The sequence below is a fragment of the Enterococcus sp. AZ103 genome (assembly GCF_051714685.1).
Lineage (GTDB): Bacteria > Bacillota > Bacilli > Lactobacillales > Enterococcaceae > Enterococcus_A > Enterococcus_A alishanensis.
Genome location: NZ_JBIOSI010000002.1, coordinates 748,935 through 806,605, shown reverse-complemented (window position 1 = coordinate 806,605; position 57,671 = coordinate 748,935). Strand labels below are relative to the sequence as shown.

At 36.6% G+C, this 57,671-nt stretch carries 65 protein-coding genes (2 of these 65 cut by a window edge); 25 read left to right on the top strand and 40 right to left on the bottom strand.

What is annotated here, in order from left to right:
- From ID741_RS18525 to ID741_RS18510, 4 genes are all read left to right on the top strand, one after another.
- Window positions 1-168, top strand: the end of a protein-coding gene (locus tag ID741_RS18525) for a class I SAM-dependent methyltransferase (RefSeq protein ID WP_438721148.1). Its footprint begins 576 nt before the window's first position; the window shows 168 of its 744 coding nt (coding positions 577-744); its start codon lies beyond the left edge, outside the window; its stop codon occupies window positions 166-168.
- A 92-nt stretch (window positions 169-260) separates the two neighbouring features.
- Window positions 261-716 carry a MarR family winged helix-turn-helix transcriptional regulator gene (locus ID741_RS18520; RefSeq protein WP_438721147.1) on the top strand — a complete coding sequence of 152 codons (456 nt, stop codon included), beginning with the start codon at window positions 261-263 and terminating at the stop codon, window positions 714-716.
- The gene (locus tag ID741_RS18515; RefSeq protein WP_438721146.1) at window positions 703-1,728 is read left to right on the top strand and encodes a threonine aldolase family protein; all 1,026 of its coding nucleotides are present in this window, start codon (window positions 703-705) and stop codon (window positions 1,726-1,728) included. Before ID741_RS18520 ends, ID741_RS18515 begins: the two co-directional genes overlap by 14 nt.
- A gap of 21 nt (window positions 1,729-1,749) precedes the next feature.
- On the top strand, window positions 1,750-2,475 hold the full coding sequence (locus ID741_RS18510; RefSeq protein ID WP_438721145.1) for an alanyl-tRNA editing protein: 726 nt from the start codon (window positions 1,750-1,752) through the stop codon (window positions 2,473-2,475).
- Window positions 2,476-2,510: 35 nt separating this feature from the next.
- Here ID741_RS18510 and ID741_RS18505 read toward each other — a convergent pair whose 3' ends face one another.
- The 6 genes from ID741_RS18505 to ID741_RS18480 form a co-directional block, all read right to left on the bottom strand.
- Window positions 2,511-3,002, bottom strand: a complete 492-nt coding sequence (locus ID741_RS18505) for a cyclophilin-like fold protein (protein ID WP_438721144.1) — start codon at window positions 3,000-3,002, stop codon at window positions 2,511-2,513.
- A gap of 20 nt (window positions 3,003-3,022) precedes the next feature.
- Entirely contained in the window at window positions 3,023-3,610 is a 588-nt protein-coding gene (locus tag ID741_RS18500) for a histidine phosphatase family protein (RefSeq protein WP_438721247.1), read from the bottom strand.
- A 60-nt stretch (window positions 3,611-3,670) separates the two neighbouring features.
- Window positions 3,671-5,095 carry a 6-phospho-beta-glucosidase gene (locus tag ID741_RS18495; protein WP_438721143.1) on the bottom strand — a complete coding sequence of 475 codons (1,425 nt, stop codon included), beginning with the start codon at window positions 5,093-5,095 and terminating at the stop codon, window positions 3,671-3,673.
- Between the two features lie 13 nt (window positions 5,096-5,108).
- The gene (locus ID741_RS18490; RefSeq protein ID WP_438721142.1) at window positions 5,109-6,953 is read right to left on the bottom strand and encodes a beta-glucoside-specific PTS transporter subunit IIABC; all 1,845 of its coding nucleotides are present in this window, start codon (window positions 6,951-6,953) and stop codon (window positions 5,109-5,111) included.
- Window positions 6,954-7,155: 202 nt separating this feature from the next.
- On the bottom strand, window positions 7,156-8,052 hold the full coding sequence (locus ID741_RS18485; protein ID WP_438721140.1) for a MurR/RpiR family transcriptional regulator: 897 nt from the start codon (window positions 8,050-8,052) through the stop codon (window positions 7,156-7,158).
- A gap of 108 nt (window positions 8,053-8,160) precedes the next feature.
- On the bottom strand, window positions 8,161-8,994 hold the full coding sequence (locus ID741_RS18480) for a class I SAM-dependent methyltransferase (RefSeq protein ID WP_438721139.1): 834 nt from the start codon (window positions 8,992-8,994) through the stop codon (window positions 8,161-8,163).
- 259 nt (window positions 8,995-9,253) lie between these two features.
- Here ID741_RS18480 and ID741_RS18475 point away from each other — a divergent pair, with 259 nt between their 5' ends.
- Together ID741_RS18475 and ID741_RS18470 are read left to right on the top strand one after the other, a co-directional pair.
- Entirely contained in the window at window positions 9,254-9,448 is a 195-nt protein-coding gene (locus ID741_RS18475; protein WP_438721138.1) for a DUF4177 domain-containing protein, read from the top strand.
- Window positions 9,448-9,876: a VOC family protein gene (locus ID741_RS18470; protein WP_438721137.1), complete on the top strand. Its 429-nt coding sequence runs from the start codon at window positions 9,448-9,450 to the stop codon at window positions 9,874-9,876. Before ID741_RS18475 ends, ID741_RS18470 begins: the two co-directional genes overlap by 1 nt.
- Window positions 9,877-9,897: 21 nt before the next feature.
- Here the strand turns inward: ID741_RS18470 and ID741_RS18465 are convergent, their stop codons facing one another.
- Window positions 9,898-10,530, bottom strand: coding sequence for a pentapeptide repeat-containing protein (locus tag ID741_RS18465; protein ID WP_438721136.1), 633 nt, complete (start codon window positions 10,528-10,530; stop codon window positions 9,898-9,900).
- Window positions 10,531-10,904: 374 nt separating this feature from the next.
- Between ID741_RS18465 and ID741_RS18460 the strand changes: the two genes are divergently transcribed.
- Window positions 10,905-11,051 (top strand): hypothetical protein, encoded by a 147-nt coding sequence (locus tag ID741_RS18460; protein WP_438721135.1) that lies wholly within the window; start codon window positions 10,905-10,907, stop codon window positions 11,049-11,051.
- Window positions 11,052-11,369: 318 nt separating this feature from the next.
- On the opposite strand, the gene ID741_RS18455 is transcribed toward ID741_RS18460, so the two are convergent.
- Both ID741_RS18455 and ID741_RS18450 read right to left on the bottom strand, forming a co-directional pair.
- The gene (locus ID741_RS18455; protein ID WP_218327207.1) at window positions 11,370-11,540 is read right to left on the bottom strand and encodes a cysteine-rich KTR domain-containing protein; all 171 of its coding nucleotides are present in this window, start codon (window positions 11,538-11,540) and stop codon (window positions 11,370-11,372) included.
- Window positions 11,541-11,567: 27 nt separating this feature from the next.
- Entirely contained in the window at window positions 11,568-11,930 is a 363-nt protein-coding gene (locus tag ID741_RS18450; RefSeq protein ID WP_218327208.1) for a DUF1694 domain-containing protein, read from the bottom strand.
- Window positions 11,931-12,055: 125 nt separating this feature from the next.
- On the opposite strand from ID741_RS18450, the gene ID741_RS18445 reads away from it, so the two are divergent.
- From ID741_RS18445 to ID741_RS18425, 5 genes are all read left to right on the top strand, one after another.
- Window positions 12,056-12,847: a MerR family transcriptional regulator gene (locus tag ID741_RS18445; protein ID WP_438721134.1), complete on the top strand. Its 792-nt coding sequence runs from the start codon at window positions 12,056-12,058 to the stop codon at window positions 12,845-12,847.
- 303 nt (window positions 12,848-13,150) lie between these two features.
- Window positions 13,151-13,339: a hypothetical protein gene (locus ID741_RS18440; protein ID WP_438721133.1), complete on the top strand. Its 189-nt coding sequence runs from the start codon at window positions 13,151-13,153 to the stop codon at window positions 13,337-13,339.
- A 278-nt stretch (window positions 13,340-13,617) separates the two neighbouring features.
- On the top strand, window positions 13,618-14,328 hold the full coding sequence (locus tag ID741_RS18435; RefSeq protein ID WP_438721132.1) for a hypothetical protein: 711 nt from the start codon (window positions 13,618-13,620) through the stop codon (window positions 14,326-14,328).
- 153 nt (window positions 14,329-14,481) lie between these two features.
- Window positions 14,482-15,417: a N(5)-(carboxyethyl)ornithine synthase gene (locus ID741_RS18430; protein WP_438721131.1), complete on the top strand. Its 936-nt coding sequence runs from the start codon at window positions 14,482-14,484 to the stop codon at window positions 15,415-15,417.
- 68 nt (window positions 15,418-15,485) lie between these two features.
- Window positions 15,486-15,731 (top strand): DUF3781 domain-containing protein, encoded by a 246-nt coding sequence (locus ID741_RS18425; protein ID WP_218327213.1) that lies wholly within the window; start codon window positions 15,486-15,488, stop codon window positions 15,729-15,731.
- A gap of 60 nt (window positions 15,732-15,791) precedes the next feature.
- On the opposite strand, the gene ID741_RS18420 is transcribed toward ID741_RS18425, so the two are convergent.
- From ID741_RS18420 to ID741_RS18410, 3 genes are read right to left on the bottom strand one after another with little or no spacing between them, the layout of a single operon-like run.
- On the bottom strand, window positions 15,792-16,433 hold the full coding sequence (locus ID741_RS18420; protein WP_438721130.1) for a lactate utilization protein: 642 nt from the start codon (window positions 16,431-16,433) through the stop codon (window positions 15,792-15,794).
- 54 nt (window positions 16,434-16,487) lie between these two features.
- Window positions 16,488-17,339 (bottom strand): GRP family sugar transporter, encoded by an 852-nt coding sequence (locus ID741_RS18415; RefSeq protein ID WP_438721129.1) that lies wholly within the window; start codon window positions 17,337-17,339, stop codon window positions 16,488-16,490.
- Between the two features lie 12 nt (window positions 17,340-17,351).
- Window positions 17,352-18,137 carry a glucose-1-dehydrogenase gene (locus tag ID741_RS18410; RefSeq protein WP_438721128.1) on the bottom strand — a complete coding sequence of 262 codons (786 nt, stop codon included), beginning with the start codon at window positions 18,135-18,137 and terminating at the stop codon, window positions 17,352-17,354.
- Window positions 18,138-18,404: 267 nt separating this feature from the next.
- Between ID741_RS18410 and ID741_RS18405 the strand changes: the two genes are divergently transcribed.
- The gene (locus ID741_RS18405) at window positions 18,405-18,953 is read left to right on the top strand and encodes a VanZ family protein (protein WP_438721127.1); all 549 of its coding nucleotides are present in this window, start codon (window positions 18,405-18,407) and stop codon (window positions 18,951-18,953) included.
- A 62-nt stretch (window positions 18,954-19,015) separates the two neighbouring features.
- The gene (locus tag ID741_RS18400; protein WP_438721126.1) at window positions 19,016-19,315 is read left to right on the top strand and encodes a hypothetical protein; all 300 of its coding nucleotides are present in this window, start codon (window positions 19,016-19,018) and stop codon (window positions 19,313-19,315) included.
- A gap of 43 nt (window positions 19,316-19,358) precedes the next feature.
- Here ID741_RS18400 and ID741_RS18395 read toward each other — a convergent pair whose 3' ends face one another.
- Window positions 19,359-20,195, bottom strand: coding sequence for an HAD family hydrolase (locus tag ID741_RS18395; protein ID WP_438721125.1), 837 nt, complete (start codon window positions 20,193-20,195; stop codon window positions 19,359-19,361).
- 144 nt (window positions 20,196-20,339) lie between these two features.
- Between ID741_RS18395 and ID741_RS18390 the strand changes: the two genes are divergently transcribed.
- A complete protein-coding gene (locus tag ID741_RS18390; protein ID WP_438721124.1) occupies window positions 20,340-20,768 on the top strand; it encodes a hypothetical protein in 429 nt (142 codons plus the stop codon).
- 32 nt (window positions 20,769-20,800) lie between these two features.
- Here ID741_RS18390 and ID741_RS18385 read toward each other — a convergent pair whose 3' ends face one another.
- On the bottom strand, window positions 20,801-21,430 hold the full coding sequence (locus ID741_RS18385; RefSeq protein ID WP_438721123.1) for a FadR/GntR family transcriptional regulator: 630 nt from the start codon (window positions 21,428-21,430) through the stop codon (window positions 20,801-20,803).
- Between the two features lie 164 nt (window positions 21,431-21,594).
- Here ID741_RS18385 and ID741_RS18380 point away from each other — a divergent pair, with 164 nt between their 5' ends.
- The 5 genes from ID741_RS18380 to ID741_RS18360 all read left to right on the top strand — a co-directional run bounded on the left by ID741_RS18380 (window position 21,595) and on the right by ID741_RS18360 (window position 24,951).
- Window positions 21,595-22,257 (top strand): type 1 glutamine amidotransferase, encoded by a 663-nt coding sequence (locus ID741_RS18380; protein WP_438721122.1) that lies wholly within the window; start codon window positions 21,595-21,597, stop codon window positions 22,255-22,257.
- Window positions 22,258-22,267: 10 nt separating this feature from the next.
- Window positions 22,268-23,419 (top strand): MFS transporter, encoded by a 1,152-nt coding sequence (locus tag ID741_RS18375; RefSeq protein ID WP_218327223.1) that lies wholly within the window; start codon window positions 22,268-22,270, stop codon window positions 23,417-23,419.
- 57 nt (window positions 23,420-23,476) lie between these two features.
- Window positions 23,477-24,100, top strand: coding sequence for an MBL fold metallo-hydrolase (locus tag ID741_RS18370; protein ID WP_438721121.1), 624 nt, complete (start codon window positions 23,477-23,479; stop codon window positions 24,098-24,100).
- Between the two features lie 71 nt (window positions 24,101-24,171).
- A complete protein-coding gene (locus ID741_RS18365; protein WP_438721120.1) occupies window positions 24,172-24,327 on the top strand; it encodes a hypothetical protein in 156 nt (51 codons plus the stop codon).
- A gap of 90 nt (window positions 24,328-24,417) precedes the next feature.
- Window positions 24,418-24,951: a GNAT family N-acetyltransferase gene (locus tag ID741_RS18360; protein WP_438721119.1), complete on the top strand. Its 534-nt coding sequence runs from the start codon at window positions 24,418-24,420 to the stop codon at window positions 24,949-24,951.
- 41 nt (window positions 24,952-24,992) lie between these two features.
- Here ID741_RS18360 and ID741_RS18355 read toward each other — a convergent pair whose 3' ends face one another.
- Window positions 24,993-25,814 carry a DNA-formamidopyrimidine glycosylase family protein gene (locus ID741_RS18355; RefSeq protein ID WP_438721118.1) on the bottom strand — a complete coding sequence of 274 codons (822 nt, stop codon included), beginning with the start codon at window positions 25,812-25,814 and terminating at the stop codon, window positions 24,993-24,995.
- A gap of 119 nt (window positions 25,815-25,933) precedes the next feature.
- Entirely contained in the window at window positions 25,934-28,540 is a 2,607-nt protein-coding gene (locus tag ID741_RS18350) for a cation-translocating P-type ATPase (RefSeq protein WP_438721117.1), read from the bottom strand.
- Between the two features lie 302 nt (window positions 28,541-28,842).
- Between ID741_RS18350 and ID741_RS18345 the strand changes: the two genes are divergently transcribed.
- Window positions 28,843-30,021 (top strand): L,D-transpeptidase family protein, encoded by a 1,179-nt coding sequence (locus ID741_RS18345; RefSeq protein ID WP_438721116.1) that lies wholly within the window; start codon window positions 28,843-28,845, stop codon window positions 30,019-30,021.
- A gap of 171 nt (window positions 30,022-30,192) precedes the next feature.
- On the opposite strand, the gene ID741_RS18340 is transcribed toward ID741_RS18345, so the two are convergent.
- From ID741_RS18340 to ID741_RS18285, 12 genes are all read right to left on the bottom strand, one after another.
- The gene (locus tag ID741_RS18340) at window positions 30,193-31,164 is read right to left on the bottom strand and encodes an aldo/keto reductase (protein WP_438721246.1); all 972 of its coding nucleotides are present in this window, start codon (window positions 31,162-31,164) and stop codon (window positions 30,193-30,195) included.
- 31 nt (window positions 31,165-31,195) lie between these two features.
- Window positions 31,196-32,146, bottom strand: a complete 951-nt coding sequence (locus tag ID741_RS18335; RefSeq protein ID WP_438721115.1) for a carbohydrate kinase family protein — start codon at window positions 32,144-32,146, stop codon at window positions 31,196-31,198.
- A 16-nt stretch (window positions 32,147-32,162) separates the two neighbouring features.
- Window positions 32,163-33,212, bottom strand: coding sequence for an NAD(P)-dependent alcohol dehydrogenase (locus tag ID741_RS18330; protein ID WP_438721114.1), 1,050 nt, complete (start codon window positions 33,210-33,212; stop codon window positions 32,163-32,165).
- Between the two features lie 27 nt (window positions 33,213-33,239).
- Window positions 33,240-34,640 (bottom strand): MFS transporter, encoded by a 1,401-nt coding sequence (locus ID741_RS18325; protein ID WP_438721113.1) that lies wholly within the window; start codon window positions 34,638-34,640, stop codon window positions 33,240-33,242.
- Window positions 34,641-34,805: 165 nt separating this feature from the next.
- A complete protein-coding gene (locus ID741_RS18320; protein WP_438721112.1) occupies window positions 34,806-35,564 on the bottom strand; it encodes a DeoR/GlpR family DNA-binding transcription regulator in 759 nt (252 codons plus the stop codon).
- A gap of 149 nt (window positions 35,565-35,713) precedes the next feature.
- Window positions 35,714-36,430, bottom strand: coding sequence for a B3/B4 domain-containing protein (locus ID741_RS18315; RefSeq protein ID WP_438721110.1), 717 nt, complete (start codon window positions 36,428-36,430; stop codon window positions 35,714-35,716).
- Entirely contained in the window at window positions 36,427-36,897 is a 471-nt protein-coding gene (locus ID741_RS18310) for a GNAT family N-acetyltransferase (protein ID WP_438721109.1), read from the bottom strand. Before ID741_RS18310 ends, ID741_RS18315 begins: the two co-directional genes overlap by 4 nt.
- Window positions 36,866-37,318: a MarR family winged helix-turn-helix transcriptional regulator gene (locus tag ID741_RS18305; protein WP_438721108.1), complete on the bottom strand. Its 453-nt coding sequence runs from the start codon at window positions 37,316-37,318 to the stop codon at window positions 36,866-36,868. Before ID741_RS18305 ends, ID741_RS18310 begins: the two co-directional genes overlap by 32 nt.
- A 111-nt stretch (window positions 37,319-37,429) precedes the next feature.
- The gene (locus tag ID741_RS18300; RefSeq protein WP_438721107.1) at window positions 37,430-38,503 is read right to left on the bottom strand and encodes an NADH:flavin oxidoreductase/NADH oxidase; all 1,074 of its coding nucleotides are present in this window, start codon (window positions 38,501-38,503) and stop codon (window positions 37,430-37,432) included.
- Between the two features lie 12 nt (window positions 38,504-38,515).
- The gene (locus ID741_RS18295; protein ID WP_438721106.1) at window positions 38,516-39,466 is read right to left on the bottom strand and encodes a zinc-binding dehydrogenase; all 951 of its coding nucleotides are present in this window, start codon (window positions 39,464-39,466) and stop codon (window positions 38,516-38,518) included.
- Window positions 39,463-39,867 (bottom strand): ABC transporter permease, encoded by a 405-nt coding sequence (locus ID741_RS18290; protein ID WP_438721105.1) that lies wholly within the window; start codon window positions 39,865-39,867, stop codon window positions 39,463-39,465. Before ID741_RS18290 ends, ID741_RS18295 begins: the two co-directional genes overlap by 4 nt.
- 204 nt (window positions 39,868-40,071) lie before the next feature.
- On the bottom strand, window positions 40,072-40,203 hold the full coding sequence (locus tag ID741_RS18285; RefSeq protein WP_281419047.1) for a hypothetical protein: 132 nt from the start codon (window positions 40,201-40,203) through the stop codon (window positions 40,072-40,074).
- 454 nt (window positions 40,204-40,657) lie between these two features.
- Here ID741_RS18285 and ID741_RS18280 point away from each other — a divergent pair, with 454 nt between their 5' ends.
- From ID741_RS18280 to ID741_RS18270, 3 genes are read left to right on the top strand one after another with little or no spacing between them, the layout of a single operon-like run.
- Complete coding sequence (locus ID741_RS18280) at window positions 40,658-41,380, top strand: ATP-binding cassette domain-containing protein (RefSeq protein WP_438721104.1); 723 nt, start codon at window positions 40,658-40,660, stop codon at window positions 41,378-41,380.
- Window positions 41,377-42,048: a methionine ABC transporter permease gene (locus tag ID741_RS18275; protein ID WP_438721103.1), complete on the top strand. Its 672-nt coding sequence runs from the start codon at window positions 41,377-41,379 to the stop codon at window positions 42,046-42,048. The genes ID741_RS18280 and ID741_RS18275 overlap by 4 nt, the downstream gene beginning before the upstream one ends.
- Window positions 42,049-42,056: 8 nt before the next feature.
- Window positions 42,057-42,875: a MetQ/NlpA family ABC transporter substrate-binding protein gene (locus ID741_RS18270; protein WP_438721102.1), complete on the top strand. Its 819-nt coding sequence runs from the start codon at window positions 42,057-42,059 to the stop codon at window positions 42,873-42,875.
- A 137-nt stretch (window positions 42,876-43,012) separates the two neighbouring features.
- Here ID741_RS18270 and ID741_RS18265 read toward each other — a convergent pair whose 3' ends face one another.
- The 5 genes from ID741_RS18265 to ID741_RS18245 form a co-directional block, all read right to left on the bottom strand.
- Window positions 43,013-43,852, bottom strand: coding sequence for a class II fructose-bisphosphate aldolase (locus tag ID741_RS18265; protein ID WP_438721101.1), 840 nt, complete (start codon window positions 43,850-43,852; stop codon window positions 43,013-43,015).
- An 18-nt stretch (window positions 43,853-43,870) separates the two neighbouring features.
- Window positions 43,871-44,953 carry a zinc-binding dehydrogenase gene (locus tag ID741_RS18260; protein ID WP_438721100.1) on the bottom strand — a complete coding sequence of 361 codons (1,083 nt, stop codon included), beginning with the start codon at window positions 44,951-44,953 and terminating at the stop codon, window positions 43,871-43,873.
- Window positions 44,954-44,986: 33 nt separating this feature from the next.
- Window positions 44,987-46,378 (bottom strand): MFS transporter, encoded by a 1,392-nt coding sequence (locus tag ID741_RS18255; RefSeq protein WP_438721099.1) that lies wholly within the window; start codon window positions 46,376-46,378, stop codon window positions 44,987-44,989.
- A gap of 457 nt (window positions 46,379-46,835) precedes the next feature.
- Complete coding sequence (locus ID741_RS18250) at window positions 46,836-47,102, bottom strand: hypothetical protein (protein ID WP_438721098.1); 267 nt, start codon at window positions 47,100-47,102, stop codon at window positions 46,836-46,838.
- Between the two features lie 147 nt (window positions 47,103-47,249).
- Window positions 47,250-48,335, bottom strand: coding sequence for a hypothetical protein (locus tag ID741_RS18245; protein WP_438721097.1), 1,086 nt, complete (start codon window positions 48,333-48,335; stop codon window positions 47,250-47,252).
- 480 nt (window positions 48,336-48,815) lie between these two features.
- Between ID741_RS18245 and ID741_RS18240 the strand changes: the two genes are divergently transcribed.
- The gene (locus ID741_RS18240) at window positions 48,816-49,445 is read left to right on the top strand and encodes a hypothetical protein (RefSeq protein ID WP_438721096.1); all 630 of its coding nucleotides are present in this window, start codon (window positions 48,816-48,818) and stop codon (window positions 49,443-49,445) included.
- 74 nt (window positions 49,446-49,519) lie between these two features.
- Here ID741_RS18240 and ID741_RS18235 read toward each other — a convergent pair whose 3' ends face one another.
- The 7 genes from ID741_RS18235 to kdpA all read right to left on the bottom strand — a co-directional run.
- On the bottom strand, window positions 49,520-49,849 hold the full coding sequence (locus tag ID741_RS18235; protein ID WP_438721095.1) for a hypothetical protein: 330 nt from the start codon (window positions 49,847-49,849) through the stop codon (window positions 49,520-49,522).
- A gap of 139 nt (window positions 49,850-49,988) precedes the next feature.
- Window positions 49,989-50,711, bottom strand: coding sequence for a DUF5131 family protein (locus ID741_RS18230; protein ID WP_438721094.1), 723 nt, complete (start codon window positions 50,709-50,711; stop codon window positions 49,989-49,991).
- Window positions 50,712-50,775: 64 nt separating this feature from the next.
- On the bottom strand, window positions 50,776-51,465 hold the full coding sequence (locus tag ID741_RS18225; protein WP_438721093.1) for a response regulator transcription factor: 690 nt from the start codon (window positions 51,463-51,465) through the stop codon (window positions 50,776-50,778).
- A 12-nt stretch (window positions 51,466-51,477) separates the two neighbouring features.
- Window positions 51,478-54,045, bottom strand: coding sequence for a DUF4118 domain-containing protein (locus ID741_RS18220; protein WP_438721245.1), 2,568 nt, complete (start codon window positions 54,043-54,045; stop codon window positions 51,478-51,480).
- A 29-nt stretch (window positions 54,046-54,074) separates the two neighbouring features.
- Window positions 54,075-54,599: a potassium-transporting ATPase subunit C gene (locus tag ID741_RS18215; RefSeq protein ID WP_438721091.1), complete on the bottom strand. Its 525-nt coding sequence runs from the start codon at window positions 54,597-54,599 to the stop codon at window positions 54,075-54,077.
- A gap of 17 nt (window positions 54,600-54,616) precedes the next feature.
- Complete coding sequence (gene kdpB / locus ID741_RS18210; protein WP_438721090.1) at window positions 54,617-56,647, bottom strand: potassium-transporting ATPase subunit KdpB; 2,031 nt, start codon at window positions 56,645-56,647, stop codon at window positions 54,617-54,619.
- A 14-nt stretch (window positions 56,648-56,661) separates the two neighbouring features.
- Window positions 56,662-57,671, bottom strand: the 3' portion of a protein-coding gene (gene kdpA, locus ID741_RS18205; protein ID WP_438721089.1) for a potassium-transporting ATPase subunit KdpA. The gene runs 664 nt beyond the window's last position; 1,010 of the gene's 1,674 nt are visible here — the last part of the coding sequence; its start codon lies beyond the right edge, outside the window; it ends in the stop codon at window positions 56,662-56,664.

Here is a 57,671-nt window from a genome sequence, read left to right as displayed (position 1 = left end):
GAAGAAAATCAATATGACATTATTTACAAAATTATTTTAGCTGCTGATTATCGCAAATTATTACGTCAAGCTGGGTATTCAGATGTCCAAATTTATGGTGATTACCAAAAAACAGCTTATGATAAAAATAGCCCTCGAATGATTGTTGTGGCACGGAAGAAAGATTGAAACATTTTGTTTCAATCTTTTTTAGTTGACAATGGAAACTTTCTACTTTATATTTAGTTGACAAAGTAAACTATTTAGAAAGGAGTTTTCTTTTGGAGACTGAAGAAATTAGAAGATTTAATCGATACTATACAAGAATCCTCGGCGTTTTCGACAAAAATGTTTTTGATTTGGATTATTCGATGTTAGAAATGCGGATTATTGGAGAAATTGGTCGGAATATTGGTATCACGGCAAATGAATTAACCAAATGTTTGAATATTAACAAAAGTTATTTGAGCCGAATTTTAAGTAAATTAGAGAAAGCTGGTTATTTAAAACGCGAAAAGGATGCTCAAGATAGCCGGATCTTTCACCTATATTTAAATGATCAAGGGTTAGAATTAAATCAATATGTTGAGGCCCAATCTGATCAAAAGGTTATTGATTTATTAACGCCACTAACTGAAAAAGATATTTCGGAATTAAAAGCTGCTATGAAAAAAATTGAAGAAATCCTATATCAAGTTGTGCCAAATGAATTGGAGGAAAAGAATGATTTCATTTGAAAATGATTATTTAGAGGGTGCTCACGAAAGAATTTTGCATCGTTTAATTGCAACAAACATGATTCAAGAAGCTGGTTATGGTGAAGATGATTTTTCTGCACAAGCAGCTGAAAAAATTAAATCAGCTATCGCATGTCCAGATGCAACGATTCGATTTTTAGTTGGTGGAACACAAACCAATCAAATAGTTATTGATTCGGTATTACAACCATATGAAGGAGTTATTGCAGCCGAAACCGGTCACATCAGTACACATGAAGCAGGTGCCATAGAGTTTAGTGGTCACAAAGTTTTGAGTTTACCAGCTAAAGAAGGAAAGATTAAGGCTGAGGACGTGGATAATTTGGTGGAAACATTCTATCAAGATGCCAATTACCAACATATGGTCTTTCCTGGTATGGTATACATTTCTTATCCAACCGAATACGGTACTTTGTACAGTAAAAAAGAACTAGAAGCTTTAGCAGCTGTCTGCCAAAAACACAAGATACCTTTATATTTAGACGGTGCACGCTTAGGGTACGGTTTAGCAAGTCCTTCAGCAGATGTTACGATTCAAGATATTGCTAGACTTTGCGACATATTTTATATTGGTGGAACAAAAATTGGTGCTCTTTGCGGTGAAGCAATTGTTTTTACTAAAAATAATGAACCAAAAAATTTTACTACTTTAATTAAACAGCACGGTGCATTACTAGCTAAAGGTCGTTTAATTGGCATTCAGTTTTTGGAATTATTTTCGGATAATTTATATTTTGACATTAGTCAACACGCCATTGATATGGCAATGAAATTAAAGACGGGAATGTTAGCTAAAGGCTATCAACAATATTTAAATTCTCCTACTAATCAACAGTTTTTCGTAATGACTAATGAAAAAATCAATGAACTACAAGAAAAAATTAAATTTGCACGTTGGGAAAAATACGACGACACACGACAAATTGTTCGCTTTGCTACTTGCTGGGCAACAAAGGAAGAAAATATAGATGCATTACTAGCTCTACTATAAATTTTTACCAAAGGAGAAAAAATGACAACCGAACTTTATTTAACAGATAGTTACCAAATGACTTGTCCAAGCGAGATTATCTTTATCAGTCCTGATCGGAAAACCGTCGCACTAAATCAAACGATTATTTATCCTGGCGGAGGTGGACAACCAAGAGACATTGTTTCACTATGGATTGATGCCGCCGAATATTCGATTGAAGATATTACTAGAGATCAAGATTATAGCTATCTATATCATTTGGCTGAGGCTTTACCTGAAAACGTACAAGAAGTAACAATAAAAATTGATGCTGCTTACCGCTTAAAAAACATGCGTTACCACACTCTCTTACACTTAACTTCTGGATATTTTTACAAACATTATGGTGCTTTAGCTACTAGTAATCAAATTGAAGAAGACCATGCCCGTTTAGAAATCAAATTTCCCGAAGAAACTGTGCCTGAGAAATTAGAAAAAGAATTTTTACAAGCAGAACTGGAAAAATTAATTCAAGCAGATTACCCTGTGACGATTGAACATACCACCCGCGAAAAATTGACTGAAAATCACGACTTGGTGCGCACTTACGTTAATTTAGTGCCAGAATTTATTACGGATATTCGCTTAGTCAAAATTGCAGATGTCGATGTGCAAACTTGCGCTGGAACACATATAACTAGTACCAAAGAAGTTGGTCAAATTTCTGTCGAGCAACTTAAAAATAAAGGTCGTTTGAAAAAAAGAATCAAAGTTACTTTAATTTAAAAAACAACCACCGAAAAAAATTTTCGGTGGTTGTTTCATTCATTCAATTGTGAAAAGGTAATCTCAACATTTTGGTTCAAATTCCTTAACATATCTGCGCCTTGATCAATTTCACCTAAAATAACTAAACCTTCTCCGTATCTAAAATCTTGATAAAAAATTGCTAAATTCTCCCAAGGTGCATAATAAGCTAGCTGTCCTGACTGAGCTGCTGCTCCGCTGGGTGAACCGTCAATTCGTAAACTTTTTGGTAAGTCAGCCACCTTTTCAGTCTGATTAAAGTCTGACAAAGTTAAATCAAGTGGCATCATTTGATAAAAATCTATTGCCGCCTGAGAATTATTTAAGGAGATGGTATAATTCTGCTCGTTTATTGTTAGCAAAAGTCGCATTACATTTTCCTCCAAATTATTTCGTGATTGAATCGTTGCTGTTTGAGATGTACTCTCCTCAATATTTTCATAGGTATTTTGATTGACAGTACAACCTGACAATAGTAAAAACATAAGTAAGAATAACCTTTTCAAATAGTGACCACCTTTCTGACTTACTTTTTAAGTGCTAACAATTGTTCTTGGTGAGAAATGATTTCAGTCAAATGAAATATCTCTGCCTCAAATTGATAGATAAAAATACAGCAATTGTCGATAGTCGCCACTTTTCTTTCTGTCAAACTATGGGTCTGCCAATATTCTCGAAATCTGCCACAAAAGGCACCGTGACTAACAATTAGGATCTGCTCTCCATCTTCTTGCATAATTTTTTGACAGATTTCAATTGCTCGTTGCTGAAATGCTGTTTGGGACTCACCTCCGTAAGAAACAAAAAAATCATTATAGGGTAGAGGTGGATTAATCCGCTCGTTCTCTCCTTCTAGCCTACCAAAATGCCATTCCCGCAAATCTTTTAAACAAGTAGAAGGCTGATCCGTTATGAGTGCCAACGTATCACGCGCTCTTTCAGAAGTGGACGAATAAGCTTTATCAAAAGTCAGCTGTCTTTTAGCAAAATAATTTTTTACCGTTAATGCTTGCTGAATACCTTTTTCAGTCAAAGGGGCATCACACCAACCTTGGATTTTATTTTGCTGATTAAATAAGGTTTCACCGTGACGTACTAGATATAAAGTTTTTATTTAAAACACTCCTTTACAAAAAGGTTGCACCTTAAATTTAAGATACAACCTAATCTGTTTTTATAAAACTTCTCCATTTGAGGCAATTACTTGGCGATACCAGTCAAATGATTTTTTCTTTGAACGTTTCAAAGTACCGGATCCATCATCTTGTCGATCGACATAAATCATGCCATATCTTTTACTCATTTGTCCTGTGCTCGCTGAGATTAAATCAATGCAACCCCAAGTGGTATAACCCATTAGCTCAACCCCATCAATTTCAACGGCAGCTTTAAACGCTTCAATATGTTTTTTTAAATAATCAATCCGATAATCATCTTCAACATAGCCGTTTTCATCTGGTGTATCGATAGCCCCCAGACCATTTTCTACAATAAATAATGGTTTTTGATAGCGATCGTATAATTGATTCAATGAATTGCGTAATCCTAAGGGATCAATTTGCCAACCCCACTCAGTCGACGGTAAGTTATCGTTTTTAATTGAAGCAAAAATATTTCCAGTTGCTTGCTCATAATCTTCAGAATGGGCACTGACAGTTCGTGAACAATAGTAAGAAAAAGTCACAAAATCAACTGGTGCAGCTGCTAAAATTTCAGTGTCTTCTACCGCCATTTGAATATTCAACTTCTCTTGCTCAAATTTTTTCAGTGCATAATTCGGGTATTTCCCACGAGCCTGCACATCAATGAAAAAGTATCCTTCACGGTCTCGTCTAATCGCTTCTTGATAATCTTCTGGCCGACAAGTATATGGATAATGACTACCACCTGCCAACATACAACCCACTTGATTTTCTGAATCCACCTCATGAGCTATTTTGGTCACTAATGCGCTGGCAACTAATTGATGGTGGGCCGCTTGATATTTTATTTCTTCTTTATTATCGCCTTCTTTAAAAACAATCCCACCGCCAACGAAAGGTTGATGGAGTAATATGTTGATTTCATTGATAGTCAACCAATATTTTACTAATCCTTGGTAACGTTTTAAGACAGTTTCAGCATAACGGGTATAGAAATCTATCAATTGACGATTTTTCCAGCCACCATATTCTTTCACTAAATGAATCGGAACATCAAAGTGTGCAATTGTTACTAACGGTTCAATCTTGTGTTTTCTTAGTTCTTTAAATATTTCTTCATAGAAAACTAAGCCAGCCTCATTTGGTTCTAGCTCATCTCCATTTGGAAAAATGCGTGACCAAGACAACGACATCCGATACACTTTAAAGCCCATTTCAGCAAATAATTGGATGTCTTCCATATAACGATGATACATATCAATCGCTTCTTGCGCTGGATAATAATAATCTTCTTGCCATTCCAACATCTCTAATTCGCCTAAACCGACTGCTTTACGATCTTCGCCGTAAGGTAACAAATCGATATTAGAAAGTTTGCGTCCACCTTCTAAGACACCACCCTCAACTTGATTCGCAGCAGTTGCGCCACCCCATAAAAAGTTTTTATCTAAAGCCATTGTTTTCATCTCCTTAAACTTTCACAGCTAAAATAGCTTGATTACAATCGGTTAGTCCTATTGAGATTGTTTCAACTGATGCATATTGTAGACTGTTAGTAACTACGACTGGCACTTGTGTTTCATAACCAGCAGCTTGAATTTTTTCTAAGTCAAAGTTTAATAATGGTTGTCCTTTTTTTACCACATCATCTGCTTCGACTAATGCATCAAAATATTGACCATTTAATTCAACGGTGTTTAAACCAACATGGATCAAAACTTCCACTCCAGTATCGGAAACTAAACCAATAGCATGTTTGGTTGGGAAAATAGCAACGACTTTCCCATCAAATGGTGCGACAACTTTTCCTTCAATCGGTTCAATAGCAAAGCCTTTTCCTAAAGCTTCAGAAGCAAATGCTTCATCCTTTACTTCACTTAAGGGAATCACTTCCCCTTTTAACGGACTAACAACTAAAGTATCTTCTAAAATGATTTCCTTTATTTCTGGTAGCTCTTTTTTTTCAAACTTAAAACTTAAAACATACGTTAAAACAGCTGAAACAGCGGCTGAAATAATCAATGCAATCACGATATTCCAGAAAAAACGCATCGAATTATCACCAATATAAAGTAAAATTGCCGGCAAACCTGAAGAGCCCGTGGCAAAACGATGAGTGTTCGTTAGTCCCGCATATAAACCACCGGCTGCCCCACCAATCATTGCGGCTACTAAAGGATATTTTTTAGGAAGGTTAACACCATATAAAGTTGGTTCAGTAATGCCCATGTATGCTGTGATCGCACCTGAGGTTGCAATTTGACGCAATTTTTTATCCTTCGTACGAAAAGCGACAACAGTTGACGCCGATGCTTGTGCAATATTTGAACACACACAACCTGGACCAAAAATACTGTCATAGCCGAGTTCAGCCATCTGCATCACGCCTAAAGGAGCTACACCGTTGTGTAAACCAAACATCACCATGATTGGTAGCAATCCACCCACTAAAACTGCTGGTAACCAGCTGGCATTAACACTTAGGAAAGTAAAGAACGTCGCTAAATAGCCTCCTAAAACACTGCCAATCGGTCCTAACACTGCAAATGCTAAAGTTCCCATAATTAAAAATGTTAGCATAGGTACAAAAACTAATTCGACAGCTTTTGGAATGATTCGATTTAAGAACCTTTCAACATATGACTGTACAAATATAACTAATAAAATTGGGATGACTGATCCGGTATAAGTCGCTAAAGTAAATGGAATAATTTCAAAAAAATGAACTGGTTCTCCCGCGCTGACTAAAGCACCCCAGTTTGGATGCATCATAATTGCCGCTACAGAAGCTGCCAAAATCGGATTACAGCGCAACTTCTGTGCTTCCGTAAAGGCTAAAATAATCGGTAGAAAGAAGAAGACGCCATCTGCGAACATATTTAATAAATAATAGGTTTGTGAATCTGTCGAAATCACTTGGAAAACGACTAGCAAAGCTAAAACTGCTTTGACCATCCCTGCACCTGATAAGGCGGGAATTACTGGTTGAAAAGTTCCAGCGACAAATTCAATAATCGAGGTGATGATACTTTTCTTTTCAGTTTCTACCTGTTTATTTGGATCAACATCAATATTTTTTTCGATTTCTTCAAATACATCTTTTACATGCGTACCAATCACCACTTGATGAACGCCAGCATTAAAAATATATTTAGTCACACCGTCTAAAGCTTCCAATCCTTTGACATCAATTTTTGAATCATCCACAACTTTAAAACGCAAACGTGTCTGACAATGATAACCATCAGTAATGTTATCTTTGCCTCCTAATTTTTCAACGATGTCATGAGCTAGGGCTTGATATTTCTTACTCATGGTGTACCCCTTTCTAATTACAAGATGCTTTATTTGAATCAACCGGTTATTCTTATCTTGTCTATGGCTAAACTTTAGCATGAATAGTTAGCGTTTCCAATAGCTTCAGAACAGCTCGAAACAGATTCCACTTTTTTTGATCAATCATTTATTTAAATGGAATTTATTCCACTAAAAAAGTATCTAGGAATTTCCCAGATACTTATTTAAAGTCTTCTTCCAAATCCTTAAAGGTAGCTTGCCTTTTAGATTCTAGGACTGTTGAGTTACTAATTTTTTTAGTTTTGTTTGCTTCATAATCCAAAGCAAATAATTTTGCAAATAAGGCATCTAAAATCAGCAATATCGACTCTTGAGTAGCAAAATTAGCTATTTTCGAATAAAGCTTTTCTTTACTAGAAATATTTAGAACCAAGTCGGAATAGTCGCGTAAATAATTTTGTCCGCCACTAGTAATACTGATAATTGGGACACCATTTTGTTTTAAGATCTTGACGTTGCTGATAGGATTTTCATCCGGATTGTTCCCTGAATAGGAAATAAAAATTGCCAGATCATGTTCATCTAGTGTATGTGAGATAATGCCAGTTTCTCCAGATTTTGCCATGAAGGCTTTCTTATGCACCGTTAACAAATTGCGTTTAAATAATTCACCATAATAAAGATTAGGGCTGGTCCCATAAATAACAATATTTTCAGCATTTTGAAGCATTTCTGCTGCTCTATTCAAATCCTCCATTGCTAATAGTGAGACGGTATCTTTAATACTCTGCATTTTTAAATTAACTAAATTTCCCACAATTTCTAGTGAATCATCGTTTGCTACAAAAGGAAAATTGGGATCAACGTCATGATAGGCGGTGTCATCATGGTAGGCGACTTCATGGGTGAAAGCATACAAAAATTCTTTCCAACCTGAATAATCAAAATATTTAGCAAATCGGACCAGAGTAGGTTTAGAAGTAAAGGTTCGCTTCGCAATTTCATCCATCGAATACTCTTGTAAATGATCGCGATTCTCTAAAATAAATTCACCAATTACCCGCCGAGCATCATTTTTCTTAAAAACAGCTTCTTCAATTCGCTGAAATAGATACATGATCCAATCCTCTTCTCAGTTTCAAATTTTTCTTCTATTATACATGAAGGATTAAAATCATGGGTTTAAATATAAAAATAGTCGGAGAAATCTCCGACTATCAATCAACTATTTTTTCGCAACAAAACACATGGTTTCAGAATGTTGCTTAAGCTTCTCACCACGAACATCGCTATAAACCTCTATCTGACTAAATCCAGCTTCAGATAATGCCTCGTTTATCTGATTTTCATTAAAAATGCTCTCCCAAATAAAAAACTCTTTATAATAATCTGGGTAAAGTAGATAATGTTGTGCTAAATAAGATTGCCCTTCTAGGTAGCTTCTATTCGCCTCTAAATGCAGACAACTTTCGACAGTCCAAAAATTATCTTCTTCAATTGACCATGTTTTAGTAGGAACAAAATTTTGATATTTCTCAGAAGTAAAGACGTCAAAAATAAACTGTCCACCATCAGCTAAAGATTCATATACTTGCTTTAACAATTTTTTGCGACTTTCTGGGGCTAGAACACCAAAATCACAATAAATTAGTAACACTAGCTGATATTTCTCCTTAGAAAAATTCGTTTGTAAATAATTTCCCACTTGATAATTAATCAACAAATTTTTTTCTGCCGCCTGCTTTTGTGCATAGGCAATACTATTCGCTGAAAAATCGATACCGGTCACTAAATAACCAGCCTCAGCCAAACGCTGACTGTAAATACCCGGTCCACAGCCTAAATCCAAAACTTTTGTAAATTGTTTCACCGGAAATTTTTTCTTCAACCACTGAAGCGATGCCTCCACAAATGCTAAGTTGCGAGTCGCACCATCACCTTTAATATCCAAGTGGGCCATCAACATCTGCTGAGCAATATGCGGATCTAACCAAATAGAATCGCGACTTTGACTAAATACTGGGACCTCTTCTTTAATAAATTCAAACAGGTTACTCATCTATAACTCCTGACTGGAAAATCCGCTAGAAGTTTATACGGAACTTCACGGCTTGCGTAATTTCCCGTTTTTTTATCGATTATTTCACCGATATTTCGCGCTCTTAGCGCTTTTTAGCTGATCTGTTCGGTTAAACAGTTCGCTATCGAGTCATTGGATTTCCTCCTTAAATTGCCAATTTGATGAAACTATATTAAAATTTTACATAAGAAGGAAAGCGTTGTCAATTTGCTTTACCTTTAAAAAAGGAGGAATTTTTATGTATCAATACGAATTTGTTACTATCAATGCCGAAGCAAAAAAATTAGTAATGGGAACAATAACAGAACATCAAGAAATCATCAACGACTATGGCAAAAAAGGCTATCGTTTTGTCACAGCAATTCCAGTAGAAACCAATGCTAACGGTTATCCTCGCAAATTTGATTTGGTTTTTGAAAAAGAAGACAAATAATGTTCACCTTCCATCACTTACAAGTAACTGTGCCGGATGTTTATCAAGTAGAAGATTTTTATGACGAACTTTTTTGTTTATTAGGGTTTGACGTTAGTAAAAAATTCAAAGGCTACTTACCACATGCCGAGATGGATGTAATTGAATATTTGAGTCCAACTTTTGATTTCGGAATTTGTTCCCCTAAAAAAGTTTTTGCTCATGACACAGTCGATTCCCGCAAACCTGGTGCTCTACAACATCTTGCTTTTAAAGCCGATAGCCGCGAAGCTATTGATCAGATTTTTTTGCAAATCAAACAGTTAGATGTCAACATTTTGCATAATGAACCACGGGAATACAAAGAAAAAATTGCGCCCAATTATTACGCATTATTTTTTGAAACCCCCGACAAATTACGCTTTGAAATTTTTCATTATCCAGATTAGAGAATGATTGCGGTCATTCTCTTATTTTATTCGTACTCCTAACAATTGATTCGCTAAAAAAACCGCCTGCGATTGATTAATTGTCGCACCTCGCAAATCTTCTTGGGTCACTGATAGTTTTTCAAATTCACAATCACTCAAATCAATTCCTTTTAATTTGGTTCCCCAAAAATTACTATCTTCTAGCTGACAACGAGAAAATTTTAGCTGCTTTGTGGTTAAACCCGCTAACTCCGTCTTAGTCATTTGATTGTCCTCAAAGCTTACAACTTTCAAACTCCCATCATTAAAATTAGCAAAATCCAGACGTGACTCTTGAATAACCACATTTCCTAAATAAGCTTCAATCAATTGTGTCCCCAATAATTTGCAATTGATAAAAACAACCCGATGAATGGCTGCTTGAGACAAATCACAATTAGAGAAATCACAATTTTTAAAAATACAATCGGTAAATTCTCCTCGTGAAAAATCACTATTGTTAAATACCGTTTTCTCAATCACGCAACGATCTAAAAATAGATGTGGTAGCTTCTGATCCTCTACTACTTCCCCACTAATTTTCAAATCGGCCAAAGAAAATTCCTCACTATCATATATTTCAAAGAAACTTCCAGACTTTAATTGCTCTTCATTTACTTTTGGTTGTAACATTTTCATCACTCCTCTTCTTCATTGTGCCTTTTTTCAAAAAAATTGCATGAGAAAAAAATGAGGAGTTTTGCGACCTTCTTCGACCACGATAGTTCCTCAAATAAACGAAAACACCGTAGAATCCTCCTCAGCGAACATCAATCAAAGAAATCCTCATTAAATTATTATTCAAAATAATCTTGATAAACAATTTATACTTGCATTTATTAGAGGAGTGATTTAATGAACAAAAAATATACAAAAATTGCCCCTGTAAACTGGTCCAGACGAAAGTATTTTTATTACTTCACCAAAATGAATCCGATGAGTTTTAATTAGACAGCAAATTTGAATATCACTCAATCTATCATTACGCAAAGAAGTATGGCTATCAGATGCCTTTGTCATTTACAACGTCGCATGCAGTAGCTGATGGTTTTCACGTCAGCCGCTTTTTTGAAGAATTACAACAAGCCTTTGATCAGCCAGAAATTTATTTGGGAAATGAGACAAAAAAAGGGCCTGCTAGTTTGGGGGACTAGCAGGCTAGGAGTTAAAAATGAAAAAGTGTTAGGGTTGTTTGTTGGTATGTATATAATATAGCAGGCTTTTATGAATTTAGTTTGAACAAAATGCAGGGAAATTATAAAACTTTTTCTTTTCAAATAAAAAAAAGGGCCTGCCAGTTGGGGGACTGACAGGCTAGGAGTTAAAAATGAAAAAGTGTTAGGGTTGTTTGTTGGTATGTATATAATATAGCAAGTGTTTATGAATTTAGTTTGAACAAAATAGCAGGAATCTATAAACAATTATTAAGGAAATCTAAAAAAACAAGCAACTAAAAGCTGCTTGTTAGTGGACTATTTTGAATGGCTGATGGCGGTGATTTTACAATCACATAAATCGATCAGAAAGGATTTTTGGCATTTGGTGCAGTAAAGTGGGTATTGGTACAATTTGACTGAGTTTTCAATGATTAATTTCGTTGGTTCACTACATTGTGGACAGCAGATATTTGTCGTCTTTTGCATCATGCTCACCTCGTTATCTTTTAATTTTTATTCAGTTTCTTCTATAATAACAGCCAAATCTTGGGCTTTATTGACATCATCAGTAATTGATAAATTGTAGCCGTCATTTACCACCACGATAAATTGACGATTTTGGATTTGAGACAGTTTGATTAATTTTGAAATCACTGTCTGAGTTAAATTACCGTTGATAACTAGATTGCCTTTTACATTGGCTAGGATTTCTCTGGTTTTTTCCAAAGAGTTTTCGACATTTTGATTGAATTCCTCACAGGTGACAAAGTGACAGATTGCTTGCTTCTTACTTCCTAACAAAATCGCTTGTTCACTGGGACATTTCTTTTCAGTAAAGCGTCGCAACAAATAATTTAACAACTTTTTCAAATTCATGATTTCACCTCTAACACTTATTTACGTTTTTATTTCACATCTCACGAAATTTTTTTATTGTTCCGCTGAAATATGCTACCATTAGTTATAAACTATCCCTTCAAGGGAAGGTCAAGGAGATTATGATGGTTGATAAGAAATTTCTCACAATCGGTAAACTATCCGAAGCTTCCGGGGTTCACGTCAAAGCTTTGCGCTATTATGATCGGATTGGTGTTTTGCCGCCAGCTTATGTGAATCCAGAAAATGGCTACCGCTATTATTCCGAATCTCATATTTATTTAGTAGAAATGATTCGTTTGTGTGCCGAATTGAGTATTCCTTTAAAAAAATTAAAAGACTTTATGACAGCTGACGGGGAAATTGTCGATGTCGAACAAATTATTGATGAAGGTATTCGCATGGTCGAAACTAAAATTGAGCTATATCAAAATCATCGACTTTTTTTAGCCGATTTAAAAAATGAAATGCAGCGTGGCGAAACGCTGAAAAAAGGTCTGCAGGAATTAACCTTGACCCTGGAAGCAACCGATTATTGGCTGGAGCCTTTTGATGGGGCGCTTGGCTCGGAGGAATTTCACCGGGGTCTAACAAAATTAATTAAGAAAGTATTTTCATTGGGCTTAGATGTCATTTATGAAATGGGGACACTATATTTGTTTCGTGAAGGTGCCTACCAATCTTATTTATTTCTGACTTTGACTCCAAATGAAAAAAACGCCCAGCATCCAGAAGTTTTGCAACTGCCTAAAACGACTTATCTAACAAAATTAACGAACCATGCTAGAATCGACGAGGCAGTTAAGGACTACCCTGCTCTTACCGAAAATGAGCCGCCAATCTTTTTCGAATTAGATATTTTAACAGGAAAAAGCGGATTAGGTGCTAACCTATTTGAATTAAGAAAATCCCTTTAAGTTATCGCGAATCAGCGATAGCTTTTTTTAATCTTTTCTTTATAAGTTCCTCTTCTATTCATCTTTTATCACTACCAAAAAATAATTTAATCACTTCGAATAACGAAACCCTTTCATTTTTTAAAGACTAAAAAAAATAGAATCAATGTTCGAAAATGAAAATACCGTCGATGTTACCGACAAGATTGCCTTATTCGCTGCACCAAATGCTGAGACTGTTAAAAAAGTCAGCGAAGAGGATGCCGCTTTGAAATAGATCCTGCTAATGATTTTATGAAAACATCCGTTAAGATGAAAAACGTCATGTATGAAATCACGATTGAGAATACTTCTTCTGGCGATTTTGAAACACTATTTTCTTCTGGCGTCTGGGCTGTAACCGATATGGAAGAAAAAAGTTTTGACCATACTGCTTCAGAAGCCCTTTCTACTTTAGCAACTTCTGGAAAGAGAGCCGATCTTTACCACATAGTTGAAAAAGATATGGAATAGCCTCCTAAAACACAAGTGTCTATACTCCCTATCTGTGCTGTTTGTATTTTATTGAAAGATTCTTTACCCTTTCTTTATAACTGATATTCCATGGCAAATTTACTCAGCTAATTCATTTTTTATGGCAAAATTCGCACGATTCAGTCGAACAAATTAATAAAGTCAAAACAATGACTATTGTTATTTTAATTGTCAAATTCAATTAATTGCCTAAACCATTTTTTCGGCATAAACTACAAAACGAATTGAAATATAAAAATTATCTAGGAGATGTTATTATGTTTAAAAAAGTATTAATCGGCGGTATTACATTAGCTGGGATGACTGTTTTACTTGCAGCTTGTGGCACAAACGATTCAAACTCTAGCTCGAGTGCAAGCAGTTCAGACAAAACCAGTCAATCAGCAAAATCTAGTTCTGAAAAATCTGATAAAGAAAAATATGGTCAAATCATAGGTAAAGATACTAGCGAAGACAAATCAGCGAAAGAAATCACTAAACCTGGTGATTCAGTAAGCTTTGAAGTTCCTGCATCAAGCAATGAAGAATATTTACACTTTGCCTTCATGCACGCAGCATCAGGTGCTATGGGTTGGTATTTCGCACCAGCAGCGGAAAGTGGCGTAGCATTATCTAAATCAATGTTTGAAGACGATAAAACAGTTGATATCACGGACCAAATCGCTTTATTTGAAGCACCAAACCAAACTACTTCAATGGCAGTCACTGAAGACAACGGCTCATTAAAATATGGTAAAGCTAGTGACTTCATGAAAGCAACTGTTACTAAAGAAGATAATATGTACAAAATAACTATCGAAAACACTTCATCTGGCGATTTTGAAACACCGTTCTCTTCAGGCGTATGGTCAGTTTCAGATTCTAAAGATAAAGCTTTTGATCACACTGCTTCACAAGAACTTTCAACTTTAGCTACTTCTGGTAAACGGGCAGACCTTTACAACGAAGTTAAAGATGAAATGAAATAAATCTATGAATAAAAAAACAACTGCTAAAATAATTTTTAGCGGTTGTTTTTTTTATTGAGTTTAAACGGGTAATAAAGTAGTCCAGGCATGTTACACTTAATTTGAGACGACTTTGCTGGTTCCTATGTTTTTAAACAGAAAAGAGGAAATAAAATGAAATTAGGTTTGATAAAATCAGATTTTCCCAATGAACGCCGTTTGCCTCTCCTACCAAAAGATATTCATAAATTTAAAAACGCTATCTTTATTGAATCAGGTTTTGGCAGTGATTTAGATATTGATGATGCAGCCTATTGGAATGCTGGTTGTACAATTTTGTCTCGACCAGAGATTTTTGCGGAATGCGATGCTATTTTTTCTTTAAAGATTATTCAACCGACTGATTATGAGTTGATTCGACCTAACCAAATTATTATCGGCTGGACCCATCCATTAGGTTCTGGCAAAGATTTTATGAAAACCCAGGCCATTCCGAAAAATTTATATGTTTTGGATTTAGACAATCGCCGACCGACTATGTTCTATCAAGGAAAATCTTATCCTAGTAAAATCATTCCCAAAAATTATATTTACCAAAATAGTTTTTATGCTGGCTATGCCGGCACCCTTCATGCCCTTTTGAATTATGGACTGTTACCTGATAATGAAAATTCTGTTGCGATACTAGGTGCTGGCAATACAGCCCAAGGTGCATTTCATGCAGTTTCAAAAATGACCCCAACGGTGCGAATGTTTACTCGCAGAACCATGCCAGAATTTAAAGAACATTTACCAGAGTATTCGATTGTCATTAATGGGATTGAAGTTGGCGATGAGGCTGAGCCAATCATGACTTTAGCTGAACAGGCACAATTGAAAAAAGGTAGTTTGATTATTGATATTGCTGCTGATGCAGGTAACGCGATTGAAGGCAATCATTTTACTACAGTTGACCAACCGATATATCAGGAAAATGGACTTTATTATTACACCTTGCCTAACACACCCATTTTTGCCTATCGTAATATCAGCAAAGTTTTAAGTAAACAATTTAGCCACTATATTTTTAAAGAAGATCTTACTCGATTGATTGACGAAATAAACGAATAATGATGTATCATTAATGGCAATTACTATTTTTATACTATAAATTAGGCGTCTTAACAGAAAGGATACTTATGAAAACAAAAATTCTCACCTCTCTTTGTTACACTGAATTGGTTTATCAACGAATCAATAAGAAGCTACAATTGCAGTTAACACCTCCTGAAATCGAAACTTTCATCTATCAAACAATTGCCAAACCAGATAGTATTATCGAGAAAAAAGGTAAAAATTTTTATATATCAAATTCGACTTTGAAAGTCAGAGTAACAGTGAACTCACATAATTATCGGGTGATTACCGCAGATAAATTATTGTAGACTGCCCATCCTTCAATAGAGTATCAAAGCAAAAAAAAGAAAGCATTGCTGCTTACTTTTTTAAAGTCCAACTTCTTCTAGAATTAAATAAATAGTGATTCTACCCTTTTGCCATGAGCGTCTAGTCACAGCAATTGTATTACAAATACATTCTTCTTGCAGACAGTCTCCGCAAATGCCTTTTTTAGCACAAGGCGTGTTTTTCAAATCCCAACGATGGGCATTCATCGGCGAAGTTTGTCCTCGTACCATTTTAATCGTCGTTTCCAAGTCACCATAAACTTTATTGATACCGACAAAAGCCATCACTTTATCTGGACCATAAGTAATGGCCGCCACGCGGTTGCCGACATTATCGACATTCACTAATTGACCATCTTCAGAGATACCATTGATACTGGTCAAAAAAACATCCGCCGTCAGCGCTTGTTTCATTATTTGATGCCGTTCAGTTAAATCCTTGGCTTTTTCACGATCAATCATTGTTTGTCCCCGTTGATAAAGTGCATCAAAAATACCTGATTGGACTAATGTTTGCGATCCACCAAAAGCAACAGTTTTATTTAATGGAATCATCTCTAAGGCTTTTTCTTTGGCCTCAGCTAATGTCTGACAAATTTCCACATCAAAATTTCTACGGGACAACTTCTTAGTTAAATTTTCAGCGGCAACTTGGTAAAAATGAATTTTATATGGCTCCATTGATCTCGCTCCTTTTTAACTTTATTGTCCGTTAAAAATAAGCATTTGACAAGCCTAAATAAAACCCGTGATAATGCTACCTACCACAATCAAAACTAGACCCGCAATAGTGAAACGAAATTCTCGCGGCGATTTTTTCTCTTTCAATATCAACATGCCGCCTAAAGTTGCGACAATCACATTTAATTGTGTGAATACAAAAGCTGTAGCTACACCATTTGCTTGGGCAGAAAAGATATAAATTAAAGCTGAAATAGCAAAAACAATACCGACAATCGTCGTCAACCAACTTTTTTTCTCAGTAATCACTTGACGGTCATGAGTCAGCACATAAATCAATGCCCCTAAAAAGACCCCCAGCATTTGTGGAAAGAAAATTGATAAACCAGAAGCGTCTACCATTTTTGGTAACGCACTGTAGACCCAGTAACCGATACTAGTTGGTAACAATACCATGATGCCTTTAATAACTTGACTGTTACCGGATTTATTATCATTAATCGAAGTTAAATAAGCACCAATAATTAACAAAATCAGTGCACCGACACCAATTAATTTATTGGTTGTTCCTGGCCATTCACCAAATGCTAAAACACCAATCACAGAAGTTCCAATTAGTTGAAAGCCCGTCGTAATCGGCATCGTTTCAGACACGCCCATAATTTCAAAAGAACGATACTGTCCCGTTTGACCGATCACCCAAAAAGCGCCTGAGGCTAAACTAATCAAGAAAACTGGCCAAGAAATACTGCTAGTTGAAAAAGCAAAATGAACTACCAACCCAACAATTAAAGAACCAATCCCTGTTCCTAAAATTTGATTGGTTCGTTCTCCGCCAATTTTTCCAATTAAGATTGGCATAATTCCCCAACCTAATGCAGGAAGTAACGCGATAAAAATTCCCATCATTATTTCCTCCTAACCTTTACCATCTTGGAAAGCCGGATATAAAGTCATACCGCCATCTACAAATAAAGTGATGCCTGTCACATAACTTGATTCAGCTGATGCCAACCAAGCGGCTGCCGCGGCAACTTCTTCTGGCTCTCCGATTTTTTTCATTGGAACCATCGCAGTTGTCGCTGCTAGTTGTTCAGGATCAGCGAATTTTTTCGCATTAATCGGTGTATTGATTGCTCCTGGTCCGATATTATTCACTCGAATATTTTTTTCAGCATATTCCATGGCAATTGTTTCGGTAAATAATTTTACGCCACCTTTTGATGCCGCATAGTGGGCAAATGTTGGCCAAGGAATTTGTTGATGAACAGATGACATATTGATGATATTGCCTTTTTTATTTTTTTCAACGAAGTAAGCTAAGGCTGTTTTCGCTCCTAAAAAGACCCCTGTCAAATTCACATTGATGACTTTGTTCCAATCTTCCAACGATAGTTCATGAGTTTCATGACTGTTTTCCATGCCGGCATTATTGACCCATAAATCTAAATCGTCAAAATTATCGATAGCTTGGTTCAATAATAATTGGTTACCTTCTTCCGTTTCTACATCTGCTTGAACGGCAATCCCGTCCCCACCATTTTCTTTAATGATTGCAACGGTTTCTTGGGCACCTGTTTCATCTGAATGGTAATTAACCACGACTTTCATTTTTTCTTTACCGAAGCGTTCTGCAATCGCTGTTCCGATTCCTTTAGATGCTCCTGTAATCACGGCGACTTTATTTTCTAAATCTTGGTACATAATCATTCCCACCTTTTTGAAAATTTCATTTTATTTCCAAATAAGTGTACCGCCTTTCACTTCTATTAGGAAAATAGAAGGTTTCATCATTTTTTTCTTAAATAGACAGTTTTTGATTGGTCTTAAACAAATCCTAGAGAAATTATTCTTTTCCTAAACATCTTCACAGCTTCTTCCTAATTATTCTGATAAAGGTCTCAGAATATTTCCGGTTACTAAAGATTCCTCACCTATACTGAGCTTAGTTACAAAACAGGAGGTGAAATCATGGATGTTGCTATTTATATGGGCGTCTGGGGTACTTATTTAATTCTTGAAAGAAAACGAATCAATCTCCACTATTTTATTTGGAGCCTGTTGCTTATTTTTTATTTGATTGCAGCCATCGGCTATTTAGTCGGATTTCCAGATTTGACAGAATGGACCGAAATGTGGAAAATCAATCAGTCAATCTTTCACCCGAATTTTAATTTGATCCCGTTTCAAAAGATCATTGATGGTTCCACTCTACTGAATATTTTATTTTTTATACCATTAGGTGTTGCTTTACCAGTTATGTGGCCACAATTCAAACGTCTTCATAATACTTTGCTTTATGGTTTCCTTTTTTCATTAACGATTGAGATAAGTCAGATGTTTACTTTCAGCCGAATTACTGATGTCAATGACTTGATGATGAATACCCTAGGAACATTAATTGGTTGGTTAATTGTACATTATTTATTCCATTGGCAAGCTTATGCTGATGGTCAACGAATGAATCGAGACTATATTATTTATCCAGCTATTGTCATGTTTTGTTGTTTCTTAATTTAGTTGGAAATTAAGCTTGAATAGTTTTTTTAAATATACTTTGAATGATAGAAAGGATGATTATTATGACGGAACAAAGAAAATCACTTTATTTTATTGAAGAAACAGAAAGAATCGAAGGCGCTTATGTGGAGATTAACACTCTTTATGTGATAGATAATGAATCAAAAGCCAAAGAAATTTATCAAAAATTATTGACTCAAGAGAAGAAATTTCTCGGTTTACTCTTAAGTGAATACGTTGTTGAAGCCGACGATCATTTTTTTAATCGTATTTTAAAAGCTTGGCGTGATTTGCCGGCAGAATTTTATCGCCGTATGAAAGTCATTACTTATCAGGCCGTTTTAGAGTATCAACCGATTTAAAAATAAAAAATGCCCAATCTGACAATTCAGATTGGGCATTTATTTATGCTAATTGTAGTTTCTCAAAAGCCTGTGCAACACCATGTTCATCATTTGAAACTGTCAAATGACTAGCTTTTGCTAAAATTGTTGGATGACTATTAGCCATGGCAAAGCTCATATCAGCAGCTTCGATCATTTCTAAATCATTCAAGCTATCACCAATTGCAACCGTCATAGGATTATGAAATTGATAATGTTGTGTAATTTTTGTAAAGGCCAAGGCTTTTGAAACGTCCCCAGCAATAATTTCTATATTGTCCTCTGCTGATTCTGTTGCGTTGATGCCTTCAATTTGATTCAATTTTTTCATCGCGGCTTGTTTTAAAGAAATACTTGGTAAATAAACGAAAAATTTATAAACTTTCATTTGTTTATTTTGGTAAATTTCATTAATACTTTCAAAAATGGTTCCTTTGCTAGTATTTTCATATTTCAATAAGTATTTTAAGCTGTTTTCAGAGAAATCAGCTGCATTCTCCTGATACAATTCGGTTGCCTTTTTTACATAATCAGCGCATTCATACTTTTTCTCATTGGTATAAACTTTTAGCGGAAAATCAGCAATCACTTGATGAATCGCTTGTACGTCTGCTTGCGAAATTTCGCGATCGTACAATAGTTCTCCTTTATCATAAGCAACGGCTCCATTTAAAGCCACCATCGGCATCTCTAAATTAACGGTTTGCAATAATCTTTGAATATCACCTAGTTCTCTTCCCGAACAAATAAACGGAAATACATCTTCTGACACTTGGCTAATCGCGGCAGCATTTTCCTGGCTAATCTTTTGTGACGAGTTCAACAACGTTCCATCTAAATCAATTCCAACAATTTTCAAGCAAATTTCTCCTTTGTTTTCATAATTGTTACCCATAGTGTAGCATAAATCCACGAAAATTAAATGTAAATTGACTGATATCAGCCTTTAGTCGGAAGATTTCTCGATTTAGTCTGTTATACTTTTACAAAGGAGGCTAACAAAATGAAAAAGAATATGTTATTAGGACTATTTTTTACCGTTGGTTTATTTCTGACAGGCTGTTCGGCGACAATCGTCAATGAGACAGTCGATTCAGATACGCAAAAAAATCTTGCTATTGCTACTAAACAAGACACTGGTGTGGGGAATTTTCAATTGTTGACAGATACCATTACAACTGAAGATAATCAGCTGACTTTTCGTAGCCAAGACATTGATGAGCAAAAAACAACTTATGTTTATGTCGCCAATCACCAAGTCTTTTCGCAAAAAATTAAGAATAATAAAATTTATGCTTTAGATATTGAAGGCTTAAAAGAAGCTCATCAAATCAACTATTCACCTAAAGTCCAATTTGTACAGTACAAAGAAGACAAAGAAAATGACGATATCAGTATGTTTAAACAAGCTCGTTACAAAGTGAAAGAATAAAAAATCGCGACCTACTTTAAGGTCGCGATTTTTTAATTTGCCTGACTAATTTCAATCAACGCTGCTCGAGCTTTTTCCGGATTTTTTTCGATAATTCCTTCATATACTTGATTATGCAAAACAATCGTATCCTGAAAAGCATCAATTTTTAAGATTTGACTACTTAATAACGTGATCAAATCTGGATATATTTCGTTATACCATTTAAGTAAAAAAGGATTTCCCGACAATTCCACCATTTGCATATGAAAAGCCAAATCACTCAAAATATATTTTGAGAACTCCCCTTCCTCTAAATGTTTATTCCGTTCAAATAATTTTTCCTTCAAAATAATCAACCGTTCAGCCGGTAAATCTGCGGCTGCTGCTAATTCGGCGGCTTGAATCTCTAACATGGTTTTCACTGTCATTAAATTTTCATCCGTATATTCAGTCGTTAACTGACGGCTTTTTACATAAGTTCCTGAACCTTGTTTGACTTCCAGCACACCAGAATAAACTAAGATCTTGACCGCTTCCCGCAAAGTAGAACGACCGACTTTTAACATTTCAACGAGTTGGGGTTCAGTGGGCATCTTTGCTCCAATAGCTAAATCATTTTCTGCGATATAATTCAATAAAGCTTCAATCGTTTTGTTCACAAGATTTCTTTGATTTTTCATGACGGCCTCCAATATTCATCAGATGTTTTCTACTTACATTTAGTTATAATACAAAATTCAGTAAAATACAACTAAATTATCGTGATTTCCCTCTTGACTTCCGTAAAAATAAATCATATGATGTTTTTAAATTCATCAGATGAATTAACTGGAGGAAATTATTAATGCGGATAAATGTTCTACAACACACCCCAAATGAAGGACCCGGATCAATCCAATCTTGGTCACAAAAACATCATCATCAAATGTTTATTTATCATCCCTATCAATATAATATATTGCCAAGTGCTGCAGAAACCGATCTCTTAATTATTTTAGGCGGCCCCATGAGTCCCAACGATTCCACTGAATGGATTTTGCGAGAGCGAGAATTAATTGCTCAGCTATTAGAAAATGAAACTCCAATTTTTGGGGCTTGTTTCGGTGCTCAGCAAATTGCTAAAACCTTGGGATATCAAATTACTAAAGGGCCCAAAGAAGTTGGTTTTGCTCCAGTCTATTTAAAATCTAAAACGATTCCTCATTTACCAGCAGAATTGTTGGCCCTTCATTGGCATGAAGAAACTTTTGAAATTCCAGCAGATGCTGATTTACTTTTTTCCAGTGACTTATTGGAAAATCAAGGTTTTGTTATGAATCATCGTGTGATTGGTTTACAATTTCACTTTGAACCACAGGCAGATGATTTAAGAGAGATCGTCATCAATGACGGCAACTATACGAAAGATAATCATTTAAACCAAACAGCAGAAGATATTTTGAAAACTCCTGTTCCGATTGAAAATAAAGCAGTGATGTTTCAATTATTAGATTATATTACAGAGTGAGGCGAAGATTTTGAATTATAAAAAATATACTTATTTATTAGCTACCGGACACTTATTTGCAGACTTTACTCAAGGAGCGGTAGCGGCGCTTTTACCTTTTTTAATCGCGGAACATCATTATGCTTATGCAGTAGCAGCTGGTTTGATTTTTGCTATGAATTTAGTTTCTTCGATTATTCAGCCATTGTTTGGTTTTTTATCGGATAAATACCGGACGACCTGGATTTTGCCGGTTGCTGTTTTATTGGTGGGCATCGGTTTTAGTTTATTAGGGATTGCGAATTCCTATAATGCCTTAATTTTTTGGGTAACTATTTGTGGAATCGGGATTGCCGCTTATCATCCTGATGCAGCAAAATTAACAAACACTCTTTCCTTAACTAAAAAAGGACAAGGCATGAGTATTTTTACTTTTGGAGGAAATATTGGTTTTGCCATTGGTCCAATTACAGCGACAGCTTTAGTCAATCTTTGGGGCATTCGCGGTGTTTTAGTAGTATTAATTCCAACAGCAATTTTAACTCTTATCTTCACCTTAACTTTACCGAAATTAAATCGTATTGCCGAAGAATTTACTTTTTCAGGAAGTGTTAGTACAGAACCAAAAGAAAAAGATGATTGGAAAATGTTTGGTGTGTTGACGGTGGTTTTGATTGGCCGCTCAATTGCTTTTTATGGTTTGAATACTTTTTTAGCTTTATATTGGGTCAATACTTTACAACAAAGTACTTCTAGCGGCAGTTTTGCCTTAAGTTTGATGTTCATTGTCGGCGCGACTGGCACATTAATCGGTGGACGCTTGGCTGATTATTACGGGCATAAAAAAATTATTGTCTGGAGTTTTTTAGCAGTTCCTCTACTACTGTTTGCTTTAGGCATGACTAGAAATGTCGCGCTGGCCTTTATTTTAGTTGTTCCCATCGGTTTATTACTATTTATTCCTTACAGTTCCATGGTCATTCTAGGACAAAAATACTTGCCAAATAAAATGGGCCTAGCTTCCGGTGTAACCTTAGGACTAGCTGTCAGTGTCGGTGGGATCACTTCACCAATACTTGGAAAAATTGCTGATGTTTCCAGTTTATCAATGGTTATTTTTGTCTTAGCAGCAGTGATGATCCCAGCAGTGATTTGTTCCTTCTTATTAAAAGATAAAAAATAATTTTGAAACAGCTCATTGATTTGAGCTGTTTTTTGAGTAACATATGAATAAAAAATCATGCATTTTGAGGAGGATACAAATGAAAATAAAGTTTTACTGGAAAACACAAAAAGCCAGCGCCAGTTTAAAAATGCCCATGGACTTTCTTTGTTACTCTCATTTAATCAGCAAAAATTCCTCTTTGATACTGGACCCAATCAAAATTTTATTCGAAATGCCCAAACGCTAGCCGAACCGCTAACTGACCTGTCGGGCATCATTATTTCTCACGGTCATTCTGATCATATTGGCGGATTATCTTATTTAGCAAACAAATCCGTGCCATTCTTTCTTTCAAAAAAAACTTTAAAGCCTAGATTCATCAAAGTTCTAGGTAGACAAATCTATGTAGGACCTGAGAAAAAATCTTTAACTACTCTTGAGGCTTGGGGAAATAAAATTTCTAAAGTAACGGAAATTGCCGAAAATTTCTTTCTAATTCCTTTAGAAAAAACCAATAAATCTACGAAGAATCTCTATATGGATCAACCACCTGTTTTGGACGATTTTTCCGATGAATTGATGGCAGTTTATCTTCAATCAGATGGCATGATCGTAATCACCGGTTGTAGTCATCATGGTATTTTGGAAATGGCACGACAAGCTTTAGCCACCTTTCCAGAAAAAAAATCAATTATTTAATCGGTGGTTTTCACTTAATTGGCCTCCCTTATTTGAATAGTTTGGCACAAGCACCCAACGAAATCTTACAGTTGGGTGAACAATTAGCAATTTTGCCGATTGATCGTATTTTAACCGGACATTGTACTGGCAAAAAAGCCTTCACCCTTTTGCATGAAGTACTTGGGGAGAAAATTCAAAATTTTTCTACAGGAGAGGAGTTTTGCCTGTATAGTAATGGTAAATAATGTCGTCTTTAGCCCTACCATTCTCTAATTACTTTTTTTCTAATCAATAGCTTTTTATATTTAAAAAATTTTTTTAAGGAGATAAAAAGTATGAACCTTACAATTCGAGAAGCGTCTGAACAAGACCGAGAAAATATTTATCAAGTGCAGTATCAAGCTTTCAACGAAATGAATGAAGCGGATTTAGCAGATAATATTTTACAAGATCCACTTGCTGAAACTATTTCTTTGTTAGCATTTGATAGTGAAGAAGCCGTTGGACATATTCTATTCAGTCGGGCCAAGATTGCTAATGCTAAAATGCCCGCTTCATTGATGATTCTCGCACCATTAGCAATTATTCCTGCTTATCAAAAAATGGGGATTGGCGGACAATTGATTGAAGCTGGACTGACTATTTTGCAGAAGAAGAAAATAGATTTAGTCTTTGTGTTGGGACATATTGACTATTATCCTCGCCATGGATTTAAGTCAGCCTTAGCACAAGGCTTCATTCCCCCTTATCCTACAGAAAAAGGACAAGAAGACGCTTGGATGTTTCAGCCGCTATCTTCAATCAATTTGACTGATATCACAGGGAAAATCATCCCAACAAAAACATTAGATCAACTAGAATATTGGTAGAAAAAACCACTTTAGCAGATTTCTGACTAAAGTGGTTTTAGTTATTTTTGACAGCCTTCACAATAGTAAACAGTACCGCCTAAAAAGCTGACTTTTTGAATCTCGTCACCACAACGGGGACACGAATTTTTCCAAGTTTTACTGGAAAGAATTGTTTGGTAGCCACCAGGTTGTTCATAAAAATCTTTTTCCGTATTGCGACCGCCCTCTGCCACAATTTTTGCTAAAATCGTTTTCATACTTTGATACAATTCAGTGATATCTTCAGGAGACAATGTATTCAGCTTCCGCTTAGGTAATAACTTTGCCGTAAAAAAGATATCGTGGAGACTGCCATTGCCAAGTCCTGGAATCCGTTGTTCAGTTCCCATGAAACCTTTTAAACTAATAGTTGGCTTAGTTTCAGCTACTAATTTTTGAAAGTATGCCTGATTGAAATCTTCACTCAGTGGACTGGGTTTTTCTACCGCCACTTGAAAATATTCATTTCCTGGCAGTGCCTCATTTTGCAACATCATAGCGCCATACATACTAACTGAGCAAGCTAAAATATAACCATCAGAAAAAGTGAGGGAAAATTGATACTTTTTCGGTAATTTTTCTCCTGCTGATAGCCAATAAAAATTCAAGCCTTCACTAAAAGACAAACGACAATCTGCTAATTCCAATAAAACATAATTGCCAACACTGGAAACTTGTTCAACCTTCTTACCCACAAGCCACAAATCATAAGTCTCTTCTTCTGTCGAAAAAAAAGCAAAACGATGGGGCGAGTTACCAAAGGATACCTGACTAATGGTTTTGCCCACTAGTTCTTTTTTCATTTGTTGCGACAAAACTTGTGCTTCTGCGATTTCAATCATTGCTTCACTTCCTTTTTCCTTTAATCATACCATCTTTATAAAACACAAAAAACCCGCGAATGATCTTCTCACCCCTTTAAACTTTTTAGGATGAAAAATCCTCATTCACGAGTTATCAATTAGCTTACTTTATAAGATTTTCCTAAATTCAGATTCTTTTCTTTTTGACCAAACAATCCTAAGCGTTTCTTCACTTCCACATATACCAGCGGCATAATTGAAAGTATAGCGACTAAAATCCAGCTTAATCCAGATATATTGGTTAATCCGAAAACACTGCCGACACTTGGCGTAATAACTACTAGCATCAGAATAATTGAACCGGCAATTGTGGTCGTTAACAACAGTTTATTACTTAAAATACCTAGTTTAAAAATGGATCGTTTACTTCGGCAATTATACATATGAACAATCGTTGTCAAACCAAGCACTAAGAAAATCATGCTATTATTTCCAGCAAACAAGTTGGTATATTTGGCTGCCACCACAGCAATCAAACTTAATACTGTAAAGACAATCGAAATATCGATAATGTTTTTCAACAAGCCACCAGCAAAAATACTGGTGCCTTTTTTAATTGGTTGACGTGCCATAATATCATCATCAGCCGGTTCCACACACAAACTAAAACCAGGAATGCCGTCTGCCACCACTTTAATCAATAATAACTGGATCGCTGTTACCGGTGCTCCCCAACCAGCTAATAGAGAAATCAATACAATCGACAAGGCAGAAATATTACAACCGAGCATCGCATAAAGTGATTTACGTATATTACTATAGACCCGACGTCCTTCTTTAATCGCATCAACAATTGTCGCGAAGTTATCATCTAATAAAACCATATCGGCTGCTTCTTTCGCAACCTCTGTTCCGCCACCCATAGCGATACCAACATCAGCTGCTTTTAAAGCGGGCGCATCATTTACACCGTCGCCAGTCATTCCCACCACTTCATTATTTTGTTGTAAGGCTTTAACGATTCGAATTTTATCTTCTGGTGATGTTCGGGCAAAAACACTGTATTGATCAATTTGTTGATTTAGTTCTTCGTCAGATAGCTTCGCCAAATCGGCACCAGTCATGGCTTTTTGGCCATCGGTTAAAATATTGACTTGACGAGCGATTTTTTTAGCAGTAAGCAAATGGTCGCCGGTAATCATAATTGTCCGAATACCAGCTTTTTTAGCCATTGCAACTGCGGGGGCGCTTTCTGCTCTGGCAGGATCGATAATACCAATAAACCCACCAAAAGTTAGCTCATTTTCTAATTGATCAGTTGTGAAATCTTGTGGATTGGTTGACCAAAATTTATAGCCTAAAGCCAATACTCGGTAAGCATCAGCCGCTAATTCATCGTGGATAGCCACAGCTTCTTGCGGCTGATCTTGAAATTTCAGCCGGTCAAAAGCACCTTTGGTAATCGATAGGAAACCGTCATCGACTTGATAAACCACCGTCATTTGCTTACGACTGGAATCAAAAGGAACTTCTTTAATTTTTTGGTAATCCGCCATAAAGGTTTCCACTTCGGAATAAGTAAATTGATTTTGCGTTAATTTGTTAATGGCTAATTCAGTCGGATTGCCAGTTTCTCGATCACTAGCTAAATAGAAATATTGGATTAATTTTTTTTCGTCAGCTGATAAAGTTTCGTCAACTTTTTTAAGTCCCCCATCTGGCAGCCAAACTTTTTTTACGGTCATTTTATTTTGTGTAATCGTACCGGTTTTATCTGAACAAATAACTGATAAGTTTCCGACAGTTTCAACTGCCATTGGTGTGCGAACGATAGTATTTTTCTTAGCCATATTGCTCATACCGTAAGATAAAGAAATCGTAACCACGACCGGTAAAACTTCCGGAATTGCCGCCACAGACATAGAAATAGCAATCATCAAAATTTCTGTCAAAGGATAACCACGCAACAAACCAATCACTATCGCTAATAAGCCGGCAAAAATAGCAACCGCACCTAAGATTTTTCCTAGCTTTTGCATTCTGACTTGTAATGGAGCTGGTTTTACTTCTTCAGTTTGTAGTAAATTAGAAATTTTTCCGATTTCCGTTTTATCAGCAGTTTCAGTAACAATCATTTCCGCCTTGCCGCTAGTTACCAGTGAGCCGGAAAACACGCGGTCCTTACGATCACCTAAAGACGCATCAGCTGCTGAAAATTGATTTGGATTTTTTTCGCTAGGCTCGCTTTCTCCAGTTAAGAAAGATTCATCAATTAAAAAGTCCGTAGCCGAAACTAAAACGCCATCGGCTGGTACGCGATCGCCGACTCCTAAAAGAACAATATCACCGGGAACAATTTTGGTACTGTCGATTGTTTCCGTTCCTTCAACTCGTTTGACTTTTGCTTGCGGAATACTGAATGATTTTAATTTATCCATCGATTTTTCGGCTTTTTTTTGTTGATTAATCGATAGATATAAGTTTAATAAGACAATCCCGAAAATAACAATCGGTTCGGTTAAATCATCAGGATGATTGGTGAGCGCCACGTAAGTCGATAGGGCTGTCGCAATCAGTAAAATGATAATCGTGATGTCTTTTAAAGCATCAATTAAATATTGCAGGAAGGACTTAGGCTGTTTTTCCGGCAGACGGTTTTCACCATATTCAGCGAGCCTATTTTCGACATCGGCTTGACTGAGTCCGTTAGCGACCTTCGTTTGATACTGACTTTCATAAGTCAGAATTTTTTTAGCAATTTCCATGTTAAAAAACTCCTGTAATAAATATTTACTAAATAAAAAAGGCCAGGGAAATCAACCTTAAAGCCTAGGGTTGATCTCTCTGACCGTAATTGAAACTCTTCCGGCGAACAGTTTCAAGTCATCTATTTAGTATGTGCCACTATTATTAGCACAGATTTTTGAGGGAGTCAAATTATTTCAAAAAAATCTCGACTCTCACAAATGGTGATTTACCCTCCGCTGATTTTGTGGTAACGTTTTTGTAGGTGTGTTTTAATTAGGATCAATAGTTACAATTAATATTTTAGGAAGGAATTGATGATTTGAAAAAAATATTATTGAGTGTTTTTGGTATCTTAGCAGCAATAAGTTGCTTTAGCTCTTCAGCATCAGCTGCCAACCAGGGCAGTCAAAAAATGTATCGGATGTATAATCCAAATTCAGGCGAACATTTTTATACAGCCAACTTAGGGGAACGAGATAATTTAGTGAATCTCGGCTGGAATTATGAAGGCATCGGTTGGGTTGCCCCACAAGCGAGTGATCAACCAGTTTATCGGATGTACAATGAAAATGCCAGCGATCATCATTATACTTTATCCCGCGGAGAAGCAGATTATTTAGTTGAACAAGGTTGGAAAGATGAAGGCATCGGTTGGTATTCTTCGGAAACAGAAGAATTAGCCATTTATCGTGCCTATAACCCAAATGCAGTATCTGGCTCCCACCATTATACTTATGATAAAAATGAAATTAATTCTTTAGTTGATGTTGGATGGAAAGATGAAGCAATTGGCTGGTATGGTATTAGTGAACCGACTTATGATGGAGAGAGCATCCATAGTATCAATCGTTTAACTAACCGACACGGTCGTGTGTCTAACACAGACATTTTAAATGCAGCTCAAACTGGCAATTCAAGTGTCGTTGGCAATACCGCAAATTATGCCAATTTAGTAGCTACTTTAAAAACAGAAGTAAAAACTAACTATGGCACCTATTACGAAATTGCTTTTCCCGATACAGCGATTGGTTGGGTCGAAGCTAGTGCAATTACTGAGGTAAAAGATTACTGGCGCTATACAACCGGCGGACCTTATCCTAGTTTAGCTGTGCCGAATTTGAATATTGAAGTCTCTTATAATAACAAACGGACATATATCAAATCAGGCGCTAACGTAATTTACACTATGCTTTCTCAAAATGTCAATTCAAAATATCAAGCCTTAACTGGCAATTATCAGATTAATGGTTATCGCGCAGATACTTTTTGGAGTCTTTGGGGTGGAGCAAACTATGCAGTTGGTTGGCAAGATGCCTTATATCTTTTCCATAGTGTGCCAATCACTTCAAAAAACGGCCCTTATGATGCGTCTTCAGGTGAACGATTAGGCGTCGTAGGTGACGGGGTTTCAGCTGGTTGTGTTATCTTATCTGTAGAAGATTCCAAATGGTTGTACGAAAATATTCCAACTGGAACACCAGTGAATATTCATTGGTAAAATAGACGATTTCAACAATAAAAGTTACCGATAAAGTTTATTTTGACTTTATTGGTAACTCTTTTTATTGTTATCAATCAAAATGGGATACAAATGTTAAAAAAAAACGACCACTAAGTTAGACTTTTATGCTAACTTAAAGGGTCGCTTTATTATATTCAACTTTTATTTTTATGAAATTTTCTCTGCTAATTCCCGCATATATGCAACATCTTCTTTTGATAATTGAATGTCTAATGCTTTACTGTTTTCATCCAATTCTTCTGGTGTGGTAGATCCACTCAAAACATTAATATTATCCCCTTGGGCTAAAATCCAAGCAATCGCTAAATTAGCAATACTACAGTCATATTTTTCACACAACGGCTGCCAAAGTTCAATCATATCCACTACTTTAGCTAGGTTTTCTGGCTCAAACCATTTTTTACCATATCGGGCTGTCCCTTTTGGTGCGATATAATCTTTATCGATAGCACCTGTTAAAATACCCATTTCTAATGGTGAATAGGCTTGTACAGTTACGCCATGTTCTTTACATAATGGCAGTAATTCCTCTTCAACTTGACGATCCAAAATACTATATTTCGCTTGAATAATATCTAATTGTCCCTGTTTCAAGTATTCTTTGACATGATCCACATCAACATTGGCCGCGCCGATTCCACGGATTTTGCCTTCAGCTTTCAATTCATTTAAAACTTCCATCGTTTCAGAAATTGGTGTAAAGAATGGCTCTACTGATTGCCAATGACTCATGTAAATATCAATATAATCTGTCTGTAAACGTTCTAAGCTCGACTCGACTTCTAAGCGAATCGATTCTTTTGAGAGATTTTTATATAATGATTGTTCACCAACCTTGTTGAAAAAAGCTCCCTCTCGTTCCCATGTAATCCCAAATTTAGTGATAACTGTGTATTTTTCACGGTTGCCTTTGATAGCTTCACCGACAATTTTTTCACTGTTACCAAAATTATAGCCTGGTGCCGTATCTAAAAAGTTTAAACCTAAATCTAAGGCATGTTGGATGGTTTTAATTGACTGTTCCTTATTATCTTTGTTGCCAAAGGCCGGTCCGCCACCAATCGCCCAAGTTCCTAAACCAATTCGTGAAACTTCCATGTCTGTTTTGCCTAATGTCATATTCTTCAAGAGTTTTTCTCCACCTTCGTTTTTATTTATAGTTTTTAATCATTGTTTCTACTTGTTCACGACTTTTCACGCCGGCTGTTGCTCCGAGAGATTCGATTGACACAGCTGCGACAGCATTGCCAAAATAGGCACATTCTTCAAAAGCTTTGTCTTGTAATAATTCGGCGATAAAACCAGAAACGAAATTATCTCCCGCGCCAATCGTATCAATCTTGACATCACTGTCTTTTCTAAAGGCTGGTACAATTTTTTCTATTTTGGCATTTTTTAAATAGCAGCCTCGTTTTCCGATTTTTATTACCACATTTTTAACGCCTAAATCTAAGAATGTGTCAGCAATTTCGGCCAATTCAGACTTGCCGGTTAATTCTTCCGCTTCTTCTAAGTTAGGAAAGAAATAATCGACATATGATAAAGCCTCAGAAATATCAGCTAGACTTTCCCCTAAACGACTTTTCACCATATCAGCACAAATAATCATTTTTTCAGCCTGAGCTTTTTTAAATATCTTGACTAAAGCGTCATTATTTAACAAAGGATTGTTGAAAATACTTGCCAATGACAAAACTTTGGCGTCTTTTATCGCAGTCAAATCAATATCATCAATACTCATTTTCCATAAACTACCATTGCGATTAGTTACAAAAGTTCGTTCACCATCTTCTCTCACCATGCCGATATTTAAAGATGTGGTTAATTTAGGATCGACCGTTAGATGATCGGTAATAATCTGATTTTCCTTGGCAAATTCTTGAATAAACATGCCGGCACCATCGTTGCCAACTGCACTCATCAAGGAAACCCGGTTGCCTAAACGGGTAATAATTGTTGCTTCATTAATTGCATCGCCGCCAATTTTCATGGAAATATCGTCTAACGGATAAGAAACTTCTTTAAAAATAAAATCTCCCACCGGATATAAAGGAATATCCACAATTGCGGCACCAATACAAATTACATCCACCTTACTCATTCAGTTCAACTCTTTTCTAATCTAATTTCGCCACACGAATAACACCCTTGATCAAATCACTCTTATTATTTACTGAGAATTCAAAAGCTTCTTGCGTATCTTGATAGTCAAAATATTTATCCGCCATCGACAATACATCAAATTTTCCACTAGCAATCATACTGATAGTTTTCGGATAATCGTTAGCATAACGGAATACCGTTTGAATCGAAACTTCTCGATTAATTTTCAAGAAATCAACAGGCGTATCTCCTGGAATTGTCCCAACAATCAAAATTTTACCGCGACGTTTGACTAATTCTAGTGCCATTTTAGCCGTTGGAATCGCACCTGCTGTTTCGTAAACCACGTCGGCGCCATATTGCCCAACAACTCCTTTGACTTTTTCCACTAAATTATCTTCTCGACCATCAAAAATTGCCGTAGCACCTAGCTCTTTGGCTTTATCTAGACGATTCTGTAAGACATCAATCACAACAATTTCCGCAGCACCCATTAATTTAGTCGCTTGCACCGTCATTAAACCAATACAACCGGAACCTAAAATTACGACTTTTTTTCCTAATAAGTCTCCCGCCATTTCACCAGCGTGAATGCCGACAGCTGCTGGCTCTACTAAAGCACCTTCCACCATTGTCATCTTGTCTGGTAATAAATAAGTCATATCTTCTGGATGAGTTAAATAATTAGTCAAAGCGCCTTTATAATTTGGCTGTGTCGCCATAAAATCAACATCTGGACAAACATTATAGTGACCTTCTAAACAAAATTCACACTTGTAACAAGGCACGCCAGGCTCGATACATACACGATCACCAACTTTAAATTTGGTAACATCGGCACCTACTTTTTCAACAACGCCTGCCATTTCATGACCTAAGCCAATCGTTTGATTTGGATCTTTTGGTGGAATGTAAGGACCATGCTGGAAGCCGTGGACATCTGAACCACAGATTCCGACATCACCAACTTTGATTAAAACCTCGTGGGCTTTTGGTTCAGGTATTGCGGTTTCTTTGATGATCATTTTTCCTGGATGCTCTAAAATTGCTACTGTATTTTTCATGTTTGACTTGCTCCTTTATAGTTAAATTTATTTGATTGAACTAATGATGGGTGTGACTAGTTGCTCCTTTGGGTCATCGATACTAATTTCCTCCACTGATTTCTTACGGGTTTCAATCCCGAAAATTGCTAGAATCAAGGCACAAAATCCTAAGGCACAGCCTAAAACAATGAACACAGTGGTAACACTATAATTGGTTAAAATCCAAGCAATAATGTAAGGGATTACAATTGCAACAATTCGACCAATCGAATTGGAAATACCTGAACCGCGCATCTTAGCTTTTGTCGGCCAAATTTCTGGTGCGTAAACTGCCGATGAAAAACTATTGTAAATATATAAAATAAAAATTAATAAAACACCGATAGCAATAATCCCAACTTCGGTTGTTTGTAAAGAATAAACATAGCCGAGTATAGCAATCAATAAAATCAAGCTGACCCCAAACCATTTACGGGGAAATTTATCAACAATTAAAGTTGAAACAAACACGCCACAAGGTGCTCCCAGCATGATTAAGGTGGTCATCAATAAAGATTTCGAAATATTGATACCACTATTAACGAAAATTGTCGGAATCCAAACTGTAATCGTATAAAGGGAAATATTCATCGCTACTAAAACCGTCGTTGCTACAATTGTCCGGATGCCTAAAGCCCCTTTGAAGAATGATCCAAACGAAATTTTCTTCTCTACCCTGTTGGATGAAGTTCCATTACTGTCAGTTTCTAAATTCAGTGACGCTCCTTTTTCTTTTTCAATCCGAGTGACAACTTTGGTCACAATTTCTTTAGCTCGAGCTTCTTGATTATTTTCAGCACACCAGCGTGGTGATTCATCTAAAAATTTAGAAACTAAAATAAAAATAATAAAGGAGGCCGCTGAACCAACCACAAACATCGTTCGCCAACCTAGTGTCGGAATAATTAAGAAACTGGCTGATGCGGCAATCAATGGCGATAAATTTCCTAAAAATGAAATCCGCGCCGACCATTTACCACGGACATTTGCCGGAATAAATTCAGTGAAGGAAGCATAACCAATCACGATGCCAGATCCCATTCCTATGCCCATCCCACCACGACAAACAATCAAGAAATAGATATTCGGCGAGAAACTGGCCAGTAAAGAGAAAATTGCAAAAAGTAAAATGCTTAATTGGTAAGCTTTTTTTCGACCAAAACGATCACCAAAATTTCCACCAAACAAAGATCCGATGAAAAATCCGATCATCATAGCTGAAGAAAATGCTGCATTTAAATAATTATTTGACCAACCGCTGGCTACCAAATCGGCTAAAATTGAACTGCCGGAAGAATTCAAGAAACCATTTATCTGTAATCCAAAGCCGATAAGCAAAAATACTTGCCAGTGCCATCTGGAGATCGGCAGCTGATCCAACTTTTTACCAATGTCTCTACTGTTCATGATTGACCCTCCTGTTTGTTTACGCTTTCATTCGATATCTATATATTACTTCAACAAAACCAAACTGTCAATATAAACCACAAAATTTTCTTTGAAACAAAGATTAAATTTTAAAAACAAAAAAAGAACCAGTTTTATAACTGGTTCTTTTCTCGTATTTATTCTTTAAAAATGAACGTCAATCCCTTGCTCTTTAAAAAAGTTGCGCCATTCTTGATTTGGTCTTTTGTCGGTAATCACATGTTGGATTTGAGGGAATTCAGAAAGATGAACAAAGGCTTTTTTATCAAACTTAGATTGGTCAACTAATAAAACTACTTGATTGGCTTGCTGAATCATCCGACGTTTGATCCGTGATTCCACTTCATTAGTATCAGTAACTCCGGTTTCCAAGTCAATGCCTTTACAACTAATTAAGGCAACATCAACATTGTAATGTTGAATGGCTTGCTCAGTTAAATCTCCCTGTAGCGACAAAGTACGCTTATTTAATTCTCCCCCGGTTGATAGCACATTCACATTTGAAACCAACAATTCTTTCAAGGCTTCTGATGAATTTGTCACAATCATTAAATCATCACGATCTTTTAATAGCTTCATTGTTTCCATCACTGTTGAACTTGAATCGGCGTACATTGTATTAGTGGTTGCCAGTAGTTCTCTTGCTGTGATAGCGATCGCTTGCTTAGCTTCCATATTTTTTTCTGCCCGTTTATAAAAGGGGATATTGGAGACAGTCTCTTCAACATTTAAGATTGCACCGCCATAAGTCCTCGTCAATACACCTTCTGACTCCAGCTTATCTAAGTCACGACGAATTGTTTCCTCAGTAACAGAAAATTTTTGACTTAGATCAGCGACAGATACTTTTTTTTCATTTAGCAATAATTGTTTAATAATAATAATGCGGTCTCTTCCAGCCATATGACTCCCTCCTTTTTCTTTGTTTCATTTTAACATACAATCAATAACAAAAAAAGGATAAAATCTTCGAAACAGACTTTTTATCTTTGTTTTATCAGGAAAACCCAAAAAAATGTTGCTTTAATATAATGATTTATACATTGTAAAGCCTATTCTATTAAGGTTGCTGACGGATTTCCAGCTGTCAAAGTAATGATTTGACTATCAATAGAAAAATACGAGTCAATCTTCTTTTTTAGCTCTTGAACCGCTTGATTAGCTCTTTCAGCTTGTTCTTGATTGATCAATTCTAAGACTAAAACGGCATCTGTTGTCTTTTCCAATAACATGGTTCTTTGGGCCTCTCGCCAATTTAAACAACGACAAACAGCACCTGTTTGATCATAATAAATGATTTCTTCTGGTAATGCCGGTGCATCTTTATCCGCGCCTAACGGAAAGAATGATTCGCCCCCTTGCGCTTTCCCTAAGATTAAATCACCATCAATTGCTTCAAGATCTTCACCGCCAGCTGGCACAGCAAATTCTAAAGATATACTATTGTAAATATCTACCAATGGATTAATCGGTTCAAACTCACGACCTTGACTTACTCTCTTTAGCAAAGCTTCAATTGATGATCGAGCGCCTTTTTTAGTCTTAAATTGACTAAACGCTTCCCGCCACTGAGCAATTACTTCATTTTGACTAAAAACATCGGCTGTTAAAAATTTTTGACTTTCTTTAACTGCCTCTGCCAACATGTTCTTGAAGTCATCATATTTCTCATCTACAACCTGATTATTTAAACCTTTGGCAATTACTACTTGAATTTGTGCCGTTGGAAAAATCTCCCAAAAGTCTTTTGTAACAATGATTTTTTTCATATAATTTTTTCTCCTTGGTCTAATATTTGATATTTTTTGTAAATATGATTAGGCAGATTGATTGCCGTTGACAAGCTAATAATTGATATCTTCTGCTCTTCGACTATTTCTTCCACCTTTTCCCATAGCAACAAAACGAAATCAATTCTTCTAGAGTTCTCTGAAATAAATATTTCAGCAATTTCTAGACGATTATGCAGTCTTTTCTTTAGATCTTTATGATCATACTTAATTTTTAAATAACCTATAATTTGTCTATCAATTTTTATTAAATAAAATAGAGTGCAAGGACAATTCATTTCTCTTTGCAAGTTTTGATATAGATATTGTTTTGTAAATCTGCTTAATTTAGTAAGTTTATCTTTTTCTTTTACATATGTTAACTGCATTTGATATATATTTAAAAAGGTTTCCTTTGTGGCTAATGATAGTTGTTTAATACGTTCGTTTGCCTCCTTTTTTGACATATTCCCAATCAGCTTCGACATTTTTTTTAACCATTGTCATTAGCCGAGCCAATTCGGCAATTTCTATTGCTGATAAATTATGCAACGCCATTTGGTTGGAATAGTTGTTTTCTCTTAAAATGAAGGCTGCAGCTGCTTGTCCCTGATCAGTTACATATAAACGCTTGATCTTTTTATTTTCAGGATCATTCTTTTTTTCAATAAAATCATGATTCTCTAACTTTGAAATGGCACGAGCCGCAGTCGTTCGATCGACTTTAATTAGCTCAGCCAATTGGTCAGGAATAATCCCAGGTTGTTCAGCAATGCGCACCAGATATAAATATTGCCCGCGGGTTAAATCAAATTGCTTAAATTCAACATTGGCAATGCCATCTAATGAGCGGGCAATCACTCCTATTTCCCTTAAAATATCTGTCAAAATTTCACCTCCTGAATTGAATATTCACAGCTTATCTTATTTTTGTTGTAAATGCAACAATTTCTGTGGAAAATAGAGCCACTTGAAAACTTCTCTTCAAGTGGTCTAAATTTATTTAGCGTCACCATATTGTTTACGCTCAGCAACATTTTTCATTTGCCCTCTTTGGTAAGAATGATTGTATACTTTAAAATCATGATCGTGTAAATCATTGGCTGCTTCGGCTAACCAATTAGGATTGCGAAGTAATTCTCGACCTAATACAACTAAATTGGCTTGTTGATTTTCCACAATATATTCACACATTCCGGGATCACTTAGCAAACCAACAGTGGCTACAGGAATAGTGACGGCTTCCTTCATCTTTGTCGCAAAAGGTGTTTGATAACCGGCGTGGATCGGGAAATTGGGTTGGCGATCTAATAATCCGCCAGTGGAAATATCTAAACAATTAATTCCTGCTTGTTCCAGCCATTGACTAATTTGTTGAAAATCTTCAATGCTATTTTGCTCTTTCGGGTCAGCATAATTTGTTAGTGATAAACGAATCCATAAAGGACCTTGATAAATCGCCCGAACCTTTTCTACCACTTCCTTGATAAAACGATAACGGTTTTCTAAACTGCCGCCATACTGATCGGTTCTTTGATTCGTTAACGGTGATAAAAACTGATCCATTAAATAACCATGAGCGCCATGTAGTTCGATCATATCTACTCCAGCAGAAACTGCTCGTTGAGCCGCGTCAACAAAAGCCTGCTCCACTGATTGAATCTCATCAAGAGTCATTTCATTTGGTGTCGCAAATTCTTCGTTGTAAGCAATTGCACTAGGTGCCAACGGATAATCGGCATCTTCGGCTTTTCGCCCAGCGTGATTTAATTGTACGCCCACTTGGCTGCCTAAATAATGTAATTGATCGACTAATTTTTTTAATTCCATTTTTTGTTGATCGTTCCATAAACCTAAATCTTGGCTGGAAATTCGACCGTCTGGAGTCACACCAGTTGCTTCAATAATAATTAAACCTACTTGACCAATCGCTCGCGCACCATAATGACCAAAATGAAAAGGAGTGACAACACCATCTTGTTTTTTGACTTCATACATACACATTGGCGACATCACTACTCGATTTTTTAAGTTCAGACCGGCAATTTCGACTGGAGATAATAATAAAGACATTTAGTTTTCCTCCTAATTTAAAATAATAGTTTTTCCAAAGCTTTTTTGACTTTCCAGATATTCATGGGCAAGACGCACTTCTGATAATTTAAAAACTTTTTCTGGTTGAATGGTTACTCGGAATTCTTCAATATAATCCAAGAGCTGGTTTAATTTTTGGCTGGACACATCTCCAGAATAAAAACCCGTTAAATAACCACCATTTGTATCCATAATTGGATCAAATTCTTCTAAATACCATTTTCCACCTAGTAGGCCTGTATTACAAATAATACCTGCTAATAAAAGATGCTGAAAGCTATTTTTTATGGTAGCGGGGCCGATTAATTCAAATATTTTGTCAAAGCTTGCTTCTGTTTGTAATTTCCCATCTCGATCTTCAATAACTGTATCAAAGCCTGCTTTTAATAGCTGTTCTTTTTTTGTCAAACTACGAGTTGTCCCACAAATCTCTATTTGCGGAAATTGTGCTTTAACCAAATTTAAAAAAGCAAGCCCAACACCACTAGTGGCACCTCGCACTAAAATCGAATCGGTTTCTTTAATGTTTAATCTTTTCATTGAGCCAAAAGCTGTAAAATAAGTTTCAGGAATTGTTGCCAATATTTCCCAAGGCAATCTTGTATTCACTGGGTAAATTTGCTGGTTTGGCAGCAAAACATATTCTGCGTAACTGCCGTCAAAGTCGCGACCCATTTCTCCCATAATCGAAATAACTGTTTGACCGATAGGTAATTTTGCTTCATCTGTTGTTTCAGCGATCACGCCCACTGCCTCAATGCCTAAAATTCTGGGGAAAGTGACACTAGGTGACAAACCTTGACGAGTAAAAATTTCTGAGTGATTGATGCCAAAACCTTTTACTTGAACCAAACTCCAGCCAGCTTTAACTTTAGGTTTTTCTACATCCGTATAAATCAATTTCTCCGGTCCACCAGCTTCATTTACAACAATGGCTTTCATCTAAATTCCTCCAAACTATTCAATAAAATCGCCACAAATACACATAACACAACCGTAGCTAAGGTACCCCAAATCATTTTAACTATACTCTGTATCCGTAAACCCTCAAACAAAATGGTTCCTAATCCACCAACATTAATTGTCGCGGGAATTGTTGCAATAACAATCATGCTAGTCAATACTAAACGAATACCACTAAAAATAGAATGGGCTGCTAGTGGCAACTGAATTTTCAAAAATACTTGACGACTGGTCATTCCCATAGCAAACGTCGCTTCAATCATTAAAGGATCAATTTCTTTTAAACCCGTAGTAAACGTCCGCGATAAAATGGATTCACTATATAAGGTTAACACAATGATGGCTGTGACTTTACCCAAACCGCTAATCGGAATCAGCAAAGCAAAAAAAGCATAGCTTGGAATCGAGTACAATGCTGAAAAAAATAGTTTATACTTGCTAGTCCTTTAGGTCGTTGTAAAAATAATAAAATCAACACTATCGCCAATACTAAATCTAAAAATAGTGAACTTAAAACCAAATAAGTATGTTGCCAAAGAGCTAACAATAAATCTGAATGGAAATCATTCCAATAGTTAAGCATATTACATCCCCCGCCAAATTTCTGCTTCTTGATAAACCGTGTCCAATAATTTTTTTACAAAAGCATCATTGGGATGAGCAATTATTTCTGAAGGTGTAGCAAATTGACATATTTTCCCTTGATTCATGATCATGACTTTATTTCCTAGAAGAAAAGCTTCGTTGATGTCGCTCATAATGTAAAGGTTGATAAATTAATGCCGTCAAATTTGCATTACTTAGACTGATTTCATTTACCAATGATATCATCTTTAAACCAATTAAATTTTGAAAAATCCAAATCACACTTCTATATTTTAAAAACTTATTTCTATGTACTTTTGTATTCTGCAACCAACTTACTCACTTAATCTACGTCCTTAAAAAATAATTCACACTTAAAAATACTACAGTAAAAAAACAGATATTATATTTTCCCTCAGCAAAAAAATTGCTTTTTGTTTCATTTTAATAGATGATGTAAGGAGTTTCATGTTTAGTTTTCTAGTGTTTTACGTTTTATTTAAAAAACATGGAATTTAATCTATAAATTTTCATACTGAAATTTATTACACAGATTTTTATACTGTTATATTTTTAGGAGGCGCTATGATTGAATTAGTCAACGTATCAAAGAATTATCCAACCACATCCGCTTTGAAAAATATTAACCTCTCTTTGACGCCAGGAGAAATCGTCGGCATCGTTGGAAAAAGCGGCTCAGGAAAGTCGACTTTATTGCGTCTACTAAATCTGATGGAAACACCTAGTGAAGGAAACATTCTAATCGATGGCACCGATAGCCGAACTTTTACAAAAAAGGACCTCTGCCATCAGCAGCAACAAATGGCACTCGTTTTTCAAAATTTTAGTCTGTTAGAGAACTTGAACGCATATGACAATGTCGCTTTGCCTTTAAAATTATTGAAGAAAAAGCAGCCTGAAAAAGTCCGACAGCTCCTTACCTTTGTGGACATGAGTCACAAGTCTGCAGCCTATCCCGCCCAATTATCTGGTGGAGAAAAGCAGCGGATTGGAATCGCACGAGCATTGAGTCGAACACCTAGTTGGTTATTTTGTGATGAAGCGACTAGTTCTTTAGATGAAGAAAATACTGCTAGTGTCGTCAGTTTATTGAAAAAAACGCATCTAGAATTTCGACCGACGATCGTCTTTGTTAGTCACGAGCTTCAGACTTTAAAAAGTCTTTGTCAACGGATTTTAGTCTTAGAAAATGGTCGTTTGATTGGAGATTTCCAAAACAATCCCCAACAATTTCCTGTTGAAAATCTAAGCTACCTTGAAAAAGTCGAAAGGAGTTTACAGCCATGACCTTCTTGAAAAAATTGGTAGCAAATTGGCCTGCTTTACTGACTGGGTTACAGGAGACTGGTTTGATGATGCTAATTTCGCTATTTTTTTGCTTGATCATTGGTCTTCCGCTTGGTTTAGGATTGTTTTTAGTTAATCCCAAAGTAAAAAGACAGCCTCCTCTTTTTTATTGGCTGTTTAACTTTATCGTGACCATGATCCGCTCCTTTCCTTATTTATTACTTGTGATCGCTTTGATTCCAGTGACCCGCTCGATTTTGGGGAAAGCATTCGGTCCGATTCCTTCGGCAGTTCCATTAAGTATTGTTGCCATCGCAATTTTTGCTCGCTTAGTCGAACAAGTCTTATTGGATCTACCAACAGAAATATCTGATTTGGCTAATTCTTTAGGCACCTCAAAATTACAATATATTTGGCATTTTTTATTAGTCGAAGCTCGTAGTGGGTTAGTTTTAGCCTTTACGACAACAACTGTTAGTCTGATTTCTTACTCAACAGTAATGGGGATTGTTGGCGGTGGTGGAATCGGTGATTTTGCGGTTCGAGTTGGTTATCAACGGTACGAGTACGGCATTATGTATGTGGCGATTGTGATCATGATTACTTTAGTTTTCATCTTACAAATGCTTGGCAATACCCTTGCCCAAAAACTAGACAAAAGAAAGTAGGAGAAAAAATGAAAAAAATTTATTTTGTGTTGTTAGCTATTGTATCGGGAGTTATTTTAAGTGCTTGTGGGGAAAGTAAACAAACTGAACAAAAAGAGAATAAAGAAATCACGGTGGCTGTGCAATTAGAGTCAGCCAAGGATATTTTAGAAATCGCCAAAGAGACAGCGGAAAAACAAGGCTACCAGATTAATATTATGCAAGTCAATGATAATGTTGCTTATAATGACGCAGTGCAGCATGGTGAAGCAGATGCGAACTTTGCCCAGCACGTTCCTTTCATGGAAATGTTTAATGAAGAAAAATCTGCCGATTTAGTTGCTGTCCAACCAATTTATTTCTTTACTGGCGGCTTTTATTCAAAAGACTATCAAAAACTCGCTGATTTACCAGAAAATGCTAAAGTTGGCATTCCCAGCGATCCAACAAACGAAGGTCGAGCACTTGCTATTTTGAATGAAAATGGCCTAATCAAATTAAAGGCTGGAACTGGTTACAATGGCACTGTTGCTGACGTCGTTGAAAACCCCAAAAATATCACCTTTGAACAGATTGACTTGTTAAATTTAGTACAGGCCTATGATGAAACTGATATTGCTATGGTTTTTTGTTATCCTTCTTATTTAGAACCTGCTGGCTTGACGACTAAAGATGCGATTTTACTTGAAGATGAGCCAGCAAGTGAACACTATGCTTTACAGCTCGTTACGCGAGAAGACGAAAAAGACAGTCAAAAAATCAAAGTCTTAAAAGAAGCAATGACTACAAAGGAAGTGGCTAATTATATCAAAGAACATTCTGGTGGTGCCAATGTCCCAGCCTTTTAAGCTTAAATAATTATTGCGCGCAATCTAAGAAATTCTCGAAATTTTGTTAGTTTGCGCTTTTTTATAAAAAAAACGCAGACAATATTCTGTCTGCGTCCTACTTATAAAGTTTCACGAATCCTTTTTACTTAACTATTTTAATAATTCATCTTTCCATCTGTTCCAAACAGCAAGATTTTTTCTTTTGCCCGTTGCTTCACTGCACCACGGACAGCTCTTTCTAATTCCAAGAAAGATTTGTCAGTGTTTTCGCGAACTGCATCCATGGCTGCCAAACATAATTCAGTATGAATATTGATTTTTGAAACACCTAGAGAAATAGCTTTTTTAATGTCTTCGTCGCCAATACAAGAAGCACCATGTAAAACGATTGGTACATCGACTAATTCCCGCACTTTTTTCAATACGTCAAAAGCAATTTTGGGATCAGAAGAGTATTCGCCATGAACATTGCCGATGGCAACAGCTAATGAATCACAGCCGGTCCGATTAACAAATTCCGCTGCTTCATCTGGATTAGTATATTGGTAAGCAGATAATGCTTCTTCGTAAACTGTTTCGTTGCCGACATGTCCTAATTCCGCCTCCACAGGAATTCCTAATGGATGGAAATAGTCCACCACTTCTTTGGTTAAACGAATATTTTCTTCTAACGGTTCTGCAGATGCATCTCGCATCACAGAATTCATACCATAATTGTAAGCATTTTGAACAATCTCCAAGCTGCGACCATGATCCCAGTGAGTAATTACTGGTACGCTGGCATTTTTAGCCATAGAAACCATCATTGGTGCAAATTCTTCAAAAATTGTGTTGCCAATAAAGCCAGTTCCAAATGAGATAATAATTGGTGCTTTAGTTTCTTCAGCGGCTTCAATAACACCCATTAACATTTCTGCGTTCCAGACATTGAAATGTGGAATTGCAAAACCATTTTTCTGGGCAGTTTCTTCCCAATATTTAATATTTGCTAACATAATTTATTCGCTCCCTTTTTAGTCTTCGTCGTCAAAATCGTATGTGAAAATAACTTTAATGGCTTCTTTTTTAGCCATTAGTTCAAACCCTTTTTCCCATTCAGATAAACCTAAACGGTGAGTGATCATTGGTTGCACTCGGATATCGCCTTTAGCTAACAGGCGAATCGCATTGCGCCAAGTCGTTGAGTCATAGGCCATATGTCCGATAATACTGATAGCCCAAGTGGTAATATCGTTGATTGGGTAATTAAATGGCTGGAATCCCATGCCGACCCGCACCACTTCACCATTTGGTCGAAGCATATCTATCGCTTGTTTCAACGCAATATTAGCACCAGAGCATTCGATTACTAAGCCTAAATTATCTTTGCCACAAATTTCTTGGCAACGAGCCACCACATCTTCAGTTGAACCATTCACCACATGAGTAGCACCTAATTCTTTAGCGACTGCAAAACGAGTTTTGGTATCTTCTTCTAAACCAACTACCACGATATTCACGGCACCCATAATGCGCGCCATTTGAACAGAGAACAAACCTAATGGACCAGTTCCCGTTACAACCACATCTTGCCCTGGTAAGAAACTTGAACGTTGCGCGATTGCTTTATAAGCATTACTAATCGGATCTAACACGCAAGCATCTTCATAATCAAGGTTTTCAGGAATTTCCCAAAGGGCATGTTTGTGAATCCGTAAAATTTCCCCTGGTACTAAACAATATTTAGAGAATCCGCCGCCCCAAGTGTTGTTATCTAATCCTAAATTGACCTTTTCTTTACAGGTTAAGAAATCACCTTTTTCACAGGATGGACAAGTGCCACAAACATGAGCCGAGTTATCAGATACTACCCGTTGATCGACTTTCCAATCAACTACTTTGTCACCAACTTTTACAATATCACCAGCAAACTCATGTCCGCGAATCGAGTTGAATTCATCGGAACCATTTTCTACATTGTAATGTTTCATATCGGCACCACAGATGGCTGCGGCACGAATTTTAATTAAAATATCTTCTTCTCCCACTTCAGGAACTGGGACATCGATCAAGCGGTATCCGCCAAATTCTTTTCCGTATCTTGCTAAAGCTTTCATTAGTTAGACCCTCCAATTTTTATAATTAAACAATTAGTGACTGTTTTCCGAAGCCGGTGTAACTGAACCGATTTCTTCTACTGAGGCACTTCTTGTTTCGATACCAAAAACCATAATCACTACTGCAGTGACGACTGATACGCCACCTAATAATAAGAATACACCAGTCACGCCGGTTGTATTTAAGAAATAAGCAACCGCATAAGGAGCCAAGATACCACTAATTCGACCGACAGCATTGGCTAAACCTGAACCACGAAGTTTTGCTGCAGTTGGCCAAATTTCTGGCACATAAACGGCTGAAGCGTAACATACATACATATAAACAAAAGTAATTAAGAAAAATCCTAAGATCGAAATCGTCGTAATACTAGTTTGTAAAGAGTAAACGTAGCCTAAAACAGCAATCAAGATTAACAAACCTGACCCCATAATTTTACGAGGAATCTTATCAATAATAAAGGTTGCAATGAAAATTCCAATCGGTGCTCCAAACATACTCATCGTATTCAAGACAACCGAATCTTTTAAATCAATCCCTTGGGTTAAGAAAATCGTCGGCAACCAATTGATCAGGGTATACTGCACCACATTCATAGCAATTAAAACGAATGAGCCTAAGATAACCCGTTTCAATAATTCCCCTTTAAATAATTGTGAATAAGAAATTTGAACTTCTTTTTTTGGTGCTGATTCAGCAATTTCAACCGGTGGTAAAGGTTCCCCTGTAGCAGCTTCTACGCGGGTCTCGATATCAGACATAATTTTCTCTGCTTCGGCATATTTTCCTTGTGATTCCAACCAACGAGGTGATTCTGGAAAGCGCTTATATATGACTGCAAATAAAATCGTTGATAAGACTGCTGGAATCATAAATTGTACCCGCCAATTTAGTTCTGGTGCAATCGCTGGTGTAATGAACATCGCAATCGTCGAACAAATCGGATAAGACCAGTTCCCAATAAATGATGCTCGAGCTGACCATGTCCCGCGATTTCTTGAAGGCACATATTCAGTAAAGCCAGCGAATAATGTTACCAACAAAGCCCCTAAGCCAAATCCCATAATGACTCTGAAAACAATTAAGATCGTCATATTTGGTGATAATGCTCCAGCTACCATTGAAATAACATGAATCCCAACAAATAGTAAATAACTATTGCGGCGACCAATCTTATCACCAATGATTCCACCAATTAATGCTCCGAAAAACATGCCCGCTGTTGTTAGTGAAGAAAAAATTGCACTGATATTATTATTAGTCCAACCAATCTCCGCTAACTGAGCTAAGACCAAGCCACCAATTGCGTTGCTCCAGCTGACTAACAAGCCAAAGGCCACCATCGCAAACAAACTCCACTGCACTTTACTTGTAGGCAAGCGATCAATTCGTGGCCCACAATTTGGTTTGATTTGATTATCCATAATTCCCTCCATTTTCTGTATTTAACAAACTGATGGTAAAAAGCGCTTCCAATGTTTTGACATCATGTTGTTTACAAGACAAAGTTTACGACATTAAAAGTTAGTTGTCAACATTTTTTTACTAAAACACAGATATTAATGTGGATTATAAAGAATTTAATTTAGAGAAACACAGGTTTTAGTTAGGAATTATTTTTTGAAAACAAAAAAAATCACTTGCTTGAATGACAAGTGAGTCTCTTTCTCCAGAATATATGCTTAGGACTAAAGGCGAACACCGATTGAATTCCGCTGGTAGCTTTTAATTGCTACATGGCCCTGAAAAAACGAACGAAATGAAAAGGATAATCATCACCTCGCAAAAATGTCCTGTAGAAAAATTAAAGACTAGCAATAAAAGAAACAACGGGCAAACCACGAAAAGGCCGTAAAGTTTTATTGGTTTTCTTTGCTTAAACTATACTGCAACTCCCACAAGCTCTGCTTCCAAAGCACTCAGAAAATCTTCTTCCGTCCAAACAAGTAGATTGTTGCGAATCGCTTGTTTTTGGATTTTTAAGTTTGTTAATGTTAAACTGGCGTTTTTCTTGCCACTAATCACGATATCGGTATCATTAGTGAGGATTAATTGTGGTTTACCCCCAGCTGCTTTAATCACTTGAAAAATTTCCTTCCGACTAAGTTCATTGATCTTCCCATTGACGAATACTTTTTGATTATACATTTTAACTTCCTCCCATGGTCTTCTTGATAAACCTATTGTAAAAAAGAAAAATCAACATCTAGCCGAATTTTTTTAAACTGTTTATAAACAGACATTAAAAAAAGTTAGTAAAAATGGAAATTCATTTTTACTAACTTCTTATTTTATCTAGGATAAGTCATTTAATATTTTTACTAAATCAAGTTGCAATATGCGGTCAACTTTTACAATCATCTTATTGGTACGATAATGATTGGCTCCTGATTCAAAAACCACATAGCCTGTCTGATTGTAATCACTTATTTGCTCCATATAAGGTGGTGTGACGATAGTTAAATCAGGAGTTGCATCAAGATTGATATTTTTATTATTAGTGAATTTAAACACTTGGATTTCTGAATCTTTCGCTCCAAAAGATTTCGATAATACAATCATGTTTTTATACACCATGATTCCTTGTATTTTTTTACTTAAAGGATAAGTTTGTTCAGGTTTAGCCAACGATTCTCCGTCTGGTAAAGTTAATTTATTTGATGTATCAAAATCTAATGTGCCATCAGAATTTATACTATAAAACAACAGAAGGCCATCACCAGATTGGGCAAAATAACCGATAAATAAGCCATTATTATTGTAGGTAATAAATGACGCTTGAGTGATATTTCCTAAATCATAGCTCTGATCAAACTCGATGGGTTGTCTACTAGACGCAAAATCATCCGCGGCTAAATGGTCATAGCTGATCGCTGATATTTCTCCGGCACCTTCACCAGAAGAAGTACATAGCCAAATATTCTTATTCACGTCGTCATAGGTGATTCCCCCCACATGTGCAGTTGATGGTAACACAACTGTTTTAACTTGGGAGCCTGTCCTTGCATCAATAACCAAGATAACCGAATTATGCGCATAATCTCGGCTATAAGCAGACACCAATAAATAATCTTCCGCCCGAACCACACCCTGCGGATCCATCGCTGTACTTTTTGCTGCAGAATTATTCGACACTTTAATGGTACTGGTACTTAACAATTCTGGAATGACTGGTGCATCATTATTATTGTCTAGTTTTAGATAATTATAAAAATCTGGATAATTCTTTTTTAATAAATGCTTTTGTTGCGAAAAACTATAAATTGGTTCACCAGTTGCATTTCCCTCCATTGAATCAAAATGCTGCCAAAAAAGAATTCCTCCAACAATCCCGGCAATAAGTATGAAGACAGTACCAATTTTTAAAATCCTTTTTCTCATGAACTCCCTCCTAATTATTTAAATATATAAATTCAATTATCGTATTACCCTAACTTTATCATAATTAAACGAGCAAAATAAATGTAATTGATAAGGAAAATCCTCTTTGTTAGTGTTTTTTATTATTTATTATTAGAGTGAAAATTATTTTTTCTAAAGAGAATTTATTCTTGCCCCTCATTATTTTAAGAATTACAACTCATTAAGATATCACTATTAGCAAGTAAAAAAGAAGATAAAAGTCAATCGTGAGTGAACAAGTCTTTCTGGGAGCTTAAAAGAGAAAAAATAAATCCACATTGGCATACACGCATTCAATACTATCTCCGATAATATATCCAATTAAAATGACATTTTTAGAATAATTTTGCTTGACGATTATTCTAATTTTCGCTGGAATAGTGAGCATTGGGACACTACCTAACTAGATAGCAAATTCCCCTTCTGCTATACTGAACAAAAAGAGCGGGAGTTATCTATATGAAGAAAATAAATCAAAACGTTTCAGCCATTGAATTTTTATGGCTAGCCCTTTATGCTTTTGCCGGCTTTAGTCTTGAACTGATTCAAGGTCTTTTAGGAAGCTTTTCTCAAGGAATCTCAAATTTGATAACCGCAATTTTGTGGACTATTGTCAGTGTCGGCTTAATCTATCTAGCCAGAACCAAATTTTCTTTTTTTATATTGGATGATCAACCTATCTTAAAAAAACAAAATCACTGGGCAGCGCTATGTTGTGTCGGGATTGTGATTGTGCTGACTACTTTTGGTTTTGGTGGTTTTAAACCTTGGATAGAGTTCACATCAGTGGGAAGTTTGGCTAATTATTTGTTACGAATTTTATATTATTTAGCTGAATCACTTTTGATATTATTGGCAATTGTTTTTGCACAAAGGTTTGCTGACTTAAAATTTACTTTACCGGAATGGCTTCCTGCGGGAGGAGTTTTCTTGGCAATTACTTGGGGCTTGATTCATTTCTTTTTACAAGGATTTAGTGGTGGTCTATACGCGATTGCCTTTTCGTTACTTGCCGGCATGCTTTATCTTTTTCTGAAAAAAGATTTTCGTTGGAGTTATCTATACATTGCTTTGGCATTTATTCTATAGCTAATATTTGCTAAATAAAATAACTACTCACCAGTCAAAAATAATATATATTTTTTCTTTAACATGTATTAAGCTTATTCTCGTCTTCTTCGAGAATCTCCCACAATCGCAGCCAGCAAAACTAAGACTAAAACTAGCCAACCGCTTTTTTCAAAAAAGTGTAACTGAACAATTCTTTGTCCTGTTCGTGAAGATACTTGATCTAATCTTGGTTGGTCCGGAAAATTTACCGGATTACTTGTGATGGCCGGCTGTGATTGCGGTTCTTTTTTATGCAGAAAATTCCTAATAACTTCTTTTTCTTCTGCAAAAACAACCTGCTGCACACTACCAAACATCAAATAAAACAGACTCAACCCCAGAAACAAGCGTTTTCCCCAACGCAGCAATACTTTTTTATTCATTTTTATCTCCCCTTTAAAAACTGCAACAACCTGCTATTTCCCCACATTTTTAAACTTTTTTGTCATTAAATCTATTTTTATTTTTTAGGACTCTTTTAGAGCAGAAAATCTTTTCTTGTTATTATTTATTTTAGATTTTTTAAAATAAAGGTGTTTCTCCTAATAAGTTTAAATTCATTGATTTTGCCAAAGAACTTTGTTTATAGGGATTCACCTTCTGCAAAACGCCGTCACAACGGAAACGTGAACCAGTATTTTTAAACCAAAAAGTTTTCTCATGATCTAAACATTGCTGGCGCAGTGCCAAGATCCAATCCAAATTACACTCCCGCGCTTCTTTTCCAGTTTCACCGCCAACAGAGACATGATCGATTTGATCAATGTAAGCTGTTAAATCAATCGGTCCCAAAAGTGGTGTACAAGCAACAAAACGACGTTTAATTGGAAACGACAAAAATTGTGGCAAACGTAAATCTGCAAGAGCTTGATTTTCAACGCTGACACCTAGATTGACATTGGCATAGACCTCACCCCAATCTGCTGGCAACGAAACTTCAAAACGATCGATTCGCTTAGTCAAAATCAAAAAATCTAAATCTGGTCGTTGGCGAATCATTTTCCAGGCATCTTTGCGCCAAGGGTCAGCCTCTGGTAAGAAAAAATCGGTCCCAAAACAAGTGGCAACAATTTTCCCACTGGCAATTTTTGGTTGATTATTTTTTTGAAGAACGACAGGTTTGTTAAAATCAGGTGTTTTTACAATCTGATTCTGTCCATGTCGCTTTGAATATTTCCCATAAAAATAGCAATAAGTACAGCCTATACTTTGCGGATAACAACCAGTCCACGGTTCCCAATTCATCTTTATTCCCACCTTTTTGATTTTATTATAGCAAAAAAGCAGTAGCGAAATGCTACTGCTTTAATCATTTATCTTGATAATCCTTCAATCGATACCCCACCCCAATTTCTGTCATCAAATATTTGGGAGATAAAGTATTTTCTTCGATCTTTTTTCGTAGATTGGACATATTGACTCTTAAGGTTTGCGGGTCACCTTTATAAGGTCCCCAGATTTCTGTCATTAAACTTTCGTAAGTCACGACTCTGCCTAATTCTCTAAAAAGTAAGGATAAAATACGGAATTCATTTTTTGTCAGATGGACTTCTTGTCCGTCACGATAAAATAATTGTTTATCTAAATCAATTTTCAATTCGCCATTTTCAATAATTGGTGAAGTCACTATTCGTTTATTTTTATGACGCAAGGCGGTTCGAATGCGAGCCATTAATTCATTGGTGCCAAAGGGTTTAGTGACATAATCATCTGCGCCCAAATCTAAGGCAGTTACTTTTTCAGTCTCGTTATTGCGAGCTGAAATGATAATTACTGGTAAGATCATCCGCTTGCGAATAATTTTTAATAATTCGATGCCATCGATGTCCGGTAAGCCCAAATCTAACAAAACCAAATCAAAATTTTCTGTTTGAAAAGCCGTCAAGGCGGTCATACCGTTTTCAGCGATGGTCAGTTGATAGTCTGCTTTTTCTAGCACGACTGTCATGAAATCTGTGATATTTTCATCATCTTCAATCAATAATATTTTTGCTTTCAAAAGTCCACCTCCTTAGTCGGGTAAATAAATTTTAACAATGGTTTTATTATTTTGATTATCTAAGGCTAACCTACCACCATGAGCATGAACAATCGTTTTAACGATGCTTAGACCAATGCCCAAGCCATTTTTTGAATCTACCGGTACTTCAGCTTCCGTGGTTAAATTATTTTGAATTTTTTGAAATTGACTCAAAGGAATTTCTCCGCTATTTTCGATTTCAAAGACAGTGTTTCCCTCTGCTTGATAAACCTTTAAATCCACTGGCTGTTTCGGTGTACCATGACGAAAAGCATTTTCTACTAAATTAAATAAAGCTTGCTCCATCAAAATCGGATCGACTTCAATAAAAATCAAATCTGCCGGTAAATCGACGACTAGTTTTTCAGCTGGGTAGACTTTTTGAACATGCTGATATACCGCTTCTACCACTTCTTCTAGCGGCTCGGCATTTTTTTTAACGGCCATCGTATCCATGTTGATACGGGTAATTGATAATAGATTTTCCACCATTCGAATCAGCCATTGAGATTCTTCTTGAATATCTTGTAATAATTTTTGGCGAGTACCAGTTTGTAGATCACTGCCGTTTTCTTTTAAGGTTTCAGCAATACCAGAAATGGCGGTCAAGGGTGTCCGTAAATCGTGAGAGACTGCCCGCAATAAATTACTGCGAACCTTTTCCCGCTCATTCTCTAGTTCGATCTGTTCTTTTTGATTTTTTAATTGGGCTTGTTCTAAAACTACGGCTAATTGAGTCAAAATTAATTTCAAATAATTCAATTGGTTATTTTCCAACGGTAGACTAGTATTACGCAAAACACCTAAGACTGCCAATGTTTGACCACTCGCCACAATCGGTAAATAAAAACCTTTCGCACCAATCAATGTATCGGTACCATTGCCAGCTTCTTTTTGATTTTTAGCACTCCAAAAAGCAACTGCTGATTCATCTGAATTGGCTAAAAGCTGATTTTTTTCTCCACTGGCATGTTGTAATCGGCCTAATTCATCATAAATCGCTACACCTCGTTTTAACCAACGAGCTAAGTATGTAGCGGTGATTTCAAAAATTTGCTGCTGATTATCAGCCACCACATATTGTTTATTCAACTCATACAAGATTTCCATCTGATGTTCTTTTTCTTTGGCACTATCGGCTTGTTTTTTCAAACGAACCATCAAATTACTAATCATCAAAGCAACAACAAACATAATCACCAAAGTAATCGGATAACCTTGCTTGTAAACTGTCAGAGAATATAATGGCTCCACGAAAAACCAGTTAAAAGACAAGACACTCAATATTGATGACAAACCGCTCCAAAAATAGCCGCTTGTTAGCCGAGCCACCAAAAGTACGAAGAATATATACACCAGCATCAAATTTTGATCGCCCACATGCAAATACTGCATAAATTCGGTGACTAAAGTGGCCAAAATCACACCAACAATTGCCACACCAAAATCTTTTCCGCCACCTTCAATGATCTTTTTAGGAATCTCCCAAAAAACACTGCGTTTTTCTTTATAAGGAATTAAATGCAGCTCGGTATCATCTAGGCGTTTTAGTAAACGATCTTCCCATTCTTCTGAGAACAGCTTGTAATACCACGGTGTTCGTAAGTTTTTACCCATAATAATATCGGTAATCCCCGCTAATTTGGCGTACTCCACCACTGTTTCAAAGCTGTCTTCCTCTTCAATGGTGACCACTTCTGCTCCTAGTTTTTCAGCTAAGGGTAGCTCACTGATACTATCGGCTTGATGGCGAATTTGAATGACCGTCCACTCAGCCCCAAGACCTTGCGCCAAGCGTGCCGTCCAACGGATACATTTTTCCGCCATTTTAGGATAATTATCAGACACAACCGCCAACAACTTGTTTTGCATGCCACTAGTTTTACCACGGACTCGATTGATATGGTCAGATGCCCGCTGAATTGCCAGTCCCCTCAGCTGATCAAGTTTTTGGGGAATAAAGAAATTTTGTAGCGCCCGCTTGGCATTTTCATCGGCATAAATCTTACCTTGCTCCAAACGTTCGATTAATTCATCTGGCTCTACATCAATCACTCTCAAAGTCGCTTGCTGAAAAAAAGTATCCGGCACAGTTTCTTTAACTTCTATACCTGTCACTTCCGAAACAATATCATTCAAGCTTTCAATATGTTGCACATTGACAGTAGTAAACACATCAATTCCTGCCTGCAACAATTCTTCGATGTCTTGATATCGTTTACGGTTTCGCGAGCCTTCCGCATTACTGTGAGCCAATTCATCAATCAAAACTACATCTGGCGCTGTTTGAATTAGATAATCGATATCAGGTTCTTTCAAAGTTAAGTCTTTGTATTGGTATTGTTTTAGCGGCGCTTGTTTTAATCCTTTTAATAAAGCATTAGTTTCTGGTCGATCATGGGGTTCAATATAACCCACCACCACATCTTTTCCCAATAAAACTAATTCATGGGCTTCTAGCAACATGCTATAAGTTTTACCAACTCCGGCCGCAAAGCCAAAGAAGACCCGCAATTTCCCACGATTGGCGTCGCCGCGTTTAAAATTTTCTTGTGTCATTTCTGCCATCTTCAGCAAACGCCTTTCTACTAAATTAATTCATCCAGCGCGAGATTTAACTGTAAAACATTGACAAATTCACGACTGGAAAACCAATCTTTTTCTGCTGTTTCATTTATTATAGCATGAATTTTCTGCGGATTAATTTGTCGGGCTTTCGCGATTCGTTCGACTTGAAAGTTAGCGGCAGCCAAGCTAATATCTGGATCGACACCACTTGCAGAAGCAGTAACTAGGTCATTAGGAACTTGTGTTTCAGTTGGGTTTTCAGCCAATAATTTTTCTTTTCTTTGGCGAACATGATCTGCTTGCTCTTTAGAGACTGGTGATAGCTGGCTGACTTCACTGCTACGTCCAGAAAAATATTTGGTCTCGGAGAAATCTTGCCCCACCAAACTTGAACCCACGACTTGTTCCTCACGAGTGACCGAACTACCATTGGCTTGATGGTTAAAAAATAACTGCCCGATACCAGTCACTAATAAGGTATAGAGACCGCCAAACAAAATGACGGCAAACAATAAAAAACGTAAGCTACTAAATATTTTGCTCATTTTATTTTTCCTTTCATTTATAAAATTATCAGCGAGAGCACTAGATCAATCATCTTAATGAAGATAAACGGTGCCACAATACCACCTAAACCGTAGACTAGTAAATTATGCCGTAGAATTTGACTGGCAGGTTTTTCTTGATATTTTACCCCTTTTAAAGCCAATGGAATCAAGGCAACAATGATCACGGCATTATAAATGACCGCGGATAAAATAGCTGTCAATGGACTACCTAGTCCCATTATATTTAAAGCATTTAATTGCGGATAAATTCCGTAAAATAACACTGGGATGACCGCGAAATATTTGGCGATATCATTAGCAATACTAAAAGTCGTCAAAGCGCCGCGAGTCATCAATAATTGTTTCCCAATTTGGACAACTTGCAACAATTTTGTCGGACTAGAATCTAAGTCAATCATATTTCCTGCTTCTTTTGCAGCTTGGGTACCAGTGTTCATCGCCATTGCTACGTCTGCTTGAGCTAAAGCTGGTGCGTCATTAGTACCATCACCAGTCATCGCAACTAAGTGACCTTTTTCTTGGTATTCACGGATTAAATCCATTTTATTTTCCGGTGTTGCTTCCGCCAAAAAATCATCCACACCAGCTTCTGCCGCAATTGCTGCTGCAGTCAACGGATTATCACCAGTGATCATGATGGTTTTGATCCCCATTTTACGCATATCGCCAAATTGTTCCTTAACACCATTTTTAACAATATCTTTCAAATAGACCACACCTAAAACTTGACCATTTTTCACCACTACTAAAGGCGTTCCGCCAGCACGAGCAATTTGATCAACAATTTCATCACAAGCGACTGGATAAGTTTTCCCTTGGGCCGTTACATATTGCTTCATGGTATCGGCTGCCCCTTTGCGGATTTCATCTCCACGATAATCAATACCGCTCATGCGGGTTTTGGCACTAAATTGAATCCAGTGAACTTCCGATTGCTGGAATTCTCGTCCCCGAATATCAAATTTTTCTTTTGCTAAAATTACAATGCTTCGTCCTTCCGCTGTTTCATCGGCTAAAGAAGACAATTGCGCAGCATCTGCCAATTCTTTTTCACTGACACCAGGAACCGGTAGAAATTCACTCGCTCGGCGATTTCCTAGTGTAATTGTTCCCGTTTTATCTAATAGCAATACGTCAACGTCACCAGCGGCTTCAATTGCTCGACCACTCATGGCAATGACGTTTTCTTTCGTTAATCGACTCATTCCTGCAATCCCAATCGAAGAAATCAAAGCCCCAATAGTTGTTGGTGCCAGACAAATCAATAAAGCAATCACGATAATACTAGATAAAGCTTGCCCATTTCCAGCTAACACGCTACTGAAATCAGTAAAAGGAATCAAGGTAATTGCAACGGTTAAGAATATTAAGGTTAAAGTAATCAGAAAAATTTGTAGCCCTAATTCATTAGGCGTTTTTTTTCGTTCGGTACCTTCTACCATTGCAATCATCTTATCTAAGAAAGATTGACCATTTTCAGAAGTCACACGAATCACCAAATAGTCTGAAACCACTGTTGTCCCACCAGTTACCGCGCTACGGTCACCACCAGATTCGCGAATAACCGGAGCTGATTCACCAGTAATGGCACTTTCATCAACTGAAGCTGCACCCTCAACAACATCACCATCCGCTGGAATTTGTTCACCTGCTTGAACATATACCAAATCACCTTTTTTCAAATCAGATGATTTTATTTCGGTGAAATTCTGATTTTGAATATCCGCTAAGTCACTAATTTTGTAGGTCATGACTTCTTTCTTGGCTTGTTTCAAGCTATCTGCCTGCGCTTTTCCGCGACCTTCTGCCACTGCTTCAGCAAAGTTGGCAAACAACAAAGTCAACCAAAGAAAAATAGTAATCGCGATACTAAACCACAAAGGAACGCCTGTCGGATAAAAACACAAAATTGTCGTTAAGATAGCACCCACATAGACGACAAACATCACTGGGTTTTTAATTTGCTGGCGCGGATCTAGTTTTTTAAAGGCCTGACCAATCGCCCATTGATAAATTTTTTTCATCTCATTCACTCCATTTATAATGCAAAGTATTCAGCCAATGGACCGAGCGCCATCACTGGTAAAAAGCTCAAGGCACCAATCACCAAAATCACGATGACTAACATGCTGATAAAAGTCGAGCTAGTCGTAGACAAGGTCCCTTCACTTAAAGCCGATTGTTTTTTGACACTCATATTTGCTGCTAAAAATAAAATTGCCGCCATTGGTAAATAGCGAGTCACTAACATCATAAGACTGCCTAACAAATTAACAAAAGTAGTGTCTGCTAAAAATCCGCTGAAGGCACTTCCGTTATTATTGGCTAAAGAAGTTGCGCCATATAATAATTCTGTAAATCCATGGGGTCCAGCATTTGTTAACCAAGACAAGACGTCTGGATGTAAAACAAAAGCCATCGCACCAAACAGCGTCAGCATCAATGGGGTTAAAATCACCAAACTCGCCATTTTTATATCAAAGACATTGATTTTTTTCCCTAAATATTCTGGTGTGCGCCCGACTAATAAACCAGCAATAAATACGGCTAATAATAAGAAAGCCAACATGCCGTATAAACCACTACCGACACCACCAAAAATAATTTCACCTAGCTGCATTAAAAACATCGGAATCGCACCAGCTAAAGGTGTAAAACTATCCATCATCGCATTTACCGAGCCATTGGAGGCCGCCGTAGTTACAACTGCCCACAAACTAGACCAACCAACACCAAAACGAACTTCTTTTCCTTCCAAGTTCATTTGACCGACAACATCGGCAAATTGAGGACCATAATATTCATTGATCAACACACCAATAAAGGCTAATCCTACGAAAATCATCGCTGTAATTAAAATTGTTCGTCCCTGTTTCCAATCCTTCACCCAAAAACCAAAAGCAAAAATTAATGCCGCTGGAATCAATAAAATCGCCATATTTTCTACAAAGTTACTTAAAATTGTTGGATTTTCAAAAGGATGCGCTGCGTTGGCCGCAAAAAAGCCACCGCCATTAGTCCCTAATTGCTTGATCGCTACTTGACTAG

Coding starts and splice junctions, on each gene's coding strand:
- kdpB (WP_438721090.1), bottom strand. CDS start 56,647: ATGAAAAAAATTTATCAATGGGCGATTGGTCAGGCCTTTAAAAAACTA.
- ID741_RS18260 (WP_438721100.1), bottom strand. CDS start 44,953: ATGAAAGCTTTAGCAAGATACGGAAAAGAATTTGGCGGATACCGCTTG.
- ID741_RS18480 (WP_438721139.1), bottom strand. CDS start 8,994: ATGAGTAACCTGTTTGAATTTATTAAAGAAGAGGTCCCAGTATTTAGT.
- ID741_RS18315 (WP_438721110.1), bottom strand. CDS start 36,430: ATGAAAAAAATCATTGTTACAAAAGACTTTTGGGAGATTTTTCCAACG.
- ID741_RS18405 (WP_438721127.1), top strand. CDS start 18,405: ATGGATGTTGCTATTTATATGGGCGTCTGGGGTACTTATTTAATTCTT.
- ID741_RS18265 (WP_438721101.1), bottom strand. CDS start 43,852: ATGTTAGCAAATATTAAATATTGGGAAGAAACTGCCCAGAAAAATGGT.
- ID741_RS18515 (WP_438721146.1), top strand. CDS start 703: ATGATTTCATTTGAAAATGATTATTTAGAGGGTGCTCACGAAAGAATT.
- ID741_RS18465 (WP_438721136.1), bottom strand. CDS start 10,530: ATGTTACAACCAAAAGTAAATGAAGAGCAATTAAAGTCTGGAAGTTTC.
- ID741_RS18275 (WP_438721103.1), top strand. CDS start 41,377: ATGACCTTCTTGAAAAAATTGGTAGCAAATTGGCCTGCTTTACTGACT.
- ID741_RS18370 (WP_438721121.1), top strand. CDS start 23,477: ATGCATTTTGAGGAGGATACAAATGAAAATAAAGTTTTACTGGAAAAC.
- ID741_RS18255 (WP_438721099.1), bottom strand. CDS start 46,378: ATGGATAATCAAATCAAACCAAATTGTGGGCCACGAATTGATCGCTTG.
- ID741_RS18415 (WP_438721129.1), bottom strand. CDS start 17,339: ATGGGAATTTTTATCGCGTTACTTCCTGCATTAGGTTGGGGAATTATG.
- ID741_RS18485 (WP_438721140.1), bottom strand. CDS start 8,052: ATGTATCTATTTCAGCGAATTGAAGAAGCTGTTTTTAAGAAAAATGAT.
- ID741_RS18510 (WP_438721145.1), top strand. CDS start 1,750: ATGACAACCGAACTTTATTTAACAGATAGTTACCAAATGACTTGTCCA.
- ID741_RS18385 (WP_438721123.1), bottom strand. CDS start 21,430: ATGAAAAATCAAAGAAATCTTGTGAACAAAACGATTGAAGCTTTATTG.
- ID741_RS18455 (WP_218327207.1), bottom strand. CDS start 11,540: ATGCAAAAGACGACAAATATCTGCTGTCCACAATGTAGTGAACCAACG.
- ID741_RS18360 (WP_438721119.1), top strand. CDS start 24,418: ATGAACCTTACAATTCGAGAAGCGTCTGAACAAGACCGAGAAAATATT.
- ID741_RS18245 (WP_438721097.1), bottom strand. CDS start 48,335: ATGAGAAAAAGGATTTTAAAAATTGGTACTGTCTTCATACTTATTGCC.
- ID741_RS18310 (WP_438721109.1), bottom strand. CDS start 36,897: ATGTCAAAAAAGGAGGCAAACGAACGTATTAAACAACTATCATTAGCC.
- ID741_RS18270 (WP_438721102.1), top strand. CDS start 42,057: ATGAAAAAAATTTATTTTGTGTTGTTAGCTATTGTATCGGGAGTTATT.
- ID741_RS18230 (WP_438721094.1), bottom strand. CDS start 50,711: ATGAATTGGGAACCGTGGACTGGTTGTTATCCGCAAAGTATAGGCTGT.
- ID741_RS18295 (WP_438721106.1), bottom strand. CDS start 39,466: ATGAAAGCCATTGTTGTAAATGAAGCTGGTGGACCGGAGAAATTGATT.
- ID741_RS18490 (WP_438721142.1), bottom strand. CDS start 6,953: ATGAGTAAGAAATATCAAGCCCTAGCTCATGACATCGTTGAAAAATTA.
- ID741_RS18240 (WP_438721096.1), top strand. CDS start 48,816: ATGAAGAAAATAAATCAAAACGTTTCAGCCATTGAATTTTTATGGCTA.
- ID741_RS18445 (WP_438721134.1), top strand. CDS start 12,056: ATGGTTGATAAGAAATTTCTCACAATCGGTAAACTATCCGAAGCTTCC.
- ID741_RS18440 (WP_438721133.1), top strand. CDS start 13,151: ATGTATGAAATCACGATTGAGAATACTTCTTCTGGCGATTTTGAAACA.
- ID741_RS18220 (WP_438721245.1), bottom strand. CDS start 54,045: ATGACACAAGAAAATTTTAAACGCGGCGACGCCAATCGTGGGAAATTG.
- ID741_RS18450 (WP_218327208.1), bottom strand. CDS start 11,930: ATGAATTTGAAAAAGTTGTTAAATTATTTGTTGCGACGCTTTACTGAA.
- ID741_RS18215 (WP_438721091.1), bottom strand. CDS start 54,599: ATGAGCAAAATATTTAGTAGCTTACGTTTTTTATTGTTTGCCGTCATT.
- ID741_RS18250 (WP_438721098.1), bottom strand. CDS start 47,102: ATGTATAATCAAAAAGTATTCGTCAATGGGAAGATCAATGAACTTAGT.
- ID741_RS18350 (WP_438721117.1), bottom strand. CDS start 28,540: ATGGAAATTGCTAAAAAAATTCTGACTTATGAAAGTCAGTATCAAACG.
- ID741_RS18430 (WP_438721131.1), top strand. CDS start 14,482: ATGAAATTAGGTTTGATAAAATCAGATTTTCCCAATGAACGCCGTTTG.
- ID741_RS18425 (WP_218327213.1), top strand. CDS start 15,486: ATGAAAACAAAAATTCTCACCTCTCTTTGTTACACTGAATTGGTTTAT.
- ID741_RS18300 (WP_438721107.1), bottom strand. CDS start 38,503: ATGTCTTTATTATTATCTCCAGTCGAAATTGCCGGTCTGAACTTAAAA.
- ID741_RS18420 (WP_438721130.1), bottom strand. CDS start 16,433: ATGGAGCCATATAAAATTCATTTTTACCAAGTTGCCGCTGAAAATTTA.
- ID741_RS18330 (WP_438721114.1), bottom strand. CDS start 33,212: ATGAAAAATACAGTAGCAATTTTAGAGCATCCAGGAAAAATGATCATC.
- ID741_RS18280 (WP_438721104.1), top strand. CDS start 40,658: ATGATTGAATTAGTCAACGTATCAAAGAATTATCCAACCACATCCGCT.
- ID741_RS18380 (WP_438721122.1), top strand. CDS start 21,595: ATGCGGATAAATGTTCTACAACACACCCCAAATGAAGGACCCGGATCA.
- ID741_RS18475 (WP_438721138.1), top strand. CDS start 9,254: ATGTATCAATACGAATTTGTTACTATCAATGCCGAAGCAAAAAAATTA.
- ID741_RS18390 (WP_438721124.1), top strand. CDS start 20,340: ATGAAAAAGAATATGTTATTAGGACTATTTTTTACCGTTGGTTTATTT.
- ID741_RS18335 (WP_438721115.1), bottom strand. CDS start 32,146: ATGAGTAAGGTGGATGTAATTTGTATTGGTGCCGCAATTGTGGATATT.
- ID741_RS18495 (WP_438721143.1), bottom strand. CDS start 5,095: ATGGCTTTAGATAAAAACTTTTTATGGGGTGGCGCAACTGCTGCGAAT.
- ID741_RS18320 (WP_438721112.1), bottom strand. CDS start 35,564: ATGGCTGGAAGAGACCGCATTATTATTATTAAACAATTATTGCTAAAT.
- ID741_RS18410 (WP_438721128.1), bottom strand. CDS start 18,137: ATGTACCAAGATTTAGAAAATAAAGTCGCCGTGATTACAGGAGCATCT.
- ID741_RS18470 (WP_438721137.1), top strand. CDS start 9,448: ATGTTCACCTTCCATCACTTACAAGTAACTGTGCCGGATGTTTATCAA.
- ID741_RS18355 (WP_438721118.1), bottom strand. CDS start 25,814: ATGATTGAAATCGCAGAAGCACAAGTTTTGTCGCAACAAATGAAAAAA.
- ID741_RS18435 (WP_438721132.1), top strand. CDS start 13,618: ATGTTTAAAAAAGTATTAATCGGCGGTATTACATTAGCTGGGATGACT.
- ID741_RS18460 (WP_438721135.1), top strand. CDS start 10,905: ATGCCTTTGTCATTTACAACGTCGCATGCAGTAGCTGATGGTTTTCAC.
- ID741_RS18400 (WP_438721126.1), top strand. CDS start 19,016: ATGACGGAACAAAGAAAATCACTTTATTTTATTGAAGAAACAGAAAGA.
- ID741_RS18285 (WP_281419047.1), bottom strand. CDS start 40,203: ATGATCATGAATCAAGGGAAAATATGTCAATTTGCTACACCTTCAGAA.
- ID741_RS18325 (WP_438721113.1), bottom strand. CDS start 34,640: ATGAACAGTAGAGACATTGGTAAAAAGTTGGATCAGCTGCCGATCTCC.
- ID741_RS18340 (WP_438721246.1), bottom strand. CDS start 31,164: ATGACATTAGGCAAAACAGACATGGAAGTTTCACGAATTGGTTTAGGA.
- ID741_RS18235 (WP_438721095.1), bottom strand. CDS start 49,849: ATGAATAAAAAAGTATTGCTGCGTTGGGGAAAACGCTTGTTTCTGGGG.